Genomic DNA, 57671 nt, shown 5'->3' with positions numbered 1-57671 from the left:
TGCCGGTGGTCGTCCCGCTGCTGCTCATCGCCGCCGGCGCGTTCGCCGAGCTCTTCGGCCTCGCCGACCGGGTCGCTGGCATGATCGGTAGCGCCGGCTCCATCGCTCGCTTCGCCGTCTCCTCGCTGCAGCTGCTCAGCGACCCGAACATCGCCCTGTTCGTCGGCCTGCTCGGCGCGTTCCTGCTGGCCCGGCGTGTGCTGCGCGAGTACCGCACCTCCGAGGCGCTCAAGAAGGGCTTCCACACCACCGGCGAGATCTTGCTGATCACCGGCGTCGGCGGCTCCCTCGGGGCCGTCATCGAGGCTACCGGGCTGGATCAGATCCTCGGCGGCCTGTTCACCGCCGACGCGAATGCGCCGCTGGTCCTGCTGGTGCTGCTGGCCTGGGCCGTCGCCGCCGTGCTGCACGCGGCCATCGGTTCGGTGTCGGTCGCCGCCATCACCGCGGCCGGCATCATCGCGCCCGTCCTCGGCCAGCTGGAGATCTCGCCCATCGCCATCGGCCTCGCCATCGCGTCCGGCTCGTTGTGCGCCCTGCACGTCAACAGCAACTTCTTCTGGATGTTCAGGTCGCTGCTCGGGCTCACCACGCAGGGCGCACTCAAGTCGCTGACCCTCGTCACCACGCTGTCGTCGATCATCTCGCTGCCGATGGCGCTGGCGGTGGCCCTCCTCACCTGAGCCCGTCGAGTCAGGTCCGAGGACCCGCAGAGTTCACCGGGAGCAGCCAGGACTGCACCCGCTCCTGACCCCTCGGCGTGTTCGGCTGAGCCCACCCCCTACAGGAGAGGCTCCACCAATGAGCGACACCCCCATCCCCCTGAGCCGCCGGCGCGCGTTCGGCGTCACCGCAGCACTCGGCCTCGGCGTGGGTCTGGCGGCCCTGCCCGACCTGGCCGACACCGCCGCCGCCATGCCCCCGATCCCCGAGCCCACCATCCCCGACCGCAAGGTGCTGGCGTACCAGTACCGGCGGCAGGCCACCCAGAACTGGTGCGCCCCGGCGTCGGCCCGGATCGCCCTCACGGCCAGGGGCAAGTACCCGACGCAGGACGCCCTGCGTCGCCAGATGGGCGTCGGACCTCAGGGCAGCCACGGCCTGCAGGACCCCCAGGAGATCGCCAAGACCCTCAACGAACGGCTGGGCCTGGTGGGCAAGTCGTTCCGCTACCGGCTCTACATCCCGCCGGCCGGCACGCTGAAGGAGCGGCTGCGCCGGCGCGTCGAGGTCAGCATCTTCAACGGCTATCCCGTGGTCATCAACATGAACCAGGTCGCCGGTGACTCCTACAGCGCCGGCCACTACATCGCGATCGTCGGCTACGACCAAACCCGCTACAAGGTCGCCGACCCGGACGAGCCTGCCCGCAACGGCGTCTGGTACCACCAGGACAAGATCGTCACCTGGAACAAGCTGAACCGCTTCACCGCCTTCGGGAGCTGACGGCCTCGGACGTCGGTCGGTGCGCCACAGCCCCGGCCGACGTCCGCCCCCGGACGGCACTTGTGACCGCCTCCTCGTTAGGGGTGCGACGCTGCGGCGTCCCTGCGGGGCGCTCGAGTTGCGTCAGTGCCTACGCAGCTCGAGAGCCGCCTCGACCAGGTCCGCGGCGACATCCGGAGGCTCGTGCTCCCACACCCGGAGCGAGGTCCAGCCCTGTGCCAGCAGCAGGGCGTCGGTGTCGGCGTCGCGAGCACGGTTGGCCTGCAGCTTCTGCTGCCACCAGTCCCCGTTGGACGTCGGGCTGGTGCCGTGCTCGGGGCAGCCGTGCCAGAAGCAGCCGTCCACGAACACGGCGACCCTCTGCCGGGTGAAGGCGATGTCGATCGTGCGGCGGTTGTTGCCGGGCACCCGCAGCACGACCCGAAACCGGCGACCCCGCCGGTGCAGCTCGCGGCGCAGAGCCACCTCCGCAGCCGTGTCCCGCCGGGGAGCGCGCGACATGCGTCGGGACACCTCGGGCGAGGAGGAGCCCGGATGCGCCGGGACGTTGAAGGTCGCCACGCCGCCTCCTCCTGCAGGCCTACCTGGTCACGTCGCACCCAGGCTAGGCCTCGGTCTGACGACCCTTCCCGCAGACGGCACCCCCGGCCCGGCACGGCGCCCCTCAGTTGAGCGGACGCACGCCCTCCAGCAGCCCACCACCGGCGTGGACGGACTCGACCAGGTCCGCCAGCGCGGTCAGCGCAGCCCGCTGCGACCACGGTCCGTAGGAGACGCGGGCCACGCCCAGCTCCTGCTGCCGGCGCAGCGGCACCGACCCGGGCACGGCGATGGTGGTCAGCCGCTGCGGCCCGAAGGCCTCGACCAGGGTGCTGATCTGCTCCTCGTCGAGCTTGCCCGGCACGAACACCACCGGCGCACCGGCGTCCAGGTAGGCCCGGCCGCGGGTCACCGCCTCGCGCAGCGGGTCCTCCGCGCCCAGCAGGAAGGCGTCGGTGCGCGCGTTGAGCACGAAGTCCGGGACACCCTCCGCAGCCGCGGCCGCCATGACCGCCTCGACCTGCGCGGCCGCCTCGCTGAGCGGCTTCAGCTGGTCCTCGATGTTGGCGCCCACGGCCCCCACGCCGATGGCCTTGCGGACCGTCTCGGCCGCGGCCCCGTAGCCGCCCTCGAGGTCGGCGGTCACCGGCAGCGAGGTGCTGGCCACGATCAGCCCCACCTCGGCGATCATCTCCTCCACCGGGATGTTCTCGCCGTCCTCGTAGCCGCGGGAGGCGGCGACGGAGTGGCTGGCGGTGGCCAGGGCCCTGGTCCCCGGCACGTCGCTCACCACCCGCGCGGTGACGGCGTCCCAGACGTTGACGACGGTCAGCAGCTCGGGAGCGGTGTGCAGGGCGCGCAGTGCGGTGGCCTTCTCGGCGACATCGGTCATGGCAGCGACAACCCGCCGGGCCTCGAGCTTTGTTCCGCTGCGCCGCGTTCAGCGGCGCAGCCGGTGCACCAACCGGGCCACCCGCCGGCCCAGCCCGTCCTCCGAGGGGGAGTCCTCCGCCACGCCCCTCGGCTCGAGGGCCGCCTCGGCCACGAAGTCGACCATGCCGATCAGGTCCTGCACCGTCAGCGTCGCACCGGACTCGACCCGCTTGGCGATCATCGTCATCGGGAAGACGAGCTTGGTGTCGCTGGTGCCCAGCCACAGGCAGGGGTCGGTGCCCTGCTCGTCGTGCAGCTCCACCCACCGGGCAGCCGTCCGCAGCGCCATCGCGTCCCCGAGCACCACCCCGAGCGCCTGCAGCTTCCAGGTCTCGTCCGGGCGCAGCTGCCCCGGCTCCAGGTAGGCGGCGACCACGCCGACCTTGGTCGCCCAGTCGTGGTTCCACCGGTCGAGGAAGGCGTCGTCCTGCCGCTCGACCCCGGCCAGCACCCAGGCCCGCATCCGCTCGAGGGGCTCGCGCCACTGGTCCAGCTCGGTGAACTCCTGCATACCCGCCATCGTCGCCCACCCGTCTCCGCCGCCGGCTGTTGACACCGGCCGAACCGCGCCATAAGTTCGCGACGTCCGGCTTCTACAATGTTGTAAAGCCTTCCCGGAGGTCTTCATGCCCACGCACCCACCCGCCCCCGCCCGACGCGCCAGCCGCCTCGTGGCCGTCCTCGCCGCGCTCGCCGTGGCCCTCGGCCTCGGTCTCAGCCCCACCGCCGACCAGGCCGCCGCCGACCCCGCGGTCCCGCAACCGGTCCTCGACCCGGCCGCCGACCCCGGCATCTTCCGCGAGGGCCACAGCTACTACGCCTTCATGACCGGCGGCCGGGTCAAGATGGCCACCGCCACCCACCCGCAGGGCCCCTGGACCGCCCTGCCCGGCAACGCCCTGACCCGCTGGCCCGACTGGACCACCAAGACGCTCGCCGCTTGGGCCCCCGACGTCGACCGCACCTCCGCCGGCTACGTGCTCTGGTTCGCCGCCCCGGCCGCCGGCTTCGGCGGCCAGCGGTGCATCGGCGCCGCCGTCTCCCAGAGCCCGACCGGTCCCTACGAGCCCTCCGACACCCCGCTGATCTGCCCGGTCAACGGCGGCGAGGACCCGGTCGCCGACCGGCCGAACCAGACCTCCGGCGTGATCGACCCGGCCCCCTTCGTCGACACCGACGGCCGCCGCTACCTCACCTACAAGACCCAGAAGACGCCCGGCACGCTGCGCATGGTCGAGCTCACCGCCGACGGCCTGCACCTGGCCGAGGGCGCGGTCAGCGCCGAGCTGTTCCGCCACGACGACAGCATCGAGAACCCGGTGATGGTCAAGCGCGGCGAGCAGTACGTGCTGCTGGCCTCGGCCAACTGGTACGACCAGTGCCGCTACGCCACCGTGTGGCGCCGCTCCACCGACCTGTGGTCCTTCGCCGACAAGCCCGAGCACGTCCTGCTCGACCAGGGGAACACCGGGCTGTGCGGCCCCGGCGGCGCCGACGTCGTCACCGAGGACGGCCCCGACCGGATGTTCCTGCACGGCTGGGTGTGCCCGCCGGACGGCGAGCCCTGCCCCTACGAGGGCCTGGTCACCGACCCGCAGAAGCGCCGGGTGATGTACGCGGCGGTGCTCACCTGGGGCGAGGACGGCGCGACGCCGCAGGTGCCGACCTTCCTCCGCCCGCGAGGCTGAGCCGCCTCAGGCCTCCAGCTGGGCCAGCACCCGCTCCCGGGAGCGGGCCAGGTGGTCGGCGATCGCGGCCCGGGCACCGTCCACGTCCCCGGCCGCGATCGCCGTCATCACCGCCGCGTGCTCGGCCACCACGGTCGACGGGGTGGTGCGGCGGTGGGCGGCGAACTGGCCCATGGTCAGGTGGATCTCGCCGGAGATCATCTCGTACATCCGGGTGAGCCGCTCGCTGTCGAGCCCGCGGATCAGCGACCAGTGGAAGGCGATGTCGGCCTGCACCTGCTCGGCGAAGTCCTCCCGCGAGGCGGCCGCCTCCATCAGCGACTGCGCCCGCTCGGTCTCGCCCGGGACCCGGCGCGAGGCGGCCAGGTGCGCGGTGGCCGCCTCCTCGAACGTCGTCCGCGCGAAGAACAGGTCGTCGATCTCGGCCGCCCCCAGCTGCGGGACCACCGCCGACTTGTGCGCCACCCGCCGCAGCAGCCCCAGCGCGGTCAGCCGCTCCAGGCAGGACTTCGCCGTGGGCCGGGCCACCCCGTACTCCGAGGCCAGCCGCTGCTCGGTGACCTTCTCACCCGGGGCGATCTCGCCGTTGATGATCCGTGCCCGCAGCGACTCGAAGACCGCCTCGGTGAGCGAGGAGGGTCCGAGCTTGAACTGACTCATCGTGGTGGCCACGCGCAGACCTCCCGGCTGGCTTCGGCTGACGGTTCGGATCGGCACCAGGGCACGCCAGACGCGCTCCGGTGCAGCCCCATGATGACAGCCCCGGGACTAGGCAGGATCCAGCCACCCGAGCCCGGCGACGGTGCCGCCCGCCGGCCGGTACTCCGCGCCGACCACCCCGTCGTAGCCCGCCCGCCGCAGCGCGGCCGCGATCGCGTCCCAGTCCAGCTCGCCGCTGCCGGGCTCGTGCCGGTCACGCACGTCGGCCACCTGCACGTGACCGATCCGCCCCGCCGAGGCCTCGACGGCCGCGGGCACGTCGACCCCGTTCATGCCCAGGTGGAAGGTGTCGAGCAGCAGCGACAGCCCGGGCACACCCGCCTCGTCGACCAGCTCGAGCACCTCGGTGTGCGTGGTCAGCGGGTAACTCCCGTTCAGCCCGCGGGCCAGCGGCTCCACCAGCACGGTGCCGCCCACGGCGGCGACCGCCTCGGCGGCCCGCCGGTAGGCCCCCACCGCCGTGCGGTGCTGCAGCTCGACGTCGCCCTCGAGGTCGAGCTGGCCGTGCAGCAGGTTGAAGTGGCGGCAGCCGGTCGCCTCGGCGATCCGCAGCAGGACGGCCGTGCTCGCCGTCAGCTCCTCGACGCGCTCGGGCCGGCAGGCCACGCCCCGCTCGCCGCCGGCCATGTCGCCGGCGAAGAAGTTGAGCCCGGTCAGCCGCAGCCCGCTGGCCTCGATCGCCTGCAGCAGCTCGTCGACCTCACGCCCGGCCGGGACGGCCTCGGCGAACGGCCACCAGGTCTCGACCGCGGTGAACCCCGCCTCCGCCGCCGCCCGGAAGCGCTCGGCGTAGGGCAGCTCGGCGAAGAGCAGCGAGAGGTTGGCGCTGACCACGAACTCGTTCCACTTCATGCTCCCACCTTGGCAGAACCTTGCTGTACATGTCAGCATGTATAGCAATATTCCCCCGACGAAAGGCGCCTCGTGGCGATCACGGCACTGAAGCCCGAAAGCCCGTGGGCGGACCGCTCCCCGGACTGGTACCGCTCGGCGACCCGCTGGACGCAGCTGACCTTCACCGACGACGACCCGGCCGTGCTGGACGTCGACTTCTGGCTCGACGTGATGCGCCGCTCCCGCTCCAACGCGCTCTGCCTCAGCGCCGGCGGCTACATGGCCTTCTACCCGACAGACATCCCCTTCCACCACCGCAGCGCCCACCTCGGCGACTCCGACCCGTTCGGTGCGCTGGTCGAGGGCGCCCGCAGCCTCGGCATGCACGTGATGGCCAGGGTCGACCCGCACGCCGTCCACGCCGACGCCGCCGAGGCCCACCCCGAGTGGCTCGCCCGCGACGTCGAGGGCCGGCCGATCCCCCACGCGTCCCAGCCGGGGGTCTGGCTGACCGACCCCTGCAGCAGCTACCACCGCGACTACATGACCGACGTCGCCCGCGAGATCGTCACCCGCTACGACGTCGACGCCGTCTTCGCCAACCGCTGGGAGGGCCACGGCGGGGTGTCCTACGCCGAGGAGACCGCGCGGGCCTTCCTGGCCGACACCGGCCACCGGCTCCCCCGCGCCGACGTCCCCGACGACCCCGCCTGGCCCGTCTACGCCGCCTGGCGCAGCCGCCGGCTCAGCGAGCTGGTGGTCCGCTGGGACGACGCCGTCCGCGAGATCCGCCCGCACGTGCGGTTCATCCCCAACCGCGGCGCCATGCTCACCCGCGACCTGGTCCGCGAGATGGTCGACGACCGCTACCCGATGTTCTTCGTCGACAAGCAGGGCCGCTCCGGCACCGAGGCCGCCTGGACCCCGGGCCGGATCGGCAAGCGCACCCGCGGGCTCTTCCCCGACCGCCCGGTCTGCCTCATCACCTCCGTCGGGCCCGAGTCGCCGCTGCTGCGCTGGAAGGACTCCGTCGCCGACGGCCACGAGCTGCGCACCTGGATCGTCGACGGCTTCGCCCAGGGCGCGCAGCCGTGGTTCACCAAGTTCAAGGCCGAGTGCTTCGACACCCGCTGGATACAGCCGGTGGTGGACGCCTACCTGCTGCACGAGCGCTGCGAGCCGCTGTTCTCCCGCCTCCCCGTCACCGCCGAGGTCGCGCTGCTCGACACCAAGACCGGCTCCAGCACCAACCCCTGGGCCAGCCACGGCGCACCCAGCAGCCACGAGGACGGCTTCTACCACGCCCTGGTCGAGGCCCGGATCCCCTTCGAGTACGTCGCCGACGAGAAGCTCTCGCTGCAGCGCCTGGAGGGCATCCGGGTGCTGGTGCTGCCGCACGCGGCCGAGCTGACCGCCCAGCAGGTGGCGGTCGTCGAGGCCTTCGTGGCCGCCGGCGGCAGCCTGGTCGCCGCCTTCGACTCCGGGCTGCCGCCCACCACCGCGACCGACCGGGCGAGCCTCGCCGGCCTGCTCGGCGTCCGGGTGGTCGAGGACGTCCGCGGTCCGGTGAAGAACAACTACATCAGCCTCTGCGGAGAGCACCCGGTCAACCGCGGTTTCGAGGGCGCGCAGCGCATCGTCGGCGGCACCCGGCTGCTCGGCGTCGAGGCGGCCGACGACGCCGAGGTGGTGTTCCGCTTCGTCCCCGACTACCCCGACCTGCCGATGGAGGAGGTCTACCCCCGTCCTGGCACCGCCCGCCCGGCCGTGGTGGCCCGCACCCACCCCTCGGGTGGTCGCACCGTGCACCTGGCCTTCGACATCGGCCACATCTACTGGGACGCGCTGCAGTCCGACCACGGCCGGCTGATCGCCAACGCCGTCGGCTGGGCCCTGGGCGAGCAGGGCGCCGGCGTCCGGGTGGAGGGGGCCGGGCTGGTCGACGTGGCCGTGCGCACCGGGACCGACGAGGTGGCCGTGGCCGTGGTCAACCTGACCAACCCGATGGCCATGCGGGGGCAGAACCGCGAGACGATCCCGCTGCCGCCGCAGACCGTCTCGGTCCGCCTCCCGGACGGGGTGCGGACGGCCGAGGCGGAGCTGGTCGTGGCCGGGACGCCGGCACCGGTGGAGGTCGTCGACGGCTTCGCCCGGGTCCGGGTCGAGGGCGTCGAGCTGCTCGAGGTCGTCCACCTGCGCTGGGTGACCGCCTGACGTCGGGCTGCCGGCGGCGGCCCCCGGCCGTCCGGGCCCGTCAGGACCCGGGCGGCGGGGGCGCGGTCGAGCCGCGGACCAGCAGCTCCTCGTCACCGCTCCAGTCGAGCTCGGGCACCTCGATGCCCAGCTCGCGCAGCATCAGCTGCGCCGCCACCTGCCCGCGCAGCACGACCTGGCGCTGCACCGTGGTCAGCGGTGGGTCGATCCAGGCACCCACCGGCAGACCCTCGGCGCCGATCACCGACAGGTCCTGCGGGGTGCGCAGCCCGAGGTCGCGGGCGGCCTTGATGCCGGCGATGGCCATGGTGTCGTTGCCGTAGAGCAGCGCGGTCGGCGGCGTGGGGCCGCGGAGCACCTCGCGGGTGGCCCGCGCGCTGGCCTCGCCGGAGTACGCGGTCGAGACCACCGCGGACAGCTCGAGCCCGTGCGCGCGCACCGACGCCTCGAAGGCCTCCCGCCGCAGCATCGCCTGCACCCGGTCGCGGGGGCCGCCGATGAAGCCGAGCCGTCGGTGCCCGAGCGAGGCCAGGTGCTCCACCGCCTGGTCGATGGCCGGGCGCGGGTCGGTGCGCACGTGCGGGACCGGGTCACCGGCCTCCGGCGTCCCCACCAGGACCGCGGGCAGCCCCAGCTCGCGCAGCAGCGCCGGGCGGTGGTCGCCGACCACGCTGTCGGTGAGGATCGCGCCGTCCACCCGGCCGGCGTCCACCAGCTGCCGGTAGATGTCGGCCTCGCCGTCGCGCGACTCGTCCACCAGGTGCAGCAGCAGGCCGTAGCCGCGGCTGCTCAACGTGGTCTCGATGCCGGTGATCAGCTCGGCGGTGGTCACCGACACCGACGGCGGCCCGTCGTGGCCGTTGAGGACCAGGGCCACGGTCTGCGAGCGCGCCCGGCGCAGCGCGACGGCGTGCGCGCTGGGCTGCCAGCGCAGGTCGCGCGCCGCCTGCAGCACGCGTGCCCGGGTGGCGGGGGAGATCGAACCGGTGCCGTTGAGCACCTTCGACACCGCCGTCTTGGAGACGCCCGCCCGCTCGGCGACGTCGTTGATGGTGGCCCGTCCGGACCGTCCCATGGCCACACCCCCTCCTGCACCGGGATACCCGACGACCGGGTCTTGCTCCACGGGCAGGCCTACACTAGTGTACCGGTACACCAGGTGTAACGGTGCACCACTGGGCGTGCACCACGGACGAGGAGGTTCTGTGGCAGTCGGTTTCATCGGTCTGGGCGTGATGGGGATCCCCATGGCCAGCAACCTGATCACCGCGGGTCACCAGCTGGTGGTGCACCGGGTCCGTGAGCGCTCGCAGCCGCTGGTGGAGCAGGGCGCCGTCGCGGCGGGCTCCCCCCGCGAGGTGGCCGAGCAGTGCGAGGTCGTCATCTGCATGCTCCCCGACACCCCCGACGTCGAGACGGTGCTCTTCGGCGAGGACGGCGTGGCGGCGGGCCTCGCCCCCGGTTCGCTGGTGGTCGACATGTCATCCATCTCCCCCGTCCGGACGGTCGAGTTCGCCGGGCGGATCACCGCGGCCGGCAGCGACTACGTCGACGCCCCGGTCTCCGGCGGCGAGGTCGGCGCCCGCGACGGCGCGCTCACCGTCTTCGTCGGCGGCGACGACGCCCCGGTGGCCCGGGCGATGCCGCTGCTGCAGGTGATGGGCCGCAAGATCACCCACATCGGCCGCGTCGGCGCCGGCCAGACCGCCAAGGTGGCGAACCAGGTCATCGTCGCCCAGACCATCCAGGCCGTGGCCGAGGGTCTGGCGCTGGCCCGGGCCGCGGGCGTGGACCCGGCGGTGGTGCGTGAGTCGCTCTCCGGCGGGTTCGCCTCCTCCCGCATCCTCGAGCTGCACGGCCAGCGGATGCTCGACGGCACCTTCGAGCCCGGCTTCCGGCTCCGGCTCCACCGCAAGGACCTGTCGCTGGCCCAGCAGGCGGCCGAGCACCTCGGCATCACGCTGCCCGGCACCGCCGTGGTCGCCGCCCAGATGGACGCCGCCCTGGCCCGGGACTGGGGCGAGCTCGACCACTCCGCCCTCATCCGGCTGGTCTCCGACGAGGCCGCCGAGTGAGCACCGCACCGGCCAGGCCCTGGTGGCAGCAGCCCTTCCGCACCTTCCAGACCAACCTGCGCGAGATCGACGCCGGCCTGGACGTGGAGGCGGTGCTGGACTTCATCGAGGACTACGGCGCCGGCGTCTGGCTGCTCAGCGTGGGCGGCATCATCGCCAACCACCCCAGCGACCTGGCCAGCCAGACCGTCAACCCCGCCCTGGCCCAGCGACCCTCCGGCGACCTGGTCGGCGACGCCACCGCCGCCGCGGCCGCCCGCGGCGTCCGGGTGCTCGGCCGGATGGACTTCTCCAAGGTCGACCGGCGACGCGCCGAGGAGCACCCGGAGTGGTGCTTCGTCGACGCCGACGGCGCCAACCAGGTCTACAACGACTACGTCAGCGTCTGCCCCAGCGGCGACTACTACCAGCACGAGGTCTTCGAGATCGTCGCCGAGGTGCTGCAGCGCTACCCCCTCAGCGGCTTCTTCTTCAACTGGATGTCGTTCAACGAGTACGACTACAGCCGCCGCTACTGGGGCGTCTGCCACTGCGGCTCGTGCCAGCGCGGGTTCGCCGAGCACGCCCCCGGTACCCCGCTGCCCCGCGGCAAGGGCGACCCCGGCTACCCCACCTGGCGACGGTGGTCGGCCGGCGTGCTCGACGACCTCACCGCCCGGATGCGGGCCCACGTCCAGCGGCTCAACCCCGAGGCCGCGCTCATCCTCGGCGACCGGGCCGACATCACCTTCCACGAGGCGAACAACGCCGTCGGGCGCCCGATGTGGCACCACGCCACCGCCGAGGCCGTCAGCGCCGCCCGCTCCTCGCGCGCCGACCGGCCGGTGCTGGTCAACTCCGTGGGCTTCGTCGACATGCCCTACCGGTGGGCGGGCGAGGACCCCGAGCACTTCGCGCAGTACCTGCTGCAGGCGATCGCGCACGGCGCCCAGCCGTCCACCTACGTGATGGGGACGCCCGCGGACAGCCCCTTCGGCGCGCTGGCCACCGGTCGGGAGATCACCCGCTTCCACCGCGACCACGCCGACCTCTACACGGGCCTGCACTCGGTCGCCCGGGTCGCCCTGGTGCGCGGCGCCGATCCCGACGACCCGGACTTCGAGCGTCGGACCGATGAGTTCCAGGGCTGCTACCTCGGCCTCGGCGAGGCCCACGTCCCCTTCGACGTGGTCCGCCTCGACCGCCTCGCCGAGGTCGCCGCCGACCGCTACGCGCTGCTGGTGCTGCCCGACCTGGGACCGCTGCCGGCTGCCGCGGTGGCGGCGCTGCGGGCCGCGATGGCCGCCGGGGCGTCGGTGGTGGCCACCGGGGACTCCGGCTGGGAGCAGGACACCTGCCAGCTCGTCGACCAGCCGCTGGCCCGGCGCGTCGCCCGGTTCACCGGCGAGGAGTCGCTGCGGTCGCTGCACCTGCGCCTCGACGGCACCTTCCCCGGCGACCTCGCCCCGGTCCTGGGCGCCTTCGAGGTGCTGCGGCCGACGGCGGCGGCCACCACCGCGTGGCCCTCGCTCGGGCGCGCCCGCTACGGACCTCCGGAGGCCTGCTACGGCCACCGCGACACCGCCCACCCGGGCTGGCTGAGCGGCGACGTCGGGGCGGGACGGCTGGCGCTGATGCCCTGGCGTCCCGGGCTGGTCTACCGCCGGCTCGGGCTGGGCCGGGTGCGGGACGCCTGGGTCGAGCAGGTTCTCGCGCTCACCACCGAGCCGCTGCGGATGGTGACCACGCTGCCGCTGCAGGTGCAGGTCGTCCCGGCACGCTTCGACACCGGCATCGCCGTGCACCTGCTCAACCACTCCGGGGACGCGGCGCAGCGGTCGCTGCCGCCGGTGACGGTGGCGCCGGCGCGGCTGTGCGTCCCCGTCGGCCCCGGGTCGCAGGAGCTGCGGGTGCGGTGTCGGGTGGCCGGCGTCGAGCCGTCCTGGCGGCGGGTGGGGGACGACCTCAAGATCGAGCTGCCCGCGATCGACCGCTTCGAGGTGCTGACCGTAGAGAACGTATAACGGTCAGGCATGCACTATTGACAGACAATCTCTGCGCTCCGCAGAGTGGACCAGAACCCGGGCCCAGGCCCAACTCGCAACGACGGGAGTACGACGATGAACGCAGTCAGCCGTAGGAAGCTGTTCCAGCTGTCGGCACTGGTGGGCGGTGGTCTGGCCGGGTCCAGCGCCCTCTCGGCCTGCGGCGGGGTGGGTGGCGGCGGGGACTCCGCCGGCGCCCTGCGCTACGCCATGTGGGGCAACAACGTCCGCCAGCAGAACTACTCCAAGGCCTTCGAGGAGATGCAGGCCGCGGTGCCCGACCTCCAGATCGCCATGGAGTTCGCCGACTACACCGCCTTCCAGGAGCGGATGACCACCCAGATGGCGGCGCGCAACGTGCCCCACGTGTTCTGGGTGCCGTCGCCGCAGGTGATGACCTACTACGCCAACGACCTCTACCGCGACCTGGAGGGCATCGAGACCCTCGACCTGTCCGACTACTCCCCCACCGACCTCGACGGGTTCAAGCTCGACGGCAAGCTGAACACGATGCCGTTCGGCATCTTCGTCCCGGTGCTGCGCTACAACACGACCTTCGCCGAGGAGGACGGCGTGGAGCTGCCCGAGGACGGCGCCGGCTGGACCTGGGACTCGCTGGCCGAGCTGGCCAAGGACTACTCCGCCAACAGCTCGCAGGGCCGCAAGGCGCTCTCCTACGGCGCCGAGCACGACCTGTCGTTCGAGAACTGGCTGCGCCAGCGCGGCGAGCAGCTGTGGACCGAGGACGGCCGCGTCGGCTTCACCCAGGACGGCCTGGCCAGCTGGATCGAGTGGTGGGAGGACCTGCGCAAGGCCGGTGCCACCACCTCGATCAGCGAGCAGGACGGGGTGGCTCCCGACTGGCCGACCGTCGGGGACAAGATCCTGATGAACTTCGGCAACTCGAACCACATCATCGACGACGCCCAGCAGTTCCCCGACTACGACTTCGCGCTGCGCCACCCCCCGGTGGCCGAGGACGCCCCGGAGGGCTTCCAGTACCTGTACTACCCGCGGATGGCGGTGTACTCCGGCGCCGAGGACGACATGGTGGCCAAGGCCGGGCAGGTGCTCACCTACTGCACCTCCACCGTGGAGATGCTCAAGACGGTCGGGCTCACCATGGGCGCCCCGGTCAACCCGCGGGTGGCCGAGGAGATCGCCCCCAGCGCCACCGCCGACGAGCAGGAGATGCTGCGCATCGTCGCCGAGGACCGGGCCGTGGAACGCAAGCCGCGCTACGAGGCGCCTCCCGGCTCCAGCACCTGGCGCACCGTCATGGGTCGGGTGCTGGAGGAGGTCACGCTGGGCAGCAGCAGCATCTCCGAGGCGGCCAGCTCGATGATCGACGAGGTCACCACCGCCATCGAGCGCGCGGCGTGAGCGGGGCGCGACGATGACGGTCACCACCGCCGCGGCGGACGCCCCCGAGGCGCCGCCGCGGGCGCGCGGCCGCCGGCGTCAGGAGCTGGCCGCGCACGTCTTCATGACCCCGTGGCTGGTCGGCCTGCTCGCCGTCACGGCCCTGCCGATGCTGGCCTCGCTGTACCTGGCCTTCACCGACTACAACATCCTCTCCAGCCCGGAGTTCATCGGCGCGGACAACTTCGTCCGGCTCGTCGACGACGACCGGTTCTGGGCCTCGGTGCGGGTGACCCTCACCTACGTGCTGGTCTCGGTGCCGCTGCAGCTCGGGTTCGCGCTGCTGCTGGCGCTGCTGCTCGACAAGGGCATGCGCGGGCTGGCGATCTACCGCAGCGCCTACTACCTGCCGTCGCTGCTGGGCACCAGCGTGGCCGTGGCGGTGCTGTGGCGCCAGATCTTCGGCCACGACGGCCTGGTCAACCAGGCCCTCGCGCTGGTCGGCATCGAGGGCAGCAGCTGGCTGCAGAACCCGCAGACGGCGCTGGGGACCCTGGTGGTGCTCAACGTCTGGACCTTCGGCTCGCCGATGGTCATCTTCCTGGCGGGGCTGCGCCAGATCCCGCACGAGCTCTACGAGTCGGCCCGGGTCGACGGGGCCTCGGTGCTGCGCCAGTTCGCGCACATCACGGTCCCGATGCTGACGCCGATCATCTTCTTCAACCTGATCCTGCAGACGATCGGGGCCTTCCAGTCCTTCACCCAGTCCCACGTCGTCAGCGGGGGCACGGGCGGACCGGTGGACTCGACGCTGTTCTACACCCTGTACGTCTACCAGCAGGGCTTCGTCAGCTTCGACATGGGCTACGCCTCCGCGCTGGCCTGGGTGCTGCTGGTCTTCATCGCCCTCATCACGGCCGTGCACTTCGCCCTGTCCAGGTACTGGGTCCACTACGGAGACTGAGATGAGCGAACAGATCCTCGACCGCACCCTCGAGCCGGTGCAGCGCCCGGCCACCGCGCCGCCTCCTCCCGCGACCGTCGGCCGACGCCGCCGGGTGCGCACCGCCTGGCTGCGTCACCTGGGGCTGATCGTCTTCGGCCTCTTCATGCTCTACCCGCTGCTGTGGATGACGGTCAGCGCGTTCAAGCCGTCCAACCTGGTGCTGAGCGACCCGAGCCTGATCCCGAGCGAGCTCACCCTGGACAACTTCCGGCAGGGCTGGACCAGCGCCAACCAGCCGTTCTGGGTGTTCTTCGGCAACTCGCTGGTGGTGGCGGTCAGCTCGATCGTCGGCAACCTGTTCTCCTGCTCGCTGACCGCCTACGCGCTGGCGCGGCTGGAGTTCCGGGCCCGCAAGCTCTACTTCGCGATCGTGCTGGTCTCGGTGATGCTGCCGATGCACGTCGTGGTGATCCCGCAGTACATCGTGTTCTCCCAGCTGGATCTGGTGAACACGTTCGTGCCGCTGATCCTGCCGAAGTTCCTGGCCACCGACGCCTTCTTCATCTTCCTGATGGTGCAGTTCATCCGCAGCATCCCCCGCGACCTGGACCAGGCGGCCTGGCTCGACGGCGCCGGCCCGTTCAAGACGTTCTGGTACGTGGTGCTGCCGCTGATGCGACCGGCCCTGGTGACCACGGCGATCTTCACCTTCATCTGGACCTGGAACGACTTCTTCGGCCAGCTGATCTACCTCACCGAGTCCTCGGTGTTCACCGTCCCGGTGGCGCTGAACTCGCTGGTGGACAGCCAGAGCCAGAGCGGCATCGGGATGCTGCTGGCGATGTCGGTGCTGACGCTGCTGCCGATCCTGGCCTTCTTCGTCTTCGCGCAGAAGTACCTGATCCAGGGCATCTCCACGACCGGGCTGAAGTGATGCCGACCGTCCTGACCAAGGCCCCGGCCGACCCGGACGTCGACCGGCTGCGGGCGGTCCTCGACGGGCACCGCGTGGTCGAGGTGGAGGCGCTCACCCGCGCCGCCTGCGAGCGGGCGGGCGTCGACCCGGCGGAGGTCGGGGCGGTGCTGGGCGCGTCCAGCACCGACGACCTGTCGCTCTTCCCGGCGCTGGAGTGGGTCCACAGCGGCGCGGCCGGGGTGGACGCCTGGGTGGCCGCGGACGCGGTGCCGGCGGGGGCCCGGCTGACCAGCGCCGTGGGCAACGGTGCCGTCCCGCTGGCCGAGCACGCGCTGATGCTGATGCTGCAGCTGAGCCGGTCGGCCCCGCGGTGGGCGCAGGCCCAGCGGGAGCACCGGTGGGACCGCTTCGTCCACGGCGAGCTGGCCGGCAGCACGCTGGGGCTGGTGGGTCTGGGCCACAGCGGCACCGACCTGGCGGGCAAGGCACTGGCCTGCCACATGTCGGTGCTGGCGCTCACCGGACGACCCCGCGACACCGAGGTCCCCGGCGTCACCCTGCTGCACGGCCAGGACGGGCTGCGCCAGCTGCTCGCCGGGTCCGACCACGTGGTGGTGACCTGCCCGCTGACCGCCCGCACCCGTGGGCTGATCGGCGCCGAGGAGCTGTCGTGGATGCGTCCCACCGCCTTCGTGGTGGTCGTCTCCCGCGGCGGCGTGGTGGACGAGGACGCCCTGGTGGCGGCGCTGCGGGCGGGCACCATCGCCGGGGCCGGGCTGGACGCCCACCCGGTGGAGCCGCTGCCGGCCGACAGCCCGCTGTGGGACCTGCCGAACGTGGTCGTCACCCCGCACAACGCGGCGACCACCCCGCAGACCGCCGAGCGCGGCCGGCAGATCCTGCTCGACAACGCCCGCCGGTGGGCGGCCGGGCTGCCGCTGCGCAACGTGGTCGACCTCGATCGGGGGTACTGAGGCCGGGAGCGCTCGGTAGCATGCCCGCACCGCAGTGCGGTGAGCCCGGAGGAGCCTCATGCCAGTTCGACAGGCCGACGTCGCCAAGGAGGCCGGCGTCTCGCCACGCACCGTCTCCAACGTGATCAACGGCCACCCGCACATCCGCCCCGAGACCGCCCGCCGGGTGCGCGAGGCCATCGCCAAGCTGAGGTACGTGCCGAACCCGTCGGCGCAGACGCTGCGGACGGGCCGGGTGGGGATCCTGGGGTTCGCGGTGCCGGACCTGTCGCTGCCCTACTTCGCCGAGCTGGCCACGCTGATGACCCGGGAGGCGGCCGAGCGCGGCTACACCCTGCTGCTGGACGTCACCTCCGGCCGGGCCGAGGCCGAGCAGCACGTCGTCAGCGGGCTGCGGCCGCGGGTGATGGACGGGCTCATCATGTCGCCGCTGGCGCTGTGCCCCGAGCAGCTGACCGACTCCGCCGGCGGCAAGCCGCTGGTGCTGCTCGGCGAGTGGGGGGTGCAGAAGTCGCCGCTGGCCTACGTCGGGGTCGACAACGTCACCGCGGCGGCCTCGGCCACCCGTCATCTGGTGGAGACCGGACGGCGGCGGATCGCGGCGGTCGGACCGGTCCGGGGCCGCACCGGTGGCGCCGCCAGCCAGCGCCTGGACGGCTACCGGCAGGCGCTGACCGAGGCCGGGCTGGCAGTCGACGAGCGGCTGGTCGTCGAGGTGGACCGGCTGGACCGCGAGGGCGGTCAGGCCGCCATGGCCGCGCTGCTGGCCGCCGGCGACCTGCCCGACGCCGTCTTCTGCTTCAACGACCTCGTCGCCATCGGCCTGTGCTGGGCCGCCCAGGAGGCCGGCCTGCGGATCCCCGCCGACCTCGCGGTGATCGGCTGGGACGACACCCCCGAGGCCCGCTGGGCCCGGCCGGCGATCAGCAGCGTGCGGGCCGACACCGAGCAGCTCGCCCAGCGCTCGGTCGCGGCGCTGGTCGGCCAGATCGAGCACGACGAGCCACCGCGGCACGAGTACGTCGCGCACCACCTGCGCGCGCGGACGTCCACCACCGGCCGGCCGTACCGTCCGGGCGAGACCGTCGAGGGCCCGGACTGGGAGCGTCTGCCCCCGCCGGCCGTCCGTCCCCGCTGAACCCGGCCGGCGGACCGGCTGCGCAGCCGTGCCCGTTGTGCTGGGATGATCGTTGCTACGTGGCACGGCAGACGCCCGTCCGCACCGAAGCCGACCCGAGGAGCCCACGCCCGTGTCCGACCTGGTCAGTCCCGACCTCCACCCCCGCCCCCAGCTCCGCCGCGACTCCTACCGCTGCCTCGACGGCCGCTGGGAGTTCGCCCACGACGACGAAGACACCGGGCTGGACGCCGGCTGGCACCGCGGCACGACCCCGCTGCCGCAGCGGATCGAGGTGCCGTTCTGCCCCGAGTCGCAGGCCTCGGGGATCGGCGACACCGGGTTCCACCCGGTGCTCTGGTACCGGCGCAGCCTGCGGCTGGACGAGGTCGAACCCGGCAGCGCGGTGCTGCTGCACCTGGGCGCCGTGGACCACACCTGCCAGGTCTGGCTGGACGGGGAGCTGGTCGCCGAGCACCGGGGTGGGATGACCCCGGTCACCGCCGACCTGACGGGCGTGCTCCGCCCCGGCCAGGAGCACTGGCTGGTGGTGCGTGCCGCCGACGACCCCACCGACGCCGCGCAGCCGCGGGGCAAGCAGGACTGGCGCACCACGACCCAGGGCATCTTCTACGACCGCACGTCCGGCATCTGGCAGACGGTCTGGCTTGAGGTCGTCCCCCGCCACCACGTCACCGAGCTGCACTGGAGCCCCGACCTGGCGCACGAGTCCGTGCACGCCGGGCTCGCCTTCTCCCGGGCACTGCCGGCGGGGTCCACGGTGCGGGTGGCGCTGCGGTTCGAGGACGAGCAGCTGGCCGAGCAGACCGTCGCGGTCACCGGCCGGCGGGCCGACCTGACCCTGCACCTGCCGGCGCTGGCCAACGCGATGGGGCGGCAGCGGCTGCTCTGGTCGCCGGAGCAGCCGCGGCTCGTGGACGCCGAGGTGGAGCTGCTGGTCCCCGGCGCGGCCCCGGACCGGGTGGACAGCTACCTCGGGCTGCGCAGCACCGAGGTCCGCGACGGCCGCTTCGTGCTGAACGGCCGGCCGTACTTCCTGCGGATGGTGCTCGAGCAGGGCTACTGGCCGGAGTCGCACCTGACGGCGCCGACGCCGGAGGCCCGACGCCGGGAGGTCGAGCTGATCAAGCAGCTCGGCTTCAACGGCGCCCGGATCCACCAGAAGGTGGAGGACCCGCGGTTCCTGTACTGGTGCGACCGGCTGGGGCTGGCGGTGTGGGGCGAGATGGCTAACGCCTTCGTGTTCCGGCCCGACGCCGCGGAGCAGCTGACCCGGGAGTGGCTGGACGTCGTGCGGCGGGACCGCTCGCACCCCTGCATCGTCACCTGGGTGCCCCTGAACGAGTCCTGGGGCGTGCCGCACATCGCCGTCCGCCCGGACCAGGCGCACTTCGCCAGTGCGCTCTACCACCTCACCAAGGCGGTCGACCCGACCCGTCCGGTCATCTCCAACGACGGCTGGGAGCACACCGAGTCCGACATCTGGTCGGTCCACGACTACAGCCCCGAGCCCGAGAGCATCCGCAGCCGCTACGGCACCACCGAGGCGGTCCGGCGCACCCTCACCGACCGCGGCCCCGGCCGGCACCGCGCGCTGCTCCACGGCGACGCGGAGGGCCCGCTGCGTCCGGTGATGATCACCGAGATGGGTGGGCTGTCGTGGGCGCCGGCGGCCGGCCAGCGCTGGTTCGGCTACGCGACCATCGGCTCGGAAGAGGAGCTGCTGGCGAGCATCACCGAGCTCGTCGCCGCGGTGACCGACAGCCCCGACGTGGCCGGCTTCTGCTGGACACAGCTGACCGACACCGCGCAGGAGACCAACGGCCTGCTCCGCGACGACCGCAGCCCGAAGGTCGACCCGGCCCGGTTGCACGAGGCCTTCACCCGGCCGTCGCGGGCCATCCCGGCCGAGGTCATCGACGTCTACCGCCGGCGCGCAGCGCAGGCCTCCGCCGCCACCTCGACCGAGCACGGCACCGCGTGAGCGGCTACGCCTCGTGAGCGCGGACCGTCCCGCGGTCCTGCTGATCACCACCGACCAGCTGCGCCGCGACACCCTCGGCTGCTACGGCGGCCGGGCGGTGGCCACCCCGAACCTGGACCGGCTGGCCGCGACCGCGCTGGTGCACGACCGGGCGCACACCGCCAGCCCCTGGTGCCTGCCCAGCCGCTCGTCGCTCATCACCGGCTGCTACCCCCGCACCCACGGGGCGCACAGCAACTTCCGCGACCGGCGGCTCTCCCCGGAGCGGCCGAACCTGTACAGCTCGCTGCAGCAGCTCGGCTACCGCACCACCCACGTCGGCAAGTGCCACTACGCACCGGTCCCCTACGGCGCCACCTCCCCCGACGCGACGCTGCCCTACGAGGAGTTCCACCGCTACTACCGCTCGCTGGGCATCGACCAGCTGGACCTGCAGGACGACAAGCAGGTGTCGGTGTGGTTCCGCGACGACTACGCCGCCGAGCTGGACGCCGCCGGTCACCTGGCGGCGTACCGGGCCTCGGTGTGGGACCGGGAGGCGGCGAAGGTGTTCACCTTCCCCGGCCCGGCCGAGTGGCACCCCGACGCCTGGGTGGGCCGCCGCGCCGTCGAGCGGATCCAGGCCGCCGGCGAGGGGCCGCAGTTCTTCTGGGTGTCGATCAGCGGCCCGCACTTCCCCTTCGACCCACCCGCGGAGTACCTCGACCGGGTCGACGTGGAGGCGATGGGGACGCCGTTCGTCGACGAGACCGAGCTCGACGAGACCCGGATGCACTGGTGGAGCCTGCACGGGGCACCCGGGCGGTGGATCGAGAGCGGGCGCAACGACCGGTTCGACGCCGACTACTGGCACCGGCTGCGGCTCCACTACCACGCCAACGTGGCGCTGATCGACGACGTGGTCGGCGACGTCCTGGACGCCGCCGAGCAGCGGTTCGGCGACGACCTGGTGGTGGCCTTCACCCCCGACCACGGCGAGATGCTGGGCAACCACGGCATCTGGGGGAAGGGGCACTGCTACTGGTCCGACGTGCTGGAGGTGCCGCTGCTGCTGCGGGCTCCGGGTGTGGCGCCAGGACGGACCGACCGGCTGGTCTCGCTGGTGGACCTCTACCCGACGCTGCTGGCGCGGGCTGGCGGCACCGTCGCGGAGGACCAGCCGCTCGACGGTCGCGACCTGCTCGGCCCCGACGCCGGGCACCGGCTGGTGCACAGCGAGGGCGAGGGGTTCGCGGTGGTCACCGACGGCCGGTACAAGCTGGTGGACGCGCAGGCCCACGGGCGGGACTTCGTCGAGCTCTTCGACCTCGAGCAGGACCCGCACGAGGTCCGCAACCGCTCCGGAGACCCGGCTCTGGCGGCGGTGGAACGGGACCTGCAGGCCGCTCTGACCCGTGCTCTGCTGCCGGCGGCGCTGCCCTGAGGTGGCTCACCCGGACACCGGGAGCGGCTGACGTCGGGTGGGGGTGTCGGGCCTAGGCAGCCCCTCGCAGGCCGCCTAGGCCCTGTGTCCTCGTGGCGAGCCAGCCACCCCCCGAGATCCGCTGGTTGCCACGTGGCACGAAAAGTGTGACATGCGCGGGGCCGAAACGGAAGACGGCCGCTCAGCCGACCGTGCTGGCGCGCGGGACGACCTCGAAACCGGCCGTGACGTGGCGCACCTCCCGCTGCCGGTCGGCGATGCGCTCGGCCAGCAGGGTGACCGCGTGGTCCGCGATGGCGGCGATGTCGAGCCGCACCGAGGACAGCGGCGGCCACAGGAAACGGGAGGCCGGCACGTCGTCGACGCCGATCACCGCGACGTCGGCGGGGATGGTCCGGCCGGCCTGCTGCAGGGCGTGCACGGCACCGAGCGCGAGGGCGTCGTTGAAGCAGACGAGGGCGTCGAAGGGCGCCCCCGAGGCGAGCAGCCGGTCGGTGGCCTGCTGACCGCTGGCGTGGTCCCAGTGCTCGACCACCAGCTCCAGCTCCGGCTGCGGACGGAGCCCGGCGGCCTGCAGGGCCTGCCGCACCCCCTGCAGCCGCGCCGCCGCCATGGTGTCCTCGGTGCTGGTGCCCAGCGCGGCGACCCGGGTGCGTTCCAGCTCGAGCAGGTGCCGGGTGGCCGCCTCCCCCACCGCGACGCTGTCCACGGTGACCCGGTCCAGCCCGGGGTCGGAGACCCGGTCGCCCAGCAGCACCAGCGGCACCTCCGCCGGCCTGTCGGCCAGCACGCGGGCCGAGACGCTGCGGGGGGCGAAGAGCAGCCCGTCGATCATCCGGTCGCGGATGCCGTCCAACACCAGCCGCTCTCGCTCGGGCGAGCCGTCGGTCTGGTCGACCAGCACCGTCCAGCGCAGCTCCTCGGCCGCCTTGATCACCGCGCGGGCCAGGGCCGCGTAGTAGGGGTTGTCGATGGCCGGGACCGCCAGCGCGATCACCCCGGTGCGGCCGGTGCGCAGGCTGCGGCCGAACAGGTTGGGCCGGTAGCCCAGCTCCTCGATGGCGGCGGTGACCTTGGCCCGGGTCGCGGGCGTGATGTGGGGGTAGCCGTTGACCACGTTGGAGACGGTCTTGATGGACACGCCGGCGCGCTGGGCGACGTCCTTCAGCCCCACGGCCACGACCCGCCTCCGTCCTCCCGGTGCCGGTCGAGCCTAGCCCGTGCGGCACCGGGCGATGCGCCGATCCGCTGCCGGCGGGCGGCCGCCGGCGACGGGTGGGCGGCGTCCGGACGGCTCCCCGCCCTCACCAGTGCGCGAGCCGCGGGCTGCTGCGGTCCTCGACCGCGACCAGCACGTCCAGCAGCAGGGCGGTCAGCCGGTGGCGGGTGGCGGCGGCGGCCTCGTCGTCCCACAGGTTGTGCAGCTCGTCGGGGTCGGCGGCCAGGTCGTAGAGCTCGCCCGAGCCGTCGCGGTTGCTGGTCGGCCGGCCGTGGTGCACCGCCAGCTTGTGGGAGCCGGAGCGCAGCATCGTGACGTGCACCGGCGGGTCGTAACCGTGCCCGGAGTCGCGGTACTGGCACAGCGCCCAGTCCCGGCTCCAGGCGTCGGGCTGCCCGGCGGCCAGCGGCAGCAGGCTCTCGCCCTGGTAGTCCCGCGGCGCGGCGACCCCGGCGGCCTCCAGCAGCGTCGGCGCCAGATCGACCCACTGCACCAGCTCGCTGCGCCGCTCCCCGGCCGGCAGCACGCCCGGCCAGCGCAGCAGCAGCGGCACCCGCACCGCGACGTCGTAGACCATCGGTCCCTTGAGCATCAGCTGGTGGTCGCCGAGCATCTCGCCGTGGTCGCTGGTGAACACCACCAGGGTGTTCTCGGCCAGCCCCTCGGCCTCCAGGGCGTCGAGGATCCGCCCTACCTCGTCGTCGACCAGGGTGACCATGGCGTAGTAGGCCCGGCGGGCCTCGGCCAGCTCGGCCTCGCTGTACTCCTGGTAGCCCTTGGCGTGCCCGGCGTAGGAGCGTCGCGACGCCTCGGTGAAGACCGGCGGCTTGCCCTCCAGCTCGCCGGGGACGGTCACCGGGTCGGGCAGGTCGACGTCGGCGTAGCGGTCCAGGTACTCCTTCGGCGCGCCGAAGCCGTGGTGGGGGTCGAAGAAGTTGGCGATGAAGCAGAACGGCTGGCCGTCGCGGCGGGAGGAGCGCAGGAAGTCGATGGTCTCCTCGGCGATCCAGTGGCTGTAGTGGGCCTCGGTGGGCATGGTGTCCCAGTCGTGCTCGCCCTCACCGCTCAGGGCGGCGGCGTACAGGTCGGGGTGGGCGGCCTGCAGCCAGCGGTGGTAGGCGTTCTCCGAGGAGCCGCGGTAGGGGTCGTGGGCCCAGCGGAAGACCCGCAGCCCGTCGTCGACGCGCGGCTCGGAGCGGCCGGCGAAGCAGGAGCCGAGGTGCAGCTTGCCGACCAGCCCGCAGTCGTAGCCGGCGTCGGCCAGCTCGCGGGTGAACAGCCGGGTCGACGGGTGCAGGTCGACCCCGTTGGCCCACAGCCCGTGGTTGGAGACGTAGCGGCTGGTCATCAGGGTGGCCCGCGAGGGCGCGCACACCGTGGACTGCACGTAGCAGCTCTCGAACAGCACCCCCTGGCCGGCGAGCCGGTCCAGGTTCGGGGTCTGGACGTGCGGGCTGCCGTAGGCGCCGAGGGCCTCGTAGCGCTGCTGGTCGGTGCAGATCAGCAGGATGTTGGGCGGCTGCGTGCCGCGGTCCGGGGTCTGGGTCATGACTTCACAGCTCCTGCGATTCCGTCGAAGAAGTAGCGCTGCAGCACCAGGAAGAGGGCCACGATGGGCAGCAGCGAGATGGTGCCGGCGGCGGCCATGCCCGGCCAGTCGACCGAGTTCTGGCCGACGAATGCCTGCATGCCGACGCTGAGGGTGCGCAGCTCGGGGCGGCTGAAGGTGAACACCAGCGGCAGGAAGAAGGCGTTCCAGGTGGCCAGGAAGGTCAGCACCACCACGGTCGCGGTGACCGGGCCCGCCAGCGGCAGCATCACCCGGGTGAAGATGGTGAAGAAGCCGGCCCGGTCGATCACCGCCGCCTCCTCCAGCTCGCGGGGGATGCCGCGGAAGTAGCCCATGTAGAGCAGCACCGCGGCCACGTGCCCGCCGCCGGAGAGGGCGACCACCATGCCGGTCAGCGAGTTGAGCAGGCCCAGCTGCTGGGTCAGCTCCACCACCGGGATGATGGTGTAGCCGGCCGGCACGAACAGCGTCACCACCAGCACCAGCAGCACCGCCTTGCGGCCGAGGAAGTCGTAGCGGGCCAGCACGTAGCCCGCCATGGCGCAGCGGATCACCACCACCGCCACCGTGCCGACGGTGACCAGCACGGTGTTGAGCATGTACCCGGCGAAGTCGGCGTCCACCCAGGCGCGGGCGTAGTTGCCCCACTGCGGCGACTCCGGCACCAGGTCGAGCCCGGCGGTGAAGACCTCGAGCTGGTCCTTGAGCGAGGCCGAGACCACCCACGCGAACGGGTAGACCCACACCGCCGCCACCGCCAGCAGCAGCACGGTCGCCAGCCACAGCCGCAGCCGTCGCGGGGAGCGTCGGCGGGGCGGGCGCACCGGGACGTCCGGTGCCGCGGCGGCGCTCACCGCCCGCCCCCGGCCAGCCGGCGGGCGGCCCGGATGCCGAGCAGCTGCCCGACGCCGATCACCAGCAGCACGAGTCCCAGCACCACGGCGGCGGCGGAGGCGAAGCCGAGCTGCGGCACCGAGCTGGCGAAGGCCCAGCGGTAGATGTAGAGCTCGATGACCTCGGTGGCGAAGAAGGGCCCGCCGCCGGTCATGGTCAGCATGAGGTCGAACACCTGCAGGTTCTGCTCCACCGTCAGCAGCGTGATGATGACGAGGAAGGGCACCATCAGCGGCAGCGTGATGGAGGTGAAGGTGCGGCGCGCGTCGGCACCGTCCACCTGGGCGGCCTCGACCAGCTCCCGCGGGATGGTCTGCAGCGCGGCGAGCCAGTAGATCATCGTGACGCCCAGCCACTTCCAGGTGTGGACGACCATGACCGTCCACAGCGCCGTCTCCGGCGAGCCCAGCCAGTCCACCGGCGGGATCCCCAGACCGCCCAGGGCCAGGTTCACCGGGCCGCTGGCGGGGTCGAAGATGAACTGCATCACGACGCCGACGATGGCCGTGGTGGTCACCACCGGCAGGAAGAAGGCGGTGCGGAACAGCCGCTGCAGCGGCAGCCGCGGGTGGTTCAGCAGGACGGCCAGCGCCAGCGCGGCGAAGACCCGCAGCGGGACCGTCACCACCATGAACAGCAGGGTGAGCTTGAAGGAGTTGAGGAAGAGCGGGTCGGCCAGGACGTCGGCGTAGTTCTGCAGCCCGACGAAGGTCTTCTCGCTCTCGAAGCCGCTCCACGACAGCAGCGAGTACCACCAGCTGGCCAGCACCGGCCACAGCGTGTAGGCGCCGTAGAGGACGGCCGTGGGCAGCAGGAACAGGTAGATCCACCAGCGGGCGGCGTGCTGCCTCGCCCGGTGCCGGCTCGCCGGGTCCGCTCCCGGGGTGGGGCCGGCGGCCGCGGTGGGCAGCGGCGCCGTCGTGGTGCTCACCGGGCGTAGCCGCTGACGTCGAAGTCGGTGCCGGGCTGCCACTCGGGGAAGGCCCAGCTCTCGACCGACACGTCGCCGCCGACCTCGGCGACGGCCTTCTCGCGGGCGGCGGTCAGCTTGTCGCTCAGCTCGCGGAGCGCGCCGCGGACGTCGCTGACCTGGCCGGAGAAGGCGCCCTGGACGATGGCCCCGAGCCCGGGCTCGACCGTGCCCATCGCGGCCTCGACGTCGGTGACCCCGGGGCGGGCCTGCGGGGCGGGGGCCACGAAGACCTGCTCGCCGAACATCTCGACCGCACGCTTGTAGGTGGGGTGGGCGCCGGAGCCGGCCACCGCGGCGAGGTCGAACGGGGGCTGGTCCATCGCCTCGGCGAGCCCGGCCTGGTACTCCTCGCCGACGAGCAGGGCCAGCAGTTCGGCGGCCTGGTCGACCTGGTCGGACTGGCCCGACACCCAGAAGGTGCCGCCGACCGGCGTGCGGTTGAGCACCGGGGCGCTGCCGTCGGGGGTGGGCAGCGCGCCCACGGCGAGCTGGTCGGCGAAGGCGGCGAAGTCGCGCACCACCACGCCTGGGCAGTAGGGGCCGTCGAGGAAGAAGGCGGCACCGCCGGCGGCCCAGCGCGCACGTCCGGCGCGGGCGTCCAGCGAGGAGCTGGCCGGGAAGAGCAGGCCGTCGGTCTGGAACGAGAGCAGGAACTCGATGGCCGAGACCACCGAGTCGTGGTGGTAGGCGTACTCCCCCGTCGACAGGTCGACGCCGTTGGAGCCGCCCTGGGTGGCGCCGGGGAAGCCGGCGGCCTGGGCGAGCTCCAGGACGAAGGTGGCCATCCGCTCGCCGAACTGCAGCGGCAGCAGCAGACCGGAGGTACCGCTGTCCTGCACCGCGCGGGCCGCGGCGCGCAGGTCGTCCCAGGAGGCCGGCGGGGTGTCCGGGTCGAGCCCGGCCGCCTCGACCGCCGAGCGGCTGTACCAGAGCAGGCCGTCGTACTGGCGGGTGCTGAAGATGGGGAAGGAGTACAGCTGGTCGTCGAAGGAGTGCAGGCCCTCGATCAGCGTGCCCTCGGGGACGGCCGAGCGCAGCTCCTCGCCGTTGGCCAGCGGGGAGAACCAGCCCTGGTTCATCAGCACCGACGGCGGGACGCCCACGCCGGCCAGGCTGAAGACGTCGGGCAGCTGCTGGCTGGAGAAGGCCAGCTGCAGCGCCTGCCCCTGCTCGTTGGGGTTGTAGACGGTGTACTCGACCTGGGGCCCGCCCTGGCCGGCGAAGCGCTGGAAGGTCGCCTTCTGCAGGTCCTGCAGGGGGGCGAACTGGTCCCACCAGGTCAGCGGACCGGTGCCGCCGGTGGTGCCGCCGCCGGTCGCGCCCGTGCCGGGCTGGCCGCCGGAGGGGCCGCCGCCACCCCCGGAGGGCGCGGTGCTGCAGGCCGCCAGCACGGCACCGGCGGCGACGCCGCCGGCTCCGGCCAGCAGCTGGCGTCGGGTCGGGAGCACGGCCGCCGCGCGGGCGGGAAAGCGGTTGTCGGTCATGGTGTCCACCTCGTCGTCGCACCTGTCGCTGCACCCCGCCCAAGCCGGCCGGTCAGCCTCCTCGGACAGTTCTACAATGTTGTATACAACAATGTAAAGGGTCGGCGCAGATCCCGCCCGACCGCCAGGCCCACCCCTCCCCGCCCGCACCCTGACCACGTGTATGTCGATGCGGGCACTCCCGGTGTGTCGCGGCGTGTCGCAGTGTGCGGCTACGTCGGCGTACACGTCCTCAGGGACGTCGCCCCCGCACCCTCGCGCGCGCACCCTCCAGCTCCGGCGGCCGCGCCTCGAGCCGTCGACCGGGCTCAGGCAGAGGGGTCGCCGGCGGTCATCCCTGCATTCGTGTACGCCGTGACGCCCGTACAGCCCGACACGCCGCGGCGCGCCGGGGATGACCGCATCGACATACACGCAGGCAGGGGCGGGCGGGGCGCCGGGCGAAAGGGCGGGGTCGACCCTTGACCGGCGCTGAGCGGCACCACTAGCCTTCCTGCTCATCGGGACACGAGTCCCGATGATCGGGACGACAATGGAGTGCCCATGACGGCCGCACCGAGATTGAGTCGGCGGACGATGTTGCGCGGGACGGGTGCCCTCGGGCTGGCGGGGATCGCGGGGCTGGCCGCGTGCGGCCGCCCGGTGGACGACAGCACCGAGCTGCCCCAGGTGAGCGGGGACTACGACGGCCCGCCGATCACCCTGCAGTTCTGGAACGGGTTGACCGGCGGCGACGGGCCGGTGATGCGGACGCTGCTGCAGGAGTTCACCGCTGCGCACCCGGCGATCCGCATCGAGATGTACGCGATCCCGTGGGGGAACTTCTACCAGAAGTTCCCGGCCGCGGTGGTGAGCGGACTGGCCCCCGACTTCGGGCTGATGCACAACTTCCAGGTGGCCACCAACGCCGCCCGCCGGGTCATCGTGCCGCTCGACCCGCTGGTCGACGCGCTCGGCCTGCAGGAGTCGGACTACCTGCCGGTCGTCTGGGGCTCGGGCCTCTTCCAGGGCCAGCGCTGGTCGCTGCCGCTGGACATGTGGCCCGACAGCCTCTTCTACAACCGGCGGGTGCTGGAGCAGGCGGGCCTGGACCCCGACGCCCCGCCCACCAACCGCGCCGAGTACGAGCACGCGCTCGAGGAGCTGCGCCGCCGCGACATCCAGGGCCACTGGCTGCCGGCCATCGACCCCCAGGGCGTGGGCCGCGGCTTCGACTCGCTGCTGTGGCAGATGGGCGGCGAGCTCTACGACGCCGAGGGCGGACGGGCGCTGTTCGGCGAGGACGCCGGCATCAGAGCCCTGGAGTGGCAGCACTCCCTCATCGCCAACGGCTGGAGCCCCAGCGACGTCAGCGGCTCCGACGCCAACGTCGCGTTCAAGAACGACCAGAACGCCTTCCTGTGGGGCGGCCCGGGCGCGCTGATCAACGACCTGGCCAAGGTCGAGGACCTCGACTGGGACGTCGCCCCGCTGCCGCAGATCGGCCCCCACCGGGCCGCCTTCTCCGGCTCGCACCAGTTCGTGCTGATGCGCCAGCGCGAGTTCGACCCCGACCGGGTGACGGCCGTGGTCACGTTCCTGCGCTGGATCATGGCCAACTCCATCGGCTGGGCCAAGGCCGGCCCGGTGCCGGCCCGGCTGCCGATCCTGCAGCAGCCCGAGTTCGCCGAGCTCACCGCCCAGTCGCACGTGGCCGAGGGGGTCGAGCACATCCGCTTCTACCCGCTGGTGCCCGGCATCGCCGAGGTCCAGACCACCATCCTCTACCCCGCGATCGGCGACGCCCTGCTCGGCCAGATCGCCCCCGCTGACGCCCTGGCCAGGGCCACCGAGCAGGCCTCGTTCCTGCTGGAGGAGAACCTGACCAAGTACCGAGAGGCCCGCTGATGACCGCCACCACCCCGGTCCCGGCGCCCGTGCGCGCCGTGGCCTCCGTCCGGGCGGGCGACCCGGGCCGGGCGCCGCACCGCCCCCGCGCCTGGACGCCCTACGCGTTCCTGGCACCCTTCCTGCTGATCTTCGTGACGTTCGTGCTGGCGCCGGCCCTCTACGGGTTCTGGATGAGCCTGCACAACTGGGACTTCTTCCTGCCCGAGCAGCCCTTCGTCGGGCTGCAGAACTACGTCGAGCTGTTCACCCCCGGCGCCCTGGTGGCCCAGCAGTTCTGGGAGAGCATGCGAGCCACCGGCATCTTCGTGGTGCTGTCGGTGCCGCTGCTGATGGTGATCCCGCTCGGCCTGGCGCTGCTGCTGAACCGCCGCTTCCGCGGCCGGACCTTCTTCCGCGCCGTCTTCTTCGCCCCCTACGTGCTCGGCGTCAGCGTCATCGGGCTGCTGTGGCAGTACCTGCTCAACGCCAACACCGGTCTGGTCAACGGCTACCTCACCCAGCTGGGCCTGGACGAGAAGATCCCCTGGCTGACCGCCCTGCCGTGGGTGTGGGTCTCCCTGGTCGGGGTGACGGTCTGGTGGACGATGGGCTTCAACTCCGTGGTCTACCTGGCCGGCCTGCAGGGCGTCGACGAGAACCTCTACGACGCCGCCAAGGTCGACGGCGCCGGCCCATGGCGCGAGTTCGTGCACGTCACCCTGCCCGAGCTGCGACCGGTGATCCTGTTCGTGCTCACCATGACGATCCTGGCCTCGGCCAACATGTTCGGGCAGTCCTACCTGCTCACCAGCGGCAACCCGTCCAACGAGACCCGCACGGCGATCATGTACATCGCCCAGGTCGGCCTGGAGCAGTTCCGCATGGGCAAGGGCGCAGCCATGAGCTACCTGCTCGCGCTCCTGCTGATCCTCGTCAGCGCCCTCAACTTCGTCTTCCTACGCCAGAAGGAGCGCTGACGTGGCGACCCTCACCGTCGACCGTCCCACCCTCACCCCCGAGACCGCCCCGGCCGCCCCGACCCGACGACGTCCCCGCGGCCTGACCGGCACGCTGCTGCTCTACGCCGCGCTGCTGATCCTGTCGGTGATCATCGTCGCGCCGCTGCTGTGGATGCTGTCCACCTCGTTCAAGACCACCGGGGACGCCACCGCGATGCCCCCGCAGTGGATCCCGCCGGAGCCGTCGGTGGAGGGCTACACCTCGCTGTTCGCCGACGCCCAGGCCCCGGTGCTGCGGTGGCTGGCCAACTCGGTGCTGGTGGCGGTGCTGCACACCGTGCTGGTGCTCGTCACCGCCTCCGCCGCGGCCTACCCGCTGGCCCGGATGCACTTCCGGGGACGCAACGTGGTCTTCGCGCTCATCATCGCCACGCTCTTCGTGCCCGGGTTCGTCTTCCTGATGCCGAACTACCTGATCGTGGACCAGCTGGACTGGCTGGACAGCATCTGGGCCCTGGTGGTGCCCGGCGCGGCCAGCGCGTTCGGTGTCTTCTTCCTGCGGCAGTTCTTCGCCTCGCTGCCCGAGGCGCTGGAGGAGGCCGCGCTGATCGACGGCGCCAACCGCTTCCAGATCTTCACCCGGGTGGTGCTGCCGCTGTCCAAGGCCCCGCTCGCCACCCTCGGCGTGCTGTCCTTCCTGGGCAGCTGGAACGACTTCCTCTGGCCGCTGTACGTGCTGTTCAACCCCGAGAACCTCACCCTGCCGGCGGGGCTGTCCACGCTGCGCGGCTCCTACGCCACCGACTACCCGGCGATCATGGCCGGCGCCGCGCTGGCCAGCATCCCGGTGCTGATCCTGTTCGCCTTCGTGCAGCGCTACGTCATCGCCGGTGTCGCCCGGTCCGGGCTGAAGGGCTGACGGCGTGGAGACCGCTGCCACCGGGCCCCCGCGCACGCTGGGGGAGAATTCGGAGATGAGCACCGAGGCGAGCACGACGTCGGCCGGCACCTTGGCCCGTGGTCTGGACATCCTGGAGTGGGTGGCCGAGGTGGAGCGCGGGTCGATGAGCGACCTGTGCGCGGCCCTGGGGCTGAGCCGCAGCGCCGGCTACCGCATCGTCGGCCAGCTGCGCGAGCGGGGCTACCTCGCCGAGGCCGGCGAGAACCACCTGCGGCTCGGGCCGGTAGCCATCCGCGTCGGGCTGCAGGCGCTGGAGGGGCTGGACCTGTTCAAGGTCACCCCCGACCACCTGCGGGCCCTGGTCGAGGACACCGAGGAGACGGCCTTCGTCGCCGTCCCCGAGGGGATCGAGATGGCCTACGTGATGCAGGAGGTCGGCCCGCAGGTGGTCAAGGTGTCGTCCAAGCTGGGCAGCCGGGCGCCGCTGCACGCCTCCGGTCTGGGCAAGGCCTACCTGTCGGCGCTGCCGGCCGCCGAGGCCGAGGAGATCGTCGCGGGCCTGGACCTCGTCGGCTACACCCCCACCACGCTGACCACCGTGCCCGCCGTGCTGGCCGCCGTCGAGCGGGCCCGCGAGCACGGCTACGCGATCGACGACTCCGAGCGGGAGCCGGGCGTGCGCTGCCTGGCCGCCCCGATCCGCGACGCCTCCCGGCGTCCGGTGGCCGCCATCAGCGTCGCCGGCCCGAGGGACCGCATCCTCGCCGCCGAGACCTCGATCATCGAGGCCGTCGTGGCCACCGCCCGTGCCATCTCCAGCAGCCTCGGCTGCCCGCCACCCCGCCCGTCCCGCTGACCCGTCCCCGAACCCTGCCCGCCCCCGAACCCTGCCCGACCCCACCGCCACGCCTGAGGAGCACCTGTGTCCCGGTCCGACCCGACCATCACCTCGATCGACCTCCACGCCCTGCCCACCCGCTACCCCCGCACCGTCGGCCGCAACGCCCGGCTGGGCAGCCACGGCTCCGGCGGGGAGTCGCAGGTCGCCGTGCTGCGCACCGACTCCGGAGCCGTCGGCTGGGGGCTGGTCGAGGGCGCCGGCGGGGACGTCGACGCCGCCGTCGGCCGGTCGCTGTCGGAGCTGCTCGACCCGGCCACCGGCGTCCGCTCCGAGGAGCACCGCTGGCTCGACATCGCCCTGCACGACCTGCTCGGCGTGGTCGAGGACGTCCCGGTGCACGCCCTGCTCGGCGACCACGGCCAGCCGACGGTGGAGCTCTACGACGGCGCCATCTACTTCGACGACCTCGACCCCGAGGACGCGCCCCGCGGGGTGGCGGTCACGCTGCAGAACTGCCTCGACGACCACGCCCTGGGCTACCGCGGGTTCAAGCTGAAGATCGGCCGCGGCAACCGCTGGATGCCCCGCCACGAGGGCGACCCGCGCGACATCGAGGTGACCCGGGCGGTGCGCGAGGCCTACCCCGACGCCAAGATCCTGGTCGACGCCAACGACGGCTACGACCTGCGCGGGTTCTGCCAGTACGTCGACGCCGTCGCCGACCTGGACCTGTACTGGGTGGAGGAGCCGTTCCTCGACGACGCCGACGACCTCGCCGCGCTGCGCCGCCACCTGGACGAGGTGAGCCCCAGCACCCGGATCGCGGAGGGCGAGACCTCCCCCGACGTGGACGCCCTGCTGCCCGTGGCCGGCCGCGGTCACGTCGACGTGCTGCTGATGGACGTCATGTCCTACGGGCTCAGCCGCTGGCGGGCGCTGATGCCGGAGCTCGTGCAGCTGGGCGTGAAGGCCTCCCCGCACGCCTGGGGACGTCCGCTGAAGACGCTGTACGCCGCCCAGCTCGCCGCCGGACTCGGCAACGTCGACATCGTCGAGGGCGTGCCCGGGACCACCGACGGCGTCGACACCTCGGCCTACCTGTTCGCCGAGGGCCACCTCACCGTGCCCGACCGGCCCGGCTTCGGCCTGCCCGTCCCGACGCCCTGACCACCCCCCACCCCGAGGAGCTGCCGCGTGCGCACCCTGCCCGCCACCCACCCCGACGACTTCGCCCGGCTCGACACCACCGCCCTGCGGGAGCGGTTCCTCGTCGAGGAGCTGTTCGTGCCCGGCCAGGTCACCTGGGCCCACGCCGCCGACGACCGGCTGCTGCTCGGCGGGCTGGTCCTGACCGACGACCTGATCCGGCTGGCGCCGCCGGAGCTGCTGGCGGCCGAGGCGCTGTGCTCGCGCCGTGAGCTGGCGGTGGTGTGCCTGGGAGGCCGGCTGACCGTCGACTGCGACGGCGAGGAGCACGGGCTGGACGAGCTGGACGTCCTGTACGTCGGCCGGGGCACCTCCGACATCACGGTCGCCGGCACCGGCCGGGCCTACCTGGTCTCCGCCCCCGCGCACGCCGACCACCCCACCCGGGTGGGACGCCGCGACGAGGTCTTCGCCGCCGACCTCGGCGAGCCGGAGCAGGCCAACGTGCGCACCATCCGGCGCTACGTGCACGCCGACGGCATCGCCTCGGCCAACCTCGTGCTCGGCATCACCACGCTGGCCCCCGGCAGCGTCTGGAACACGATGCCCTGCCACACCCACGCCCGGCGCACCGAGGTCTACCTCTACACCGGGCTGGGGACCAGCGGGCGGGTGGTGCACCTGGCGGGTCCGCCGGACGCCACCCGCTCGCTCGTCGTCGCCGACGACCAGGCGGTGGTCAGCCCCGGCTGGTCGGTGCACACCGGCGTCGGCACGAGCGCGTACTCCTTCGTGTGGGCGATGGCCGGGGAGAACCAGGACTACGCCGACATGCACCCGGTCGACGTGGCGGAGCTGCGGTGAGCGGGCAGCCGGTGGGGCGCAGCCCCTTCGACCTGACCGGCCGGACGGCCCTGGTGACGGGGGCCAGCCGCGGCATCGGGCTGGCCGTCGCCGAGGGGCTGGCGGCGGCCGGCGCCGACGTGGTCGCGGTCAGCGCCACGCTCGGTCCGGGCAGCGAGGTGGAGCGGCGGGTCACCGCGCTCGGCCGCCGCTGCGAGGTGGCCCAGGTCGACTTCACCGACCGCGACGCGGTGCTGGAGCTGGGCGAGCGGATGGCCGAACGCCGGCCGGGCGTGGACATCCTGGTCAACAACGCCGGCACGATCCGCCGGGCGCCCGCGGCCGAGCACCCGCTCGCCGACTGGGACGAGGTGCTGCAGGTCGACCTCAGCAGCCAGTTCGCGCTGACCCAGCAGCTGGCCCGGCCGATGCTGGAGCGGGGGTCGGGCAAGGTGATCTTCACCGCCTCGCTGCTGAGCTTCCAGGGCGGCATCACCGTGCCCGGCTACGCCGCCGCCAAGCACGGCATCGCCGGGCTGACGCGGGCGCTGGCGAACGAGTGGGCCGGCCGGGGCGTCAACGTCAACGCGATCGTCCCCGGCTACATCGCCACCGACAACAACACCGCGCTGCGCGAGGACCCGGTGCGCAGCGCGGAGCTGCTGGCCCGCATCCCCGCCGGGCGCTGGGGCGACCCGGCGGACCTGGCCGGGGCGGCGGTCTTCCTGGCCTCGTCGGCCTCGGACTACGTGCACGGCACGCTGCTGGCGGTGGACGGCGGCTGGCTGGCGCGCTGACGGCCGGGCCGCGGCGGTCAGCCGCGCGGCTCGGCGCGCAGGTGGACGTCCACCAGGTCGCCGTCGTCGATGCCCTCCGCGCGGCGGACCACGACCTTCAGCGGCACCAGGTAGCGGCCGTCCTTGGGGAACAGCGACGTCTCCCAGGTCGTGCCGCCGATCCGGACCCGGACCGGGATGACGCCCCAGCCGTAGGTCAGCAGCGGCGCGTTGTCCTGGATGACCGCGCTCTCGTCCTCGGGCACGGCGACGTAGTAGTAGGGGGCCGGGCCGCGCCACTGGAAGACCCGTTCGGAGAACTCGAACTCCACGCCGCCAGTCTGCTGCAGGCCGGGGCCGCTGCGGGAGCACCGCGGCCTAGAGTCCGACCATGGAGCCCACACCCCCCAACCGCCGTCGCGTCGTGCTCACCGGCGCCACCGGCTACATCGCCGGCCAGCTGCTGCCGGCCTTCCGCGAGCGCTACGACCTCGTGCTGGTCGACGTCCGCGACCACGACCGCGACGGTCGTCCGGTCGCCGGCGTGCAGGTGCTGGACCTGCTCGACGACCCCGGCGACCGGTTCGGCGAGCTCTGCCGGGGCGCCGACGCGGTGGTGCACGCCGGCCACCTCAAGCCGCAGGGCACGCCGACCTACGCGGCGGAGCGGCGCAACGTCGACATGGCGGCCCGCGTCTACGAGGCGGCGCAGGCCGCCGGCGTCCGCCGGCTCGTCGTGACCAGCACGAACCAGGCCAGCAAGTGGTACGAGCGGCCCTGGCGCGAGGGCCGGATCGACCGGGTCGGGCCGGAGGACTACCCCCGGCCCGACACCTGGTACGGGTGGGCCAAGGTGGCCTACGAGTCGATGGGCTTCCTCTACGCCACCGGCCAGGTGGGCCCGGTGCTGGAGAACGTCCAGATCCGCATCGTGGCCCCGCGGCCGATCCGCGCCGAGGACTTCGTCGACCGCCCGGCCCAGGACTTCGTCCGCGACCTCACCGGCTGGGTCAGCCCCCGCGACCTGCAGCAGCTGTACGTGAGGTCGATCGAGGCGGGGTCGGTGGCCGACGAGCACGGGGTGCCGTTCCAGATCTTCTACGGCGTCTCGGGCAACGCCCGCACCTTCTGGAGCACCGCCAACGCCCGCCGGGTGGTCGGCTACGCCCCGCAGGACGACTCCGAGCGCGAGTTCGCCGACGCCGTCGCGGAGGTGCTCGGGCGCGGCTGAGCAGGACCGAGCGGGACCGGCCGGCTGCCTGCTGGCCGGGCGTCAGGCGCGTGGCACCCGGCGGGTGAGGGTGAGGTGGACGACGCCGCTGGGGGACGGGACGGCCTCGACGGCGTAGCCGTCCTCGAGACCCTCCAGGCCGTCCCAGACGCGGGAGCCGCGGCCGAGCACGATCGGCACCTGGACCAGGTGGGCGTGGTCGACCAGCCCGGCGGCGAGGAAGTCCCGCACGACGGCCGCGCCCCCGCCGATGCGGACGTCCTGGCCGCCGGCCGCTGCCCGGGCGGCCGCGAGCGCGTCGGCGGGGGACGCGTCGAGGAAGTAGAAGGTGGTGCCGCCCTCCATCTCCATCGGCGGTCGCGGCCGGTGGGTGAGCACGAAGGTCGGCGTGCGGAACGGCGGGTTGGGCCCCCACCAGCCCCTCCAGTCCGGGTCGTCCTGCCATCCCGGCGGGCCGAACTTGTTGGCCCCCATGATCTCGGCGCCGAACCCGAGGCCGTGCTGCGCCGCGAAGGCGTGGTCGACCCCCACGGAGCCGACTTCCCCTGACCCGACCCCCTCCGAGCCGTCCCCCTGCGCCGCCCAGAAGCGGGTGGCGAACATCCACTCGTGCAGGCGCTCCCCGGCATGGCCGAAGGGTGCCTCGAGGGACTGCGGCTCCCCGGTGGCGAACCCGTCGAGCGAGATGGAGAAGTTGTGGACCCTGGTGCGTGACATCGGTGCTCCTCGCGTCGGCGCCTGCGGCCCCGGTGGTCGGGCCCGTCACAGAGAGTGACCCGGACCGCCGGCCGTTCTCATCGATGCGGGCCGGGCGGCCTCACCCGGTCCCCGGACCCGTCGTCGGGCGGTGAGCGCCGTGCCGACCAGCGCACCCAGGGTGTTGGCGACCAGGTCGCGGGGGTCGGAGACCCGGTCGAGCGGGATCTGCACCACCTCGATGGCGACGGTGACCAGGACCGCGACGAGGACGGCGGACACCGCCCGCAGCCGACGGAGTCCCAGCCGCAGCAGCACGCCGATCGGCACGAAGAGGAAGATGTTGGCCACGAACTCGGCCGCCCCGCCCGACCTCCACGTCCCCGGGTCCAGCCACGTCCGCGGCGACAGCACCCCGCCCGGAGCCTCGTTCGTCGCCGCCGCCCAGGGCACCGCGCCGAGGGTCAGGTAGGCCACCAGGGCGAGGTACAGCACACCCGCCGCCGCGAACGGGACCGACACCGGGGACGGCCGGCGGGCCCGGCCGGTGCTGGCCTGCGTGGTGCGGGATGCCATCGGGTGCCGGTCCCCTTCGACGGTTCAGGTGGGTGGTCTCGCAGGTCAGAACGGGCACCGGTGACGACGCGTTCCGCCCCGGCCGCGTCCTCGGACCGTGGTCGTACGACGTCGGGCCTCCGGTCGCTCAGGCGCCCGCGGACGCGGCGAAGGAGATCCCGGCCAGCTCCTCGGAGACCCGCCAGACACGCTCGGCCTGCTGGCTGTCGCGCAGGGGCCGGAACAGCCGCTGCTCGGCCGGGCGGCCTCCCAGCTGGCCCGGTCCGTCGGGGCCGTAGAGCCGTCCGCCGCGGGCCTGCGGCGACGTGGCCGCGAAGAGGGCGGGCAGCGCCGCGGTGTCGGCGGTGCCGATCAGGACGCCCGCCCGCGACAGCCGACGGATGAGCCTGACCGCCGCGGTGTCCCGGGGCCGGCCCAGCTCCGGACGGGCCGACAGCAGGCTCGTGGGGGCGACGCCGGGGTGGGACAGGTTGCTGCTGATGCCCCAGCCGCCGGCCTGGCTGCGGCGGTCGAGCTCGAGGGCGAAGAGGCCGAGCGCGATCTTCGACTGGCGGTAGGCCGCCATGGCGTCGTAGGACCTCTCCCAGCCGAGGTCGTCCCAGTTCATCCGCCCGCTCCGGGCCGCCACGCTGACCTGCGCGGTGACCCTGGCCCGGCCCGCGGACAGCAGCGGCAGCAGGTGCGCGACGAGCGCCGCGTGGCCGAGGTGGTTCGTGCCCAGCTGCAGCTCGAAGCCGTCGGCGGTGGTCCGGCGCTCGGGCGGCGTCATCACCCCCGCGTTGTTCACCAGCAGGTGGATCGGCCGGCCCTCGGCCCGCAGCTCCTCCCCCAGCGCGGCGACCGAGCTGAGGGAGGACAGGTCGAGCTCCCTGGTCGAGACCGTCGCGCCCGGGTGGTCCCGGCGGATGCGGGCGACAGCCGCCTCGCCCTTGGCCCGGTTGCGGACGGGGATGACGACCTCGGCTCCGGCGGCGGCGAGCCGCGAGGCGATGCCGAGGCCGATGCCGTCGCTGGCTCCGGTGACGACGGCGCGGCGACCGGTGAGGTCGGGCAGTGCGAGGTGGGCAGGACGGGGCATGACGGGCTCCTGGTGGTGTGGGGCGGCGGTGGCCGCCGGCGGTGCTGCCAGTCTCGGAGCGTCGCGGCGGCCCAACCAGGACCTCCCGGTCCGACCCTGGGCGGTGCGGGGCGGCGCGGCCGCGGAAGGGGGGATCGTCGGGTCGTGGCTCCGAGCTCGCCAGAGCGGTAGGAAGGGCACCGGAAGGAGAGTGGAGCCGTGGTGGACCGGGACAGGGCGGGGCTGGCGGAGTTCCTGCGCCGCCGTCGCGAGGCGCTGCAGCCGGAGGACGTCGGACTGCCCCGGGGGCAGCGGCGCCGCACCAGCGGGCTGCGGCGGGAGGAGGTCGCGGCGCTGTGCCACATGTCGACCGACTACTACGCCCGCCTCGAGCGCGAGCGCGGGCCGCAGCCGTCGCAGCAGATGCTGGCCTCCATCGCCCAGGGGCTGCACCTCGGCCTCGACGAGCGCGACCACCTCTTCCGCCTCGCGGGGCACCAGCCGCCGGCCCGCGGGTCGGTCAGCGAGCACATCAGCCCCGGGCTGCTGCGCATCCTCGACCGGCTGGCCGACACCCCGGCGGAGGTGGTGACCGAGCTGGGCGAGACGCTGCGCCAGACCCCGCCGGCGGTCGCGCTGACCGGTGACGCCAGCCGCCGCAGCGGGCCCGCCCGCAGCCTGGGCTACCGCTGGTTCACCGACCCCGCCGCCCGGGCGCTCTACGCGCCCGAGGACCACCCGTTCCTGTCACGGCTCTACGCCTCGCACCTGCGCCAGGTCGTCACCCTGCGCGGGCCGGGCTCCCGGGCGGCTCAGCTGGCCGAGCTGGCCCTGGCGCGCAGCGAGGAGCTGCGTCGCCTCTGGGAGCGTCACGAGGTGGGGCTGCAGCCCGAGGACACCAAGCGCTTCGTCCACCCGGAGGTCGGGGAGCTGACCCTGCACTGCCAGACCCTGCTGGACCCCGAGCAGTCGCACCGCCTGCTGGTCTACACCGCGGTCCCGGGAACCGAGAGCCACGAGAAGCTCCAGCTGCTGTCGGTGGTCGGCGCGCAGACGCTCGGCTGACCCGCCGTTCCCCACCGGGCTCGGGCCCTCAGGGAGTGACCTGGACCCGGTCCCGCTCGGGGATCGTCACCGACCCGAGCTCGCGCAGGTACGCCACGAAGGTGATGTGGTCGGTCTGCGGATGCGTCCGCATCAGCTCGCTCGTGCGGAGCGCCGGGAAGTCGCTCGAGCCGTTGAACGTGTCGACCGGCCCGGCGACCCGGTAGGTGCGTGCGAGGTCGAGCGGGGCACCGCCGACGGTGATCGAGGCGGGGTCGACGCGGTCACCGACCGGTGCGGAGGCCCGCCAGGTGTAGCTGACGTCCGCCGACAGCGCGAGGGGGTAGAACGACTCCGTCCCGTCCGGGCCGACGACCCACTGCTGCTCGAGCGCGGCCTCCAGCTGGGCCCCGGTGCGGGTCGTCGTGACCACCTTGTGCTCGTGGCCGAAGACGTCGAAGGCCGCCCGGTGGGTGAACGCGGACCGGCCGGCCGGCGCGTCCGGGTGGGGCGTCGCGATCAGGTCACCGTGGATCTCGCTGTTCCACCCGGGGCCCGAGTGGTCCTGCGTCGCGACCATGCCCAGGTCCGCCTCCAGCTCCGGTTCGGTCTGCGAGGAGCGGAGCATGGCGTCGGCCACCAGGTTGCCCAGGGTCGACTCCCCGGAGGCATCCCGGTCGAGGGTGGCGGACCCGTCGGTCCACGCCACCGGGGTGACGGCCCGCTCTGCCGCGAAGCCGGCCCAGTGGTCCTTGATGGTCCGGATCCTCGGGTCCGGTCGGACGTCCTCGGTGACCGGGTGCATCCGGAAGCCGGAACGGTCCCGGATGACGTCGTCGGTCCGCGGGTCGATCGACAGGTTCAGCTCGGCGATGACGTTGCCGTACGACCCTCCGATGGCGAGCGGACGAGGGTCGCCCGCCGGATCGGTGACGGTGCAGCTGGCGAGGCCGTGGGTGTGACCGGCGATCACCGCGTCGACGGCGGGAACCGCCTCGGTGGCGACCTTCCAGGCCAGGTCGCGGGGGTTCTCGCACGCGTCCACGGCCTGGGAGTCCTGGCGCAGACCCTCGTGGTCGAGCACCACGATGGCCTCGACCCCCTGGGCCTGCAGCTCGGCGGCGTAGTGGTTGACCGCGGCGACGGGGTCGGTGGTCACGAGCGCGTCGTTGTAGGACATGGCGTGGCGGTCGGAGCCCTGCAGCGTGATGCCGATGAAGCCCACCTTCGACTCGGTGCCCCGTCGGCCCTGGACGTCGCGGACCGCGTAGGGCTGGAACACCAGGTCCCCCGACTCGCGCCACTGCACGTTGGCCGACAGGTACTCGAAGTCCGCACCCGCGAAGAGGGACCCCGTGGAGTCCTGGAAGCAGTCGTCGGCGCGGGGTCCTGCCGGGCAGGCCTGCTCGCTGGTGTGCTCCAGCAGGTAGTCGATGCGCCAGTCCAGGTCGTGGTTGCCGACCGAGCTGAAGTCGAAGTCGAGGGCGTTGAGGACCTCCATGGCGGGCTCGTTCGCCAGCGACTTGTCGGGGTAGTTGTACCCGGTCAGGTTGTCGCCGTTGAGCACGCGGAACGAGTTGCCCCGGCGGTACCGGACCGACAGCCGGTCGAGCTCGGTGGCCAGGTAGGCCGCATCGCCGGCCTCGTGCACCGTGCCGTCGGCGAAGTAGATGTTCGTGTCCTGCGAGGGGAGCTTGTCACCACCGTGGAAGTCGGTGACGGACATGATCTGGACGTCGATCGGCGGACCCGAGCGCGCCTCGGCGGAGGCGGCGTCGGCCGGGGCGGCGGCGGATGCGAGGACGAGGGCGAGCAGGGCTGAGCCGAGACGGACATGCTGTGGCACGGGGGGACCTCCGACTGGATGTGGGCGTGTCCCCAGGCTGGGGCCCCGGTGTGAACCGGTCACGGCGTCCACGTGGCCGTCTGGTGGCCGAGGCCCGAAGTCGCGGAGCCGCCCGGGATCAGTAGACCCGCAGCGCCACCACGTGCGCCGAGCCGGTGCCGGCGCCGGCGACCACCCGGACCGCGGTCGCGGTGACCGGCTGCTCCAGCGGGTGCGTCCGGTGGCGCCGCCGGTTGCCCGTGACCTGCGCCAGCACCTCCCAGCGGCCGTCGACCTCGGCCTCCACCCGGTAGTCGGTGAGCAGGTCCGGCATCACCTCCGGCTCGGTCCGGTGGTGGTGCAGGTTGATCAGGTCGATGTCGAGGGAGTCGTCGAGCACCAGCTCCACGGAGCTGACGGGCACCGGCGCGTCCCAGCGCACCGCCAGCCAGGGCTCGGGGTCGTGGCGGCGGTCCTGCGAGACCCAGGTCTGCGGCCCGCCCCAGGGGCGGGCGTAGCCGCCGAGGGCCTTCGCCGGGGCGTAGGCCTCGACGTCGTCGCCCAGCCGGAAGCACAGCGAGCCGCGGTGCAGCACCTGCTTCCAGTGGCGGAACTGGTCGGTCCACCGCTCACCGGGCTCGGGGTCGCGGTGGCGCAGCACGATGACCCCGGGCGGGGCCTGCTCGGCGGTGTGCACGGCCAGGTGCTCGTCGGCCTCCAGCACCACGAACGCGTTGCGGGGTCCGTCCGGCTCCCAGTCCAGGTCGACCTCCACCCACTGCTTCTGCCCGGCGGCCACGGGCACGGCGACCGAGCGCAGCTGCTCCCCCGGCAGGTAGACCTGCGGGCGCTCGGTGCGGTGCAGCCGGACCCGCAGCTCGGTGTCCGCGGCGGCGTCCAGCAGCAGCTCCAGCCGGCCCAGCCGGGGGTCGACGGGCACCAGCAGCCCGAGGGGGGACTGCAGCGGCATCGTCGCGGTGGGGACGTCGACCACCAGCTGGCGCAGCGTGGACGAGGCCACGGCCGTCCCCCGGCGCGCCAGGTCCGCGGGGTCCTCGTTGGCCAGCCCGACGACCGAGGCGTCGGCGCGGACGAGGGCGTGGTGCACCTCGGCCAGGTGGTCGCGGGCCAGCTGCCGGGGGGTGACGCCGCGCCGGGTGGCGAGCGCGGCGGCCACGCCGGCCGCCTCGCCGAGCACCGCGCAGGTGGCCATCACACGCGTGCTGCCGAAGGCGACGTGGCTGGCGCTGATGTTGCGCCCGGCCATCCACATGTTCGTCACGTTGCGGCTGTACAGGCAGCGCAGCGGCAGGGAGTAGACCCCGTCGGGGTGCCAGTGCTTGGACCCGCTCTCGGTGGCGTACATGCCGCCCGGCGGGTGCAGGTCGATCGACCAGCCGCCGAAGGCGACCTTGTCCTCGAAGTCGGTCAGCCCCAGCACGTCGTGCTGGGTGAGCACGTGGTCGCCGAGGAAGCGGCGGTACTCCCGCTTGCCCGGCACGGAGCCGACCCACTCCAGGGTGAGGGTCTCGGCGTCGAAGCGGCCGGAGTTCTTGATCCAGTCCCAGATGCCGTAGACCGCGGCCTGCAGCTCGTCGCGGATCTTGGCGTCGTCGTGGACGACGTCCAGCTCACCGCCCCACTCGATCCACCAGTAGGCGCAGCCGTTGTTCTCGACCTTGATCGCTCGCCGCTCGGGGATCGAGGTGGTGGAGATGTCGAGCGCGAACGACGGCGGCACGAACTTCACCGGTCGGCCGATGTCCTTGGAGTAGAACAGCAGCGTGCTGCCGAGGGTGTTGTCGTCGGGCACCTCGGGCGCCCAGGACTCGCCGTAGGCGGAGCGGGGCTCGCGCCCGGTGCGGTAGTGGGCACCGGCCAGGAAGCCGACCAGGCCGTCGCCGGTGCAGTCGAGGAAGGTCGGTGCGGTGAAGGTGATCTCGCGCTCGGAACCCATCATCCAGCCGGTGACGGAGGTGATGGTGCGCTCCTCCTCCGGCCCGGTGGCCGCGACCTCCCGGACGTCGGTGTTGAGGTAGAGGCTGATGTTGGGCTCCGCCCGCACCGCCTCGAGCACCGTCAGGTCCCAGTAGTAGGGGTTGCCCTCGGGGTTGGTGAACTGGTTCTCCACGAACAGCTCGCCCATCACCCCGGTCTCGCGGGCGTAGGGCTGGACGCCGTGCGCGGTGGCGCCGCACACCCACACCCGGATCTCGCTGGAGGAGTTGCCGCCGAGGACCGGCCGGTTCTGCACCAGCGACACCGTCGCCCCCTGGCGGGCGGCTCCGATCGCCGCGCAGACGCCGGCGAGACCACCGCCCACCACCACCACGTCGGACCGCACCTGCTCGCTGCGCATGCTCACTGCCTCCTGGTTCTGTCGCTGCTGCTCGTCGTCGCGTCGTCGGCGACCGGCGGACGCCCCTGCGCGGCGACGCCGTGCTGGAAGGCCTCCTCCAGGCTGTCCACGGTCCGCTGGGCCACCAGCACCCACAGCAGACCCGCGGTCAGCACGTCGCTGGCCCGCCCGGCGAAGTAGTCGGTCCAGGCGGGCCCGTCGGGGGTGCCGGTCAGCAGCACCTCGTCGACGGCGCCCGCCAGCGCCGATTCCGCCATCCCGGTGATCACCGCGGTGGTGGCCCCCCGGAGCCGGGCCAGCCGCACCAGCTCCTCCGCGCCGGCGTTGCGGCCGCTGCGCGACAGCACGAGGGCGACGTCGGAGGGGCCCAGCAGGCTGGAGACCACGGCGGCCTCCTGCGCGTCGCGGGTGAACCACGTCGGCCGTCCGATCCGCAGCAGCCGGATGTGCAGCTCCTGCGCCGGGATCGCGTCGCCCCACTCGCCGTAGATGTGGATCCGCGTCGCCGCGGCCATGGCGTCGGCGAGCCGGCCCGCGGCGTCCAGGTCGATCGCCCCCAGGGCGTTGCGCAGGGCGTTGGCCTGGGTACCGGCCAGCACGTTGAGCACCTGGTCGGCGGGGTCGTCGGGCTGGATCATCCGGCCGATGTCGGCCTCCCAGCCGGCCTGGGCGCCCCGGCCGTTCTCCTCCGCGATCGCCGCCCGCAGCGCCGGGTAGCCCTCGAAACCCAGCAGGACCGCGAGCCGGGTCACCGTGGCCGGGGACGTGTCGGCCTGCTCGGCGAGCCGGGTGATCGGGGCCCGGCCGACGTCCTGCGGGTGCTCCAGGATCTGCTCGGCCACCCGCGTCATGGCGGCGTTGAGGTCTGGGAGCGCCTGCCGGATCAGCTGCAGCGGGCTCTGGTTGAGGGCTCTGTCCACACGACTCATCCTCACGTGTAGACGAACTGGGCGCTCGCCGTGGTGTCGACGTCGCTGACCACCCGGGCCCAGTGCGCGCTGAACCCGGAGGGGAAGACGTGGGTCGCCAGCTCCCCCGGCCCGACCCGCAGCGTCGCCGTCCGGGCGAAGCGGCCGTGGCCGTGGACGTCCACCTCGACGGTGGCGGTCATCGGCTGGTCGCCGAAGTTCTGCACGTGCAGGCACTTCTGGTCGAACCCGGTCATCAGGTAGGGGTCCGACGGCTCGCCGGCCACCACCTCGTCCTCCCACCAGGGTCCGCCCCAGCCGGCCGGCTTGCCGAAGCTCCACAGGTCGTCGGTCTTGCCGAACCACATGTTGGAGTGCGGCTCTGCCGTGTACGGGTTGAGGCCGTGGCTGGGCGAGGCGTTGTCGGCGCCGAGGACGAGCATCCCGCGCCAGGAGCAGAAGTCGCCCATCACCCACAGGTGGGTGGAGATCGGGCGCACGCCCCAGACCCGACCGCCGTAGGCCCACGGCGAGACCTCGTAGAACATCCCGTGGTGGTCCATCAGCAGCCGCTCGTGCTCCACCTCGCGGATCCGCGGCCACTCGGTCTGCCACTTGTGGTCGAAGCAGTGCGAGGCCTTGGGCAGCCGGTAGCGGGTCCAGCGCTGGTCGACCTCGGTGAAGACCTGCATGATCGCCGAGGCCCGGTCCCAGCCGGTGGCGAAGATGGTGCCGCCGAACTCGTGGCGGCCGCCGATCGCGGTGAAGGGCCTGCGCTCGACGATGCGCCAGCTCTGCCCGTCGTACTCGGCCAGCCGGCCGGCTGCCTGCTCCCCCGCCCAGTCGGGCTCGTGGTACTCGTTGGAGCAGATCACCAGGCGTCCGAAGCTGGTGTAGCAGTCCTTGTAGTGGACCTTCATCTCGCCGTCGGTGCCCAGCTCGTCGTTGAGGTCGAACAGCTGGGTGCAGGCCATCGTGGTCAGGTCCAGCTCGAACAGCTCGCCCTCCATCGCCAGCACGTAGACGTGGGTGTCGGGCTTGGTCAGGTGGCGCGCCGTCCCGCAGACCCGCAGCGGGGCCAGCTCGGCGATGGTGGTGATCTTGTGCTCGGTGTCGATGACGTGCGGGCCGAGCACCAGCTTCGAGGTCGGGAAGTGCACGAACCTGTTGGTGTAGGTGCCGTCCACGCCGAAGGTCTCGGGCACCACCTCCATGGACAGGTCCTCCGAGATCCGGCGCAGGCTCACCCCGCCGCCGCTGCCGGCCTTGTGCGAGTTGTAGTTCTGCACGTACAGCTTGCCGTTCCACGGCATCAGCGAGCCGATGCCGAGCTCGCTGCGGGGCGGGCCGAAGTCCCCCACCTGGGCCAGGGACGGGAAGACCCCGGAGACGTTCATCGGGCTGGTGGTGCTGGTCATCAGATCGGTCTGCTCTCTGCTCACTTGATTCCGGTGTGGGTCAGGGCCTGGACGAACCGCCGCTGCAGCAGCAGGAAGACGACCAGGACGGGGACGATGGTCACCACGGACGCCGCCATCGCCAGGCCGGGGCTGAGGGCCCCCTGCTCGTCGGTGAAGCTGGTCAGGCTGAGCGGCAGGGTGTAGGCCTCGGGGCTGCTGATCAGGACCAACGGCGTCTCGTAGTCGTTCCACGACCAGACGAAGGCCAGGATCCCCAGGGCGGCCATCACGGGCCGCGCCAGCGGCAGGTAGATGCGGGTGAAGATCCGCCACTCCGAGGCGCCGTCCATCCGCGCCGCCTCGGCGAACTCCGGCGGCTGGGCCACGAAGAACTGCCGCATCAGGAACGTCCCCAGCACGGTGAACATGCCGGGCAGGATCAGCGCCCACAGGGTGTCGTAGAGGCCGAGCTGCTGGAAGTAGATGAAGCGCGGCACGAGCAGCAGCTGGCTGGGGATGATGGCGGTGGCCAGGTAGACCAGGAAGATCTTGTCCCGGCCCCGGAAGCTGAGCCGGGCGAAGGCGTAGCCGGCCATCGTCGCGGTCAGCAGCTCACCGGCCACCCGCAGCAGCGCCACCAGCACCGAGTTGGCGAAGGCCGGCAGGATCGAGTCCTCGCCGAGCAGCACGGTCGCGTAGTTGCTCAGCTGCACCGGGTCGGGGATCCACTGCATCGGCACGGTGTAGGCGTCGATGTCGCGCTTGAACGAGGTGGACAGCATCCACAGGAAGGGCGTGAGGAACCCCAGCGCCAGGATCCAGAGCGGGATGCCCACGGCCCAGCGGCTGCGCCGCCGGCGGCGGGCCCGGAGCCGGGTGCGGTCGAGGGTGTCGAGCGTGACGCTAGTCATGGAGGGTCCTTCCTCGCTGCGCCCGCCAGGTCAGCACGGTGAGTGCCAGCACCCCGGCGAAGGTGGCCATGCCGATCGCGGCCGCGTAGCCGAACCGGTAGAACTGGAAGCCGTTCTGGTACATGTAGTACGAGACGACCGTGGTGGCGTCGCCCGGGCCGCCGGCGGTGATCAGCGCGATCAGGCCGAAGCCCTGCGAGGCGCCGATGAACAAGGTGACCAGCAGGAACACCGTGGTGGGCACCAGCGAGGGCCAGGTGATCGTGCGGAACCGGGTCCAGGCGCCCGCCCCGTCCACCTGGGCGGCCTCGTACAGCTGGGTGGGCGCGTCGGTGAGCGCGGAGAGGTAGATCATCGAGGCGTAGCCGACCCCGCTCCAGATGGCGATGATGATCAGCGCCGGCAGGGCCCAGTGCGACGAGGCGAACCAGCCGGGCAGGTCCTGCAGGCCGAACGCACCGAGGAGCTGGTTGACCACGCCGGCCGACGGGTTCAGCAGCATCAGCCAGACCATCCCGATCGCCACCACGGTGACGATGTAGGGCAGGAAGAAGATCACCCGGAGGACGGCCCGCCCCGGGACGTCGCGGTTGAGGGCGAGGGCCAGGCCGAGACCACCGACGACGGTGAGCGGCACGCTGATCCCGGCGTACAGCACGGTCCGCAGGGTCGCGTTCCAGAAGCCGGGGTCGACGAACAGGTCGACGAAGTTCTGCAGCCCCACGAACTCGATGCCCGACAGGCCCGAGACCAGGTTCCAGCTGGTGAGGGACAGCCCGACGACCGAGAGCAGCGGCACCAGGGTGAAGGCGAGGACGCCGAGCAGGTTCGGGGCCAGGAAGGCCCAGCCGACCCAGCCCGGTGGCTGCGACGGGTTGCCGCGGGCGGTCGTGGCCCGGGCGAGCGGGGGCTCGAGGACGCGGGCGGCGGGCAACGGCTTGCTGGTGATCGCCATCTCAGGCCTTCCTCTGGTTGCGCCGGATCGCCGCGTCGGCCAGCTCGTCGATGGTGCTGACCGCCTCCGCCGGGGTGCGCTCGCCGATCCAGCACAGGTCGCGCTGCTGCTCGACGGCGAGGCTGATCTCGGGCACCGCGGTCAGGTTGGTGTCGGTCATCAGCTTCGGCTCGCTGGTGAACATGGCGTGGCGGAAGGAGTCGACGTCGAAGAACCGCTCGGGGTCCTCCTTCAGCACCCCGGCCAGCACCTCCTCGTCGGGGAGCACGTCCAGGGCGGGGATCTTGCCGCCGCCGAGCATCGCCCGGGCACCGTCGGTCACCCAGTAGCGGACGAACTCCCAGGCCAGGTCGAGCTTGGTCGAGCGCGGGTTGATCATGATGAAGTTGTTGAACTGGCCCGCGTTCCAGTCGCCCCTCGCGGTGCGGGGGACGGGAGCCGCGGCCACCCGGAAGTCGTGCGGGTAGTCCTCGGGCTCGTTGAGGTAGCGCAGGTTGAAGGGGGCCGTCGGCCAGAGCGCGAACTCGCCCTGCAGGAAGGGGTTCTGCTGGTAGGCGGCCAGCTGGCGGGCCAGCACCTCCGTCCACGGGTAGGCCGAGCCCTCGTCGATCATCGTCCGTCCGAGCTGCAGCCACTCCAGGAAGGCCGGGTCGCCGAAGTTCGAGCCGCCGTCGGGGGCGTACCAGTAGTTGGCGCCCAGCGAGACGCGAGCGGTGTCGGGCACGCTGTAGGCGCCGTGGACCCCCGGTCGGGTGAGTGCGCGGGCCATCTCGTGGAAGTCGTCGACGTCCCAGGCCCGGGGCAGGTCCACCCCCGCCTGCTCGCGCAGCGCCTCGTTGACCAGCACGAAGTAGGGCTCCCGGGCGGTGGCCAGGGCGACCATCTGCCCGTCCACGACCGTGGCCCGTGGTGCCTGCGTGTCGAGGTAGGGCGCGAGCGCCGGGTCGGCCCGGACCCGGTCGGTCAGGTCCAGCGCCACCCCCGACCCCGCCCGCAGCGCCATCGCGGTGGAGTTGTAGGTGAAGTACACGTCGATGTCGACGCCGCCCTGCAGCGCCGTGTCCAGCTTGAGGTTTCCCCGGTCGTCGTTGACGAAGCGCGTGTAGGCGACCTTCTCGCCGGGGTGCTGCTCCTCGAAGCCGGCGACCAGCTCGTCGGGGCCGCTGGCCCCGGGGACACCGCCCCACACCTGCAGGGCGCTGGAGCGCGGTCCGGGTGAACCGCCGCAGCCGCTGAGCAGGGTGGCCAGGCCTGCGCCGGCGGTCGCCCCGAGGACCGCCCGTCTGGACAACGTCGTCTGTCCTGCCATCTGCGATCTCCTTTGATCGGCCGTGCTGTCGGCAAGAAATTATCCGGACGGACGCCGCAGCACAAGAGTGCTGCAAAGAATTTTCCTCGAACTCCGAGGCGGGCCGCCGGGTGCGACGACGGATGGCGCGGTGTACGGTGGCATTGAATATAAGGAAGTCAGGCGCGCCCGCGCCTCCGCACCCGAAGCGAGCGCCTGTGGCCGCCCTGTACCGCCAGCTCTACGAGCGGCTGCGTGCCGACATCGAGGACGGCCGGCTGGCCGTCGGGGCCCGGCTGCCCACCGAGGTGGAGCTGGCGCGCGAGCAGGACGTCAGCACGATCACGGTGAAGAAGGCGCTGGAGCTGCTGCGCCAGGACGGGATGATCGTCCGTCGGCCGCGGCTGGGCACGTTCGTCACCCGGCAGGCCCCCGAGAGCGCTCCGGGTGCCGAACCGGCGCCGGCGGCCGAGGCCCCGCTCCCGCTGGTCGGCTGCGTGCTGACCAACTTCGACGACACCTTCGGCACGCACCTGCTGGGCTCGCTGCTGGACAGCGCGGCGGGACGGGCGAACCTGGTCCCCCGCCGCTCGCACGGCGACCCGCAGGGTGAGGAGCGGCTGATCCGCGAGCTGGTGGCCAGCGGGATCCAGGCGCTGGTGCTGGAACCGAGCTCCTCGGAGTACGTGGCTCCCGCCGTGCTGGAGCTGGTGGCCCGGGGTTTCCCGCTGGTGATCGTGGACCGGGTGCTGGAACGCTTCCCGGTCTCGACCATCAGCTCCGACAACCTCGCCGCGGCCCGGGCGCTCACCGAGCACCTGTTCGACCTGGGGCACCACGCGATCGGCTTCGTCAGCGCCCCCACGCACATCTCCACCCTGGAGGAGCGCCGGCAGGGGTTCCTGCTCGCCCACGCGACCTTCGCCGTGCCGCACGACGAGGCGGCCGTGTTCACCGACGTGCGCTCCACCCAGCCGTCCCTGGACGGCGACCTGCACACCGACGTGGCGAACCTGCAGCAGTTCGTGGCGGCCCACCCGGAGCTGACGGCGTTCGTGGCCACCGAGTACAACATCGCGCTGCTGCTGCACGAGGCGTGCCGGCGCGAGGGGCTGGAGGTGCCCGCCGACCGCAGCATCGTCTGCTTCGACCACCCGGACCGGACGTTCGACCTGGCCGCCTTCCGCTACACCCACGCCCACCAGGACCAGGAGCAGATGGGGCGCTTCGCCGTCGAGCAGGCGGTGCGCCAGATCGCCGAGCCGGCCGCGATCCGCAAGGAGCTGCTGCCGGCCCGGGTCGTCGAGGGCGTCTCGACGACCCGGATCCGGCGGCGGCGCTCACGCCAGGCGTGAGTCCGCCGGCCGTCCCTCCTCCAGCCGCGTCCGCAGCTCGGTGGCCTTGATCGCGCTGAGCAGCGTCGAGTAGGGGATGGTCCCGCGGGCCGGCGACTTCCAGTCGTTCGCCGGCAGCAGGTGGCCGTCCACCACGCAGCGCTCCCACAGCGCGTCGGTGCTGGAGCGGACGAAGTCGACCAGCCGCTGCCGGGTGGCCGCGGACCCCGCCCCGTCGCCGGCCGCCAGCCGGTCCACGAGCACGCCCAGGTAGCGGTAGGCCACGCCCTTGAACAGGCCCACGTCACCGCCGTCGCCCTCGTCGCGGAAGAGGCCGTCCTCGGCCAGCTCCTCCAGGGTGGTCAGCGCGGTCCGCTCCGCCCGCTCGACGAGCCCGGCCTCCCCCGTCACCGCCTCGAGAGCCACCAGCGCCCCGACGTAGAGGCCCTGGTTGTAGGTGAAGCGCCAGTGGGTGTCGATGCGGCCGTCGCCCTCGCGGTTCACCCCGTCGTGGACGAACCCGCTGGCCTCGACGAGGTTCTCCTCCAGCCAGCTCAGCGCCTGCTGGGCGTAGGGCAGGCAGCGCGGGTCGCCGGTCACCTCGTGCAGCCGGGCCGACAGGATCACCAGCGGCCCGTTGGCCGGCGTGTTCTTGTACTGCAGCGACTGCTTGCGCCAGGCGAGGCTCTCGCCCAGGGTGTCGTTCCAGCCCTCCTCGACGACGTGCTGCCACAGCGACACCGCGCTGTCGAGGTGGCGCCGCTCGCCGCCGGCCCGGTGCAGCCGCAGCAGGGCGAGCGCGTACCAGAGCATGTCGTCGAAGTAGTCGTTGAACAGGACGCCGGCGTTGCGGGCCTGGATGTGGTCGGCGACGGCGGCGGCGTCGGCGAGCCACGCCGGGTCACCGGTGCGGTGCCAGGCGTCGACCCGGACGTCCACGACGTGGGCCAGCCACCAGTAGTTGAAGACCGCGTCGTCGCCCGGTGGGTGGGTGTTGTGCCACCGCTGCGGCTCGGGGGCGCCGAACCAGTGGTCCAGGCTGGCCTGGGCCACGTCGGCGCGGGCCTCCCACGCCCGGGTGAGGGCGGTGGGAGTGCTGTCGACGTCTGTGCTCACGTTCACTTCCTGTTCTCGGCCAGCACCTGGTTGCCCATGGACTCCGCCGTGGCCAGCGCCTCCTCCGCGCCCAGCTCGCCGGAGAGGAACTTCTCCAGGTTGGGGATCAGGCCCTTGCCCTCCATGTCGGAGTAGCCGGCCACCGCCGGGCGGACGGTGGCGTACTCCATGGTCGCCACCAGCGCCTCGTACTTCTCGTCCTCGGTGAAGTAGGCGTCGTTGGCCGCGGTCCGGTTGGCCGGGATCTGGCCGGAGATCTTGCCGAACTGCAGCGCGTTGGCCGGGTCGGCGCACCACCACTTCATGAACTCCCAGGCGCCGTCGGCGTTGCGGGCGCCCTCGGGGATGGCCAGACCGAACCCGCCCATGCCCGCGGCCTTGCCGCCGCCCGGTCCGGCCACCGGCTCGGTGGTGCCGTAGACGAGGTCGTCGACCTTGTCGAAGTCGGTGAACGACCAGGGTCCGGTGTAGGCCAGGCCCACCTTCTTCTCGGCGAAGGGGGCGCCGCCCTTGCCGAAGCCGAGCTCGTACACGCCGGCGTCCATCAGCTGCTGCCAGAACTGCAGCACCGCCAGCCCCTCGGGGGAGTTGAAGGCGACCGTCTGGTTGTCGTCGTTGAGCATCTTGCCGCCGGCCTGGCGGATCCACATGCTGAACAGGCCGGGGTCGTCGAGGGCGAAGCCGGCCACCTCGAGCTTGCCGCCGGAGCGCCTGGTGGTGGCCTCGGCGACGCTGAGCAGCTCCTCCCAGGTGGTGGGCGGCTCGACGCCGGCGTCGGCCAGGATCTCCTCGTTGTAGAACAGCGAGCGGTTGTCCACGATGAGCGGCAGGCCGTACAGCTGGTCCTCCACCGTCATCTCCCCCACGGCCTGGTCGTAGAGCTGGCCGACGTCGACGCCGTCCTCGCTGACCCGGTCGCTGATCGACTGCAGCGCCCCCTTGGGCACGTACAGCGAGGTCTGAAACCGGTCCCACAGCACGATGTCGGGGACCTGCCCGCTGGCCAGCCCGGTGAGCAGCTTCTGCTCCAGCTCCTTCTGCTGCACGTAGCGCACCGTGAGGGCGGACTGGGCGGAGTTGAACAGGGCGACCTGCTCCTCCATCTGCTTGGCCTGGTCGCCGACCCAGCTGCCCCAGAAGGTGATGTCACCGCTCGCGCCACCACCTCCTCCGGCACCTCCGGAGGCGGGCCCGCTGCAGGCGGTGAGGCCGGCCCCGGCCGCGGCCCCGAGGGCGAGGGTTCCGAACGCCCGGCGTGAGAGCTTCATCGTGGTGGTCCTTTCGGTCACGTCGTCGTGACGGTGGTGGTGGGACGGGTGTGGTGCGGGAGGGCGCGTCTCACTTGGAGCCGATGTGGGCGATGCCCTCGATGATCCAGCGCTGGCAGACGAGGAAGAGCACGAGCATCGGCACGCTGGTGAGGATGGTTCCGGCCATCAGCGGGCCGAAGTCGGTGGTGCGCTCGTTGACGAAGGAGGACAGCGCCACCTGGACGGTCAGCATCCGTTCGTCGTTGAGCACGATCAGCGGCCACAGGAAGGCGTTCCAACCGCCCTGCAGCGTCATCACCCCGAGCACGGCCAGACCGGCCTTGGCCAGCGGCAGGTAGACCCGGGCGAAGATGCGGAACTCTCCGGCGCCGTCGATGCGGGCCGCCTCACCGAGCTCGTCGGGCAGCGACTGGAAGAACTGCTTCATGAAGAAGACGGCGAAGGGTCCGGCGGCCCCGGGCAGGATGACGGCCCAGAAGGTGTTGATGAACCCGAAGCCGCCGTCGCCGAAGAGGTCGTTGCCGCCGGCCAGCGGGAAGTGCCGCAGCACCAGGAAGGTGGGCACCATGGTGATCACGCCCGGCACCATCATGGAGCCGAGGAACACCGCGAACACCGACGTCCGGCCGCGGAAGCGCAGCTTGGCCAGCGAGTAGCCGCCCAGGGCGCCGAAGAAGAGGTTGGTCACCGTGCCGGCGATCGCCAGGTAGGCCGAGTTCCCCAGGTAGGAGGCGAACGGGGTGTCGGTGAAGACCGCGACGTAGTTCTCCAGGGTGGGCCGGTCGGGGATGATCGACAGGTAGCTGCCCAGCACCTCGCCCGGCGGCTTGAGCGAGGTGGCAAGCGTCCAGACGAACGGCATGACCGTGGCGAAGGAGATCGCGATGCAGCCGATCCACCACGCCACCCGCCCGAGCTGCTGCAGCGGTGTGCGGCGCCGGCGGCGGCGCAGCGGCTGGGCGCCGGGTGCGGGCGCCGGGGTGCCGGCGGTCGCGGGGGGCAGCGAGACGGTGGCCATCAGCTCTCACCCACCTTGTTGACCCGGGCGTTGATGAGCGAGAAGACCATGATGATGAGGAAGAGCACGAAGCTCAGCGCCGAGGCGTAGCCCATCTCGAGGGAGTCGAAGCCGCGGTCGAAGATGTAGTAGACCATCGTCACCGTGGAGTTGCCGGGGCCGCCCTTGGTCAGGATGAAGGCCTGGTCGAAGACCTGGAAGGCGCCGATGATCTGCAGCGTGGAGACCAGGAACATCACCCGCGAGATGCCGGGCAGGGTGACGTGGCGGAACTGCTGCCAGGCGTTGGCCCCGTCGATCCTGGCCGCCTCGTAGAGGTCGCGGGGCACCCCCTGCAGGCCGCCGAGGAAGATCACCATGTTGGCGCCGAAGCCGGCCCACACGCTCATCACCACGATGGCCGGCATGGCCCAGGCCGACTCGTAGAGCCAGGCCGGGCCGTCGATGCCGAACCAGCCCAGGACCACGTTGAAGACGCCGTACTGGGGGTTCAGCAGCCAGAACCAGATGGAGGCGGTGGCCACCGTGGAGGACACCACGGGGATGTAGAACAGGGTGCGGAAGATCCGCGCCGCCCGGGCGTCGCGGTTCAGCAGCAGCGCCGAGCCCAGGGCCACCGCGATTCCCAGCGGCACGTACAGCGCGGTGTAGTAGGCGGTGTTGCGCAGCGCGATCCAGAAGAAGGAGTCGCCGAAGATCCGGGTGTAGTTGTCGAGCCCGACGAACTCGAAGTCGCCGATGATCGCGTAGTCGGTGAGGCTCAGCACCAGCGCCGCCACGATCGGGATGGCGAAGAAGGCGATGAACAGCAGCACCGGGACGGCGATGAACAGCCAGCCGTTGACGGCCTGCTGGCGCCGGGTGGTGGCCGGTGGCAGCAGGCGTGGCGGTGGCTTCGCCGCGGGTGGGCCCGTCGGGGGCACCGCCGGTTGGCCACGGACCGCGCTGTCCATGATCGAGGTCACGCTGAGCTCCTCTGCCGTCGTGTGGGTCACATATATTCATATGCCTGCGGTCGTCGTCAAGGGTGCTTGTGCATATTCCGTACCGGTGCAATGTGCGTAGACCCTTGACGGTCCCCGCGACGGCGGCCTAGCGTCGCCAGCCATGCGATCAACGACGATCCGGCGCCGGCGCCGCCACCTCATCGCGCCACCCCTGCTGCTGGCCCTGCTGGCGCTGCTGCTGCCGGCCGCTCCCGCGTCGGCCACCACGGAGTCGACGGCCGAGGAGGCGATGGCCGCCTACGTCGACGCCTTCTGGGACCCGGAGGAGAAGTACTTCACCACCTACTCCGACGGCCGGGGCCGTGGCGGCGTGGGCCCGGAGGGCGGCCGGTACAGCGACTTCTGGTGGGAGGGACGGCTGTGGGAGGTGGTGATGGACGCCTGGGAGACCACCGGCGACCCCCGCTACCGGGCGATGATCGACGACGTCTACGACGGCTTCACCGCGCACTACCCGACCTTCGGCTCCGACTTCAACGACGACGTCAACTGGTGGGCGATGGGGGCGGCCCGGGCCTACGAGCTGACCGGTGACGAGCGCTACCTGCAGACGTCGGTGGAGCTGTTCGACCGGATCTGGGCCGACTGGGACGACACCTACGGCGGCGGCATCTGGTGGCGCCAGTCGGTGCAGGACCAGAAGAACGTGGCGACCAACGCCCCGGCGGCCATGACGGCGGTGGCGCTGGCCCGGCACACCGGCGAGGAGGTGTACCTGGAGCGTGCCCAGCTGCTGTTCGACTGGGTGGACGAGAACCTGGTGGAGGAGGACGGCCACGTCCACGACCACTGGGAGGGCGAGGGCACCCTGGTGCGGTGGGACTTCACGTACAACTTCGGCACCTACATCGGCGCGGCGACCGCGCTGCACGAGGTGACCGGCGAGCAGGAGTACCTGACCAAGGCGGTCCGGTCGGCCGACTGGGTGACCACGCGGCTGACCAACGGCGGCACCTTCCGCAACGAGGGCATCGGGGACGGCGGCGGCTTCAAGTCGCTGCTGGTGCGAGCGCTGGTCGACCTGGTGCAGGAGCACGGGCAGACGCAGTACCTGGAGCAGCTGCAGGACAACGCGACCCAGGCGTGGAACCACCGCCGCACCTCCGACGACCTGATGGGCCACGACTGGTCGGCGCCCACCTCCAGCGGTCCGCTGCAGAGCCTGGCGGCCAGCTCGGGACTGACCGCGGTGCTGCTCGTGCCGCCGGACGGGGTCCGCGGCGTGCTGGCCGAGTCGGGGACCTACGAGGCCGAGAACGGCTTGGTGGTCAACATCAGCTCCGAGGCGACCCAGCCCGGATGGACCGGACGCGGCTACCTGGCCGGCTGGAACCGTGACGGGCAGCAGGTGACGCTCAACGTCAACGTGGCCAAGGGCGGCAGCCACACCATCCGGTTCCGCTACGCCGGCGACGACGGCGACGCGACGCGCATGGTGATGGTGAACTCGCGCGTGGTCGACCCCCGCTTCGAGTTCCCCGGCACGGGCGGCTGGGACGACTGGCAGACCGTCGACCTCAAGGTGCCGCTGAGCCGCGGCCACAACTCCATCCAGGTCCGCTTCGACGAGGCCTCGGACAACCAGGCCTACCTGAACCTGGACACGGTGCAGCTGCTGCGCTGAGCGGGACGACCCGACGGCCGGCTCCACGCGCTGGGGGCCGGCCGTCGCGCGTCCGGGGCGGTGGGGCGGTTATCCACAGATCTCGGCTGACCCCTGGCAATTGACCACCCGAATGGCAGAATCGAGCGCATCGCCCGGCCGACCCGGCCACCCACCCCGGTGCGAGGAGCTTCCATGCGTCGACAGCTGGCTGCCGTGAGCCTGCTGCTCCTGCTGCCCATCGCCGCGTGCCGGTCGGAGCCCGAGCCGGCCCCGACGGCGGTGCTCCCGACGCCGGCGCCGCCCACCGCGCAGTCGCCCACTCCGGAGGAGAGAGAGTCTGAGGCCGTACTGAGGGCCTACAACGAAGGCCAGCAGGTGGCGGAGGACCTGTTCCAGCAAGGCGGGGACCTGGATGCCGAGGAGACACTGGCCCCATACTTCAGTGGCCCACTTCTCGACTTCTACACTCGGGAATTGGCCAGGTTTCGCCGCGACGGTTTGACGCTGGATGGCCCCATGACCTGGAAGGCGACGGTTACTGATCCCCCCGCCTCACCCGACGACAACACAGCGCGCATCACTTCCTGTGCCGACTACAGTCGCCAGCGCGTCCTTGAAAAGGATGGCGAGACATTCGACCGTGGCTTCGACTATTCCGTCGACGCGATTGATATGCGCAAGGTGGACGGGATCTGGAAGACGCACAACGGCCGCTCTGAGCCATCGGTGTCCAGGAGGCCCCCACAGTGCTCCTGATTTCTCGCGCATCACCTTTGGTGCTGGTCGCGCTCGGGCTCATTCTCGCCTCCGCCGCGGTACCTGCGCGCGCAGAGACCGGGGCATACTGCCGCACCGTTCGGTGTGAGGTCTCGGCCGAGTCGAAACACACGCCGACGCTGCCGTCGGAGCGCCCACAGCCAGAGAGATCTGGCACGCCTTCGAGGTCGAGCGACGTGACTCTGGCCTCCCGCCGCGGGACCTCGGAGTACGTCGATCATGCATGGCAAGCCCCGCGCCCGTACGTCGCGTCTGGCCCGGATCCCGATTCGGCGTACTGCCAGGACCTCATCGCCACCGGCTTCGACAGCGGCTGCGACATCGACACCCCACCACAACCCGACGACGACGCACCCGCCGAGGACGAACCCGCCCAACCGGCCGCGCAGGACGAAGAACCGCAGGTCGACCCCACCACCGTCGCCCTGTCCGTCATCGCCAACATCCAGTTCGCCGGCGGAACCCCGCAGGTCGGTCCACCACCCACCCTCAACGACTGGGACATGGCCGTCGTCGGCTACCCCCTGTGGCTCTGGACCGACGGACCCACCAGCCTCACCGCCTCCGCCTCTGAACAAGGCCTCGAGGTCAGCCTCGACG

Annotated in this window: 51 protein-coding genes and 1 pseudogene (1 of these 52 cut by a window edge); 26 read left to right on the top strand and 26 right to left on the bottom strand. The window is 72.4% G+C overall.

Annotation, left to right across the window (positions count from 1 at the left end; all coding sequences use genetic code 11):
- Together GC722_RS00290 and GC722_RS00285 are read left to right on the top strand one after the other, a co-directional pair.
- On the top strand, positions 1–683 hold the 3' end of the coding sequence (locus GC722_RS00290) for a GntP family permease (RefSeq protein WP_156606963.1). Its footprint begins 736 nt before the window's first position; 683 of the gene's 1419 nt are visible here — the last part of the coding sequence; the start codon falls outside the window, past its left edge; it ends in the stop codon at positions 681–683.
- 118 nt (positions 684–801) lie between these two features.
- On the top strand, positions 802–1446 hold the full coding sequence (locus GC722_RS00285; RefSeq protein WP_156606962.1) for a C39 family peptidase: 645 nt from the start codon (positions 802–804) through the stop codon (positions 1444–1446).
- Between the two features lie 123 nt (positions 1447–1569).
- Here the strand turns inward: GC722_RS00285 and GC722_RS00280 are convergent, their stop codons facing one another.
- The 3 genes from GC722_RS00280 to GC722_RS00270 form a co-directional block, all read right to left on the bottom strand.
- The gene (locus GC722_RS00280; RefSeq protein ID WP_331714231.1) at positions 1570–2007 is read right to left on the bottom strand and encodes a very short patch repair endonuclease; all 438 of its coding nucleotides are present in this window, start codon (positions 2005–2007) and stop codon (positions 1570–1572) included.
- 103 nt (positions 2008–2110) lie between these two features.
- Positions 2111–2878, bottom strand: a complete 768-nt coding sequence (locus tag GC722_RS00275) for an isocitrate lyase/PEP mutase family protein (RefSeq protein WP_156606961.1) — start codon at positions 2876–2878, stop codon at positions 2111–2113.
- Positions 2879–2926: 48 nt separating this feature from the next.
- Positions 2927–3430: a DUF3806 domain-containing protein gene (locus GC722_RS00270; RefSeq protein WP_197429628.1), complete on the bottom strand. Its 504-nt coding sequence runs from the start codon at positions 3428–3430 to the stop codon at positions 2927–2929.
- 115 nt (positions 3431–3545) lie between these two features.
- Between GC722_RS00270 and GC722_RS00265 the strand changes: the two genes are divergently transcribed.
- Positions 3546–4607, top strand: a complete 1062-nt coding sequence (locus tag GC722_RS00265; protein ID WP_156606959.1) for a glycoside hydrolase family 43 protein — start codon at positions 3546–3548, stop codon at positions 4605–4607.
- A 6-nt stretch (positions 4608–4613) separates the two neighbouring features.
- Here GC722_RS00265 and GC722_RS00260 read toward each other — a convergent pair whose 3' ends face one another.
- The gene (locus tag GC722_RS00260) at positions 4614–5279 is read right to left on the bottom strand and encodes a GntR family transcriptional regulator (protein WP_331714230.1); all 666 of its coding nucleotides are present in this window, start codon (positions 5277–5279) and stop codon (positions 4614–4616) included.
- 96 nt (positions 5280–5375) lie between these two features.
- Positions 5376–6179: a hydroxypyruvate isomerase family protein gene (locus GC722_RS00255; RefSeq protein WP_156606958.1), complete on the bottom strand. Its 804-nt coding sequence runs from the start codon at positions 6177–6179 to the stop codon at positions 5376–5378.
- A gap of 72 nt (positions 6180–6251) precedes the next feature.
- Here GC722_RS00255 and GC722_RS00250 point away from each other — a divergent pair, with 72 nt between their 5' ends.
- Positions 6252–8375 (top strand): family 10 glycosylhydrolase, encoded by a 2124-nt coding sequence (locus GC722_RS00250; protein WP_331714229.1) that lies wholly within the window; start codon positions 6252–6254, stop codon positions 8373–8375.
- A 40-nt stretch (positions 8376–8415) separates the two neighbouring features.
- On the opposite strand, the gene GC722_RS00245 is transcribed toward GC722_RS00250, so the two are convergent.
- Positions 8416–9450, bottom strand: coding sequence for a LacI family DNA-binding transcriptional regulator (locus tag GC722_RS00245; RefSeq protein WP_156606957.1), 1035 nt, complete (start codon positions 9448–9450; stop codon positions 8416–8418).
- A gap of 130 nt (positions 9451–9580) precedes the next feature.
- On the opposite strand from GC722_RS00245, the gene GC722_RS00240 reads away from it, so the two are divergent.
- From GC722_RS00240 to GC722_RS00200, 9 genes are all read left to right on the top strand, one after another.
- Positions 9581–10450, top strand: coding sequence for a 2-hydroxy-3-oxopropionate reductase (locus GC722_RS00240; RefSeq protein ID WP_331714228.1), 870 nt, complete (start codon positions 9581–9583; stop codon positions 10448–10450).
- The gene (locus tag GC722_RS00235; protein WP_331714227.1) at positions 10447–12453 is read left to right on the top strand and encodes a beta-galactosidase; all 2007 of its coding nucleotides are present in this window, start codon (positions 10447–10449) and stop codon (positions 12451–12453) included. The genes GC722_RS00240 and GC722_RS00235 overlap by 4 nt, the downstream gene beginning before the upstream one ends.
- 96 nt (positions 12454–12549) lie before the next feature.
- Positions 12550–13857 (top strand): ABC transporter substrate-binding protein, encoded by a 1308-nt coding sequence (locus GC722_RS00230; protein ID WP_156606954.1) that lies wholly within the window; start codon positions 12550–12552, stop codon positions 13855–13857.
- Between the two features lie 13 nt (positions 13858–13870).
- Positions 13871–14800 (top strand): carbohydrate ABC transporter permease, encoded by a 930-nt coding sequence (locus GC722_RS00225; protein WP_156606953.1) that lies wholly within the window; start codon positions 13871–13873, stop codon positions 14798–14800.
- Between the two features lies 1 nt (position 14801).
- Complete coding sequence (locus tag GC722_RS00220) at positions 14802–15716, top strand: carbohydrate ABC transporter permease (protein WP_156606952.1); 915 nt, start codon at positions 14802–14804, stop codon at positions 15714–15716.
- Positions 15716–16672, top strand: a complete 957-nt coding sequence (locus GC722_RS00215; protein WP_156606951.1) for a D-2-hydroxyacid dehydrogenase — start codon at positions 15716–15718, stop codon at positions 16670–16672. Before GC722_RS00220 ends, GC722_RS00215 begins: the two co-directional genes overlap by 1 nt.
- 58 nt (positions 16673–16730) lie before the next feature.
- Complete coding sequence (locus GC722_RS00210; protein WP_156606950.1) at positions 16731–17810, top strand: LacI family DNA-binding transcriptional regulator; 1080 nt, start codon at positions 16731–16733, stop codon at positions 17808–17810.
- A gap of 112 nt (positions 17811–17922) precedes the next feature.
- Positions 17923–19794, top strand: a complete 1872-nt coding sequence (locus GC722_RS00205; protein ID WP_197429627.1) for a glycoside hydrolase family 2 protein — start codon at positions 17923–17925, stop codon at positions 19792–19794.
- 13 nt (positions 19795–19807) lie between these two features.
- Positions 19808–21217 (top strand): sulfatase family protein, encoded by a 1410-nt coding sequence (locus GC722_RS00200; protein WP_156606949.1) that lies wholly within the window; start codon positions 19808–19810, stop codon positions 21215–21217.
- 181 nt (positions 21218–21398) lie between these two features.
- On the opposite strand, the gene GC722_RS00195 is transcribed toward GC722_RS00200, so the two are convergent.
- The 5 genes from GC722_RS00195 to GC722_RS00175 all read right to left on the bottom strand — a co-directional run bounded on the left by GC722_RS00195 (position 21399) and on the right by GC722_RS00175 (position 27357).
- Positions 21399–22397, bottom strand: coding sequence for a LacI family DNA-binding transcriptional regulator (locus GC722_RS00195; RefSeq protein WP_197429626.1), 999 nt, complete (start codon positions 22395–22397; stop codon positions 21399–21401).
- Positions 22398–22521: 124 nt separating this feature from the next.
- Positions 22522–23985 carry a sulfatase-like hydrolase/transferase gene (locus GC722_RS00190; RefSeq protein WP_156606948.1) on the bottom strand — a complete coding sequence of 488 codons (1464 nt, stop codon included), beginning with the start codon at positions 23983–23985 and terminating at the stop codon, positions 22522–22524.
- Positions 23982–24860 (bottom strand): carbohydrate ABC transporter permease, encoded by an 879-nt coding sequence (locus GC722_RS00185; RefSeq protein WP_331714226.1) that lies wholly within the window; start codon positions 24858–24860, stop codon positions 23982–23984. Before GC722_RS00185 ends, GC722_RS00190 begins: the two co-directional genes overlap by 4 nt.
- A complete protein-coding gene (locus GC722_RS00180; RefSeq protein WP_197429625.1) occupies positions 24857–25831 on the bottom strand; it encodes a carbohydrate ABC transporter permease in 975 nt (324 codons plus the stop codon). Before GC722_RS00180 ends, GC722_RS00185 begins: the two co-directional genes overlap by 4 nt.
- A complete protein-coding gene (locus GC722_RS00175; protein ID WP_156606947.1) occupies positions 25828–27357 on the bottom strand; it encodes an ABC transporter substrate-binding protein in 1530 nt (509 codons plus the stop codon). The genes GC722_RS00180 and GC722_RS00175 overlap by 4 nt, the downstream gene beginning before the upstream one ends.
- A gap of 576 nt (positions 27358–27933) precedes the next feature.
- Between GC722_RS00175 and GC722_RS00170 the strand changes: the two genes are divergently transcribed.
- From GC722_RS00170 to GC722_RS00140, 7 genes are all read left to right on the top strand, one after another.
- On the top strand, positions 27934–29244 hold the full coding sequence (locus GC722_RS00170; protein WP_231747257.1) for an ABC transporter substrate-binding protein: 1311 nt from the start codon (positions 27934–27936) through the stop codon (positions 29242–29244).
- Positions 29244–30203 (top strand): carbohydrate ABC transporter permease, encoded by a 960-nt coding sequence (locus GC722_RS00165; RefSeq protein ID WP_156606945.1) that lies wholly within the window; start codon positions 29244–29246, stop codon positions 30201–30203. The genes GC722_RS00170 and GC722_RS00165 overlap by 1 nt, the downstream gene beginning before the upstream one ends.
- Before the next feature lies 1 nt (position 30204).
- Positions 30205–31104 carry a carbohydrate ABC transporter permease gene (locus GC722_RS00160; protein ID WP_331714225.1) on the top strand — a complete coding sequence of 300 codons (900 nt, stop codon included), beginning with the start codon at positions 30205–30207 and terminating at the stop codon, positions 31102–31104.
- Positions 31105–31159: 55 nt separating this feature from the next.
- Positions 31160–31942, top strand: a complete 783-nt coding sequence (locus GC722_RS00155) for an IclR family transcriptional regulator (RefSeq protein ID WP_156606944.1) — start codon at positions 31160–31162, stop codon at positions 31940–31942.
- Positions 31943–32008: 66 nt separating this feature from the next.
- Complete coding sequence (locus tag GC722_RS00150) at positions 32009–33094, top strand: mandelate racemase/muconate lactonizing enzyme family protein (RefSeq protein ID WP_331714224.1); 1086 nt, start codon at positions 32009–32011, stop codon at positions 33092–33094.
- Between the two features lie 27 nt (positions 33095–33121).
- Positions 33122–33937 (top strand): 5-dehydro-4-deoxy-D-glucuronate isomerase, encoded by an 816-nt coding sequence (kduI, locus tag GC722_RS00145; protein ID WP_331714223.1) that lies wholly within the window; start codon positions 33122–33124, stop codon positions 33935–33937.
- Positions 33934–34713: an SDR family oxidoreductase gene (locus GC722_RS00140; RefSeq protein WP_331714222.1), complete on the top strand. Its 780-nt coding sequence runs from the start codon at positions 33934–33936 to the stop codon at positions 34711–34713. The genes kduI and GC722_RS00140 overlap by 4 nt, the downstream gene beginning before the upstream one ends.
- A gap of 17 nt (positions 34714–34730) precedes the next feature.
- On the opposite strand, the gene GC722_RS00135 is transcribed toward GC722_RS00140, so the two are convergent.
- Positions 34731–35024, bottom strand: coding sequence for a DUF1905 domain-containing protein (locus GC722_RS00135; protein ID WP_331714221.1), 294 nt, complete (start codon positions 35022–35024; stop codon positions 34731–34733).
- A gap of 59 nt (positions 35025–35083) precedes the next feature.
- Here GC722_RS00135 and GC722_RS00130 point away from each other — a divergent pair, with 59 nt between their 5' ends.
- Positions 35084–35923, top strand: a complete 840-nt coding sequence (locus GC722_RS00130) for an NAD-dependent epimerase/dehydratase family protein (protein ID WP_156606943.1) — start codon at positions 35084–35086, stop codon at positions 35921–35923.
- A gap of 42 nt (positions 35924–35965) precedes the next feature.
- Here GC722_RS00130 and GC722_RS00125 read toward each other — a convergent pair whose 3' ends face one another.
- From GC722_RS00125 to GC722_RS00115, 3 genes are all read right to left on the bottom strand, one after another.
- On the bottom strand, positions 35966–36640 hold the full coding sequence (locus GC722_RS00125) for a dihydrofolate reductase family protein (RefSeq protein ID WP_156606942.1): 675 nt from the start codon (positions 36638–36640) through the stop codon (positions 35966–35968).
- Positions 36641–36685: 45 nt separating this feature from the next.
- The gene (locus GC722_RS00120) at positions 36686–37195 is read right to left on the bottom strand and encodes a VanZ family protein (protein ID WP_156606941.1); all 510 of its coding nucleotides are present in this window, start codon (positions 37193–37195) and stop codon (positions 36686–36688) included.
- Positions 37196–37322: 127 nt separating this feature from the next.
- Complete coding sequence (locus GC722_RS00115; RefSeq protein ID WP_156606940.1) at positions 37323–38273, bottom strand: SDR family oxidoreductase; 951 nt, start codon at positions 38271–38273, stop codon at positions 37323–37325.
- Between the two features lie 198 nt (positions 38274–38471).
- Between GC722_RS00115 and GC722_RS00110 the strand changes: the two genes are divergently transcribed.
- Positions 38472–39317, top strand: coding sequence for a helix-turn-helix transcriptional regulator (locus tag GC722_RS00110; protein WP_331714220.1), 846 nt, complete (start codon positions 38472–38474; stop codon positions 39315–39317).
- Positions 39318–39345: 28 nt separating this feature from the next.
- Here the strand turns inward: GC722_RS00110 and GC722_RS00105 are convergent, their stop codons facing one another.
- The 7 genes from GC722_RS00105 to GC722_RS00075 all read right to left on the bottom strand — a co-directional run bounded on the left by GC722_RS00105 (position 39346) and on the right by GC722_RS00075 (position 48963).
- Positions 39346–41142, bottom strand: coding sequence for a bifunctional metallophosphatase/5'-nucleotidase (locus tag GC722_RS00105; protein WP_156606939.1), 1797 nt, complete (start codon positions 41140–41142; stop codon positions 39346–39348).
- 118 nt (positions 41143–41260) lie between these two features.
- Entirely contained in the window at positions 41261–43480 is a 2220-nt protein-coding gene (locus GC722_RS00100; RefSeq protein ID WP_156606938.1) for an FAD-dependent oxidoreductase, read from the bottom strand.
- 2 nt (positions 43481–43482) lie between these two features.
- Entirely contained in the window at positions 43483–44400 is a 918-nt protein-coding gene (locus tag GC722_RS00095) for a MurR/RpiR family transcriptional regulator (RefSeq protein ID WP_331714219.1), read from the bottom strand.
- Between the two features lie 11 nt (positions 44401–44411).
- Complete coding sequence (locus GC722_RS00090) at positions 44412–45806, bottom strand: hypothetical protein (protein WP_156606936.1); 1395 nt, start codon at positions 45804–45806, stop codon at positions 44412–44414.
- Positions 45807–45826: 20 nt separating this feature from the next.
- Entirely contained in the window at positions 45827–46699 is an 873-nt protein-coding gene (locus tag GC722_RS00085; RefSeq protein WP_156606935.1) for a carbohydrate ABC transporter permease, read from the bottom strand.
- A complete protein-coding gene (locus GC722_RS00080) occupies positions 46692–47654 on the bottom strand; it encodes a carbohydrate ABC transporter permease (RefSeq protein ID WP_156606934.1) in 963 nt (320 codons plus the stop codon). Before GC722_RS00080 ends, GC722_RS00085 begins: the two co-directional genes overlap by 8 nt.
- A 1-nt stretch (position 47655) precedes the next feature.
- A complete protein-coding gene (locus GC722_RS00075) occupies positions 47656–48963 on the bottom strand; it encodes an ABC transporter substrate-binding protein (protein ID WP_156606933.1) in 1308 nt (435 codons plus the stop codon).
- Positions 48964–49160: 197 nt separating this feature from the next.
- Between GC722_RS00075 and GC722_RS00070 the strand changes: the two genes are divergently transcribed.
- Positions 49161–50297 carry a GntR family transcriptional regulator gene (locus GC722_RS00070; RefSeq protein WP_197429624.1) on the top strand — a complete coding sequence of 379 codons (1137 nt, stop codon included), beginning with the start codon at positions 49161–49163 and terminating at the stop codon, positions 50295–50297.
- On the opposite strand, the gene GC722_RS00065 is transcribed toward GC722_RS00070, so the two are convergent.
- The 4 genes from GC722_RS00065 to GC722_RS00050 all read right to left on the bottom strand — a co-directional run bounded on the left by GC722_RS00065 (position 50283) and on the right by GC722_RS00050 (position 54646).
- Complete coding sequence (locus tag GC722_RS00065) at positions 50283–51392, bottom strand: glycoside hydrolase family 76 protein (protein WP_156606931.1); 1110 nt, start codon at positions 51390–51392, stop codon at positions 50283–50285. The two genes, GC722_RS00070 and GC722_RS00065, sit on opposite strands and share 15 nt — an antisense overlap.
- Before the next feature lie 2 nt (positions 51393–51394).
- The gene (locus GC722_RS00060; RefSeq protein ID WP_156606930.1) at positions 51395–52660 is read right to left on the bottom strand and encodes an ABC transporter substrate-binding protein; all 1266 of its coding nucleotides are present in this window, start codon (positions 52658–52660) and stop codon (positions 51395–51397) included.
- 70 nt (positions 52661–52730) lie between these two features.
- Entirely contained in the window at positions 52731–53681 is a 951-nt protein-coding gene (locus tag GC722_RS00055; protein ID WP_156606929.1) for a carbohydrate ABC transporter permease, read from the bottom strand.
- A complete protein-coding gene (locus tag GC722_RS00050; RefSeq protein WP_197429623.1) occupies positions 53681–54646 on the bottom strand; it encodes a carbohydrate ABC transporter permease in 966 nt (321 codons plus the stop codon). The genes GC722_RS00055 and GC722_RS00050 overlap by 1 nt, the downstream gene beginning before the upstream one ends.
- Before the next feature lie 142 nt (positions 54647–54788).
- On the opposite strand from GC722_RS00050, the gene GC722_RS00045 reads away from it, so the two are divergent.
- From GC722_RS00045 to GC722_RS17450, 3 genes and pseudogenes are all read left to right on the top strand, one after another.
- Positions 54789–56312 carry a glycoside hydrolase family 76 protein gene (locus tag GC722_RS00045; protein WP_156606928.1) on the top strand — a complete coding sequence of 508 codons (1524 nt, stop codon included), beginning with the start codon at positions 54789–54791 and terminating at the stop codon, positions 56310–56312.
- 174 nt (positions 56313–56486) lie between these two features.
- Positions 56487–57050 carry a hypothetical protein gene (locus GC722_RS00040; protein WP_156606927.1) on the top strand — a complete coding sequence of 188 codons (564 nt, stop codon included), beginning with the start codon at positions 56487–56489 and terminating at the stop codon, positions 57048–57050.
- 197 nt (positions 57051–57247) lie between these two features.
- Positions 57248–57671 (top strand): annotated as a pseudogene (locus GC722_RS17450) (hypothetical protein); the annotation flags it as partial.

This window comes from Auraticoccus cholistanensis (assembly GCF_009742705.1).
Lineage (GTDB): Bacteria > Actinomycetota > Actinomycetes > Propionibacteriales > Propionibacteriaceae > Auraticoccus > Auraticoccus cholistanensis.
This window is presented reverse-complemented; position numbering and strand designations above follow the sequence as displayed.

Excerpts from the sequence above, each read along its gene's own strand:
- GC722_RS00255 (WP_156606958.1), bottom strand. The coding sequence starts at position 6,179 with ATGAAGTGGAACGAGTTCGTGGTCAGCGCCAACCTCTCGCTGCTCTTC.
- GC722_RS00155 (WP_156606944.1), top strand. The coding sequence starts at position 31,160 with ATGAGCACCGAGGCGAGCACGACGTCGGCCGGCACCTTGGCCCGTGGT.
- GC722_RS00220 (WP_156606952.1), top strand. The coding sequence starts at position 14,802 with ATGAGCGAACAGATCCTCGACCGCACCCTCGAGCCGGTGCAGCGCCCG.
- GC722_RS00090 (WP_156606936.1), bottom strand. The coding sequence starts at position 45,806 with ATGACCAGCACCACCAGCCCGATGAACGTCTCCGGGGTCTTCCCGTCC.
- GC722_RS00055 (WP_156606929.1), bottom strand. The coding sequence starts at position 53,681 with ATGGCCACCGTCTCGCTGCCCCCCGCGACCGCCGGCACCCCGGCGCCC.
- GC722_RS00270 (WP_197429628.1), bottom strand. The coding sequence starts at position 3,430 with ATGCAGGAGTTCACCGAGCTGGACCAGTGGCGCGAGCCCCTCGAGCGG.
- GC722_RS00225 (WP_156606953.1), top strand. The coding sequence starts at position 13,871 with ATGACGGTCACCACCGCCGCGGCGGACGCCCCCGAGGCGCCGCCGCGG.
- GC722_RS00210 (WP_156606950.1), top strand. The coding sequence starts at position 16,731 with ATGCCAGTTCGACAGGCCGACGTCGCCAAGGAGGCCGGCGTCTCGCCA.
- GC722_RS00060 (WP_156606930.1), bottom strand. The coding sequence starts at position 52,660 with ATGAAGCTCTCACGCCGGGCGTTCGGAACCCTCGCCCTCGGGGCCGCG.
- GC722_RS00080 (WP_156606934.1), bottom strand. The coding sequence starts at position 47,654 with ATGGCGATCACCAGCAAGCCGTTGCCCGCCGCCCGCGTCCTCGAGCCC.
- GC722_RS00175 (WP_156606947.1), bottom strand. The coding sequence starts at position 27,357 with ATGACCGACAACCGCTTTCCCGCCCGCGCGGCGGCCGTGCTCCCGACC.
- GC722_RS00170 (WP_231747257.1), top strand. The coding sequence starts at position 27,934 with ATGTTGCGCGGGACGGGTGCCCTCGGGCTGGCGGGGATCGCGGGGCTG.
- GC722_RS00040 (WP_156606927.1), top strand. The coding sequence starts at position 56,487 with ATGCGTCGACAGCTGGCTGCCGTGAGCCTGCTGCTCCTGCTGCCCATC.
- GC722_RS00215 (WP_156606951.1), top strand. The coding sequence starts at position 15,716 with ATGCCGACCGTCCTGACCAAGGCCCCGGCCGACCCGGACGTCGACCGG.
- GC722_RS00130 (WP_156606943.1), top strand. The coding sequence starts at position 35,084 with ATGGAGCCCACACCCCCCAACCGCCGTCGCGTCGTGCTCACCGGCGCC.
- GC722_RS00100 (WP_156606938.1), bottom strand. The coding sequence starts at position 43,480 with ATGCGCAGCGAGCAGGTGCGGTCCGACGTGGTGGTGGTGGGCGGTGGT.
- GC722_RS00115 (WP_156606940.1), bottom strand. The coding sequence starts at position 38,273 with ATGCCCCGTCCTGCCCACCTCGCACTGCCCGACCTCACCGGTCGCCGC.
- GC722_RS00190 (WP_156606948.1), bottom strand. The coding sequence starts at position 23,985 with ATGACCCAGACCCCGGACCGCGGCACGCAGCCGCCCAACATCCTGCTG.
- GC722_RS00075 (WP_156606933.1), bottom strand. The coding sequence starts at position 48,963 with ATGGCAGGACAGACGACGTTGTCCAGACGGGCGGTCCTCGGGGCGACC.
- GC722_RS00120 (WP_156606941.1), bottom strand. The coding sequence starts at position 37,195 with ATGGCATCCCGCACCACGCAGGCCAGCACCGGCCGGGCCCGCCGGCCG.
- GC722_RS00265 (WP_156606959.1), top strand. The coding sequence starts at position 3,546 with ATGCCCACGCACCCACCCGCCCCCGCCCGACGCGCCAGCCGCCTCGTG.
- GC722_RS00165 (WP_156606945.1), top strand. The coding sequence starts at position 29,244 with ATGACCGCCACCACCCCGGTCCCGGCGCCCGTGCGCGCCGTGGCCTCC.
- GC722_RS00245 (WP_156606957.1), bottom strand. The coding sequence starts at position 9,450 with ATGGGACGGTCCGGACGGGCCACCATCAACGACGTCGCCGAGCGGGCG.
- GC722_RS00085 (WP_156606935.1), bottom strand. The coding sequence starts at position 46,699 with ATGACTAGCGTCACGCTCGACACCCTCGACCGCACCCGGCTCCGGGCC.
- GC722_RS00275 (WP_156606961.1), bottom strand. The coding sequence starts at position 2,878 with ATGACCGATGTCGCCGAGAAGGCCACCGCACTGCGCGCCCTGCACACC.
- GC722_RS00230 (WP_156606954.1), top strand. The coding sequence starts at position 12,550 with ATGAACGCAGTCAGCCGTAGGAAGCTGTTCCAGCTGTCGGCACTGGTG.
- GC722_RS00125 (WP_156606942.1), bottom strand. The coding sequence starts at position 36,640 with ATGTCACGCACCAGGGTCCACAACTTCTCCATCTCGCTCGACGGGTTC.
- GC722_RS00045 (WP_156606928.1), top strand. The coding sequence starts at position 54,789 with ATGCGATCAACGACGATCCGGCGCCGGCGCCGCCACCTCATCGCGCCA.
- GC722_RS00285 (WP_156606962.1), top strand. The coding sequence starts at position 802 with ATGAGCGACACCCCCATCCCCCTGAGCCGCCGGCGCGCGTTCGGCGTC.